We start from the raw sequence: 57,671 nt of genomic DNA on the forward strand, positions 1-57,671 counted from the left end.
AGCCACAACCAAATGGTTGCCCCTGGAGTAGCCGAAGAAAAACTTAATTCACTGTCCGGAATTAGCTGACCACAACATTTAAACCTTCAACCACTCTGGGATAGGATGGCGCCTCCTAAGTTAGCGTATTTTGACCGTCAAACAGGTAAGGTTGGTTATACCTTTGATATCCCAGATTGTGAAGCACGAGATGAGTTTGGTAATTGCTGTTTTGATTGGCGAGATATGCAATGCTCATTAATAAACGAAAGTACATCGCAGTCGGGCTCGCGAGCATTTTTTCCAAGACTCTCCCATAAAGATATAGATAAATACCCACAAACAAAAATGACGATTGTAGTGACAGAGTTAGCACAAAACCCAATTTATTGTTTACTGTTTTGGGAACGATTAGTTCGCTTTATGGATAACACAAAGCCATTACCTGATATACCTGAATATGAGGGTTACAGGCACCTAGATTCAATTACCGCTGAGTTTGATAAGCACAACAATCGCCCTGAGGTTTACTGGCGTGACATGAGCTTTGCACAACAAACCGAAATTTATGATGAGTTATATGCTGAAGCATACAAAATAGATTGGTACAACGACGAGCCACACCCTGAAATAACCAAACCATGGTTACGGTGGACGCCTGAGCCCGAGCGAAAACAAACACTTAATTGGAAATACAAAGCGAAACGGATATTTATGCAATTAACGTGTGGGATACCTTAAGTACCTTTTATGGCGCAGTTTGGTTTATATAATTAGAGTGGCTATATAGTTTGATTATCAGTGTACCCAGAAGGTAAAGGCTAGCCGACTATTCAAGGTTTTAATAGTACCTATGGCTTACCAATTGAGTATTACAAAGCGGATGAAAACCTAGAACATTATCTTGGGGTGATGACCGTAAGTACAGTCACCGCATTGGTCAAGTTATAAGCCAAGCAGTAATTAATTTATAAGAAGTAGATTGTTAAAGGAGTAACTATGAACATAGATGATAAAAGATCAGAGGACGAAAGAATACTTGATGAGCTAGTTGAGCGCCACATTGCTGAAGAGGAAGATGGTTTAACTCACGAAGAACGAGAAAAAATAAAAAGAGAAAACCGTGTTAACGCAATTAAACAGTGGTGCGCTGAAAATCCTGGTCGAGACCCAGCTAGAGCGAAAGATAAAACCATAAAACAACTCGCTCTAGATGAAAAAGCGGTCGTCCGATTAGAAGAATTTAGAAAAAATAACCCTGAAAAAATGCTAGAAATCGAAAGGAGAGGCGATAACAAAAGTAAATACCGTGATAATAGACAAACCTACAAAGAGCAACTGCCAAGAAACTACTTACATGTAGACAGTTATGAAACGCGATTAAAAAAAGCCGAAGCACTCAATGGCTGCGGGTTTAAAACCCGTACGTTTAAAAGTAAGCGTTTTACTGATGAATACGCAGCAGAGCTCAAGTCGCCTAATCGTGGCTCAACGCTTGAGGGACATTGGGTTCGCACCGATGGGCAACAACTTGCTATTTCATGGTTTGGAGGGTGGTCGAACTTATTTACTATTCTTGGCTTTGGTTGTACGAGCCTCGCATTACTCGTATTTGGTTTCCATATTCTTGCTCTTATCATGGACGGGTTTGAATATTTCTGGGTGATGGCTTCAATCTATGTGGTGCTCTTTGGTTTAGGAGTGTTTACGTTAAAACACCGGGCTATTTTATCGCACCGAGATAAGTTTTACTTCAATCGCCATACTGGGCTTGTAAAAACCCCGCATACTTTATTTAGAAAACCGTTTTATTTACCTTACGAAGATATTGTTTGCTATGGTGCAAATGAGCGTAATGTCGGCTCAGCCCGTGGTGGTTCACGCGTGTTTGTGTCCCTTATGGTGCCGTTAAAATACCCGAAACGTTATCGTCTCACTAAACCAATATTTTACGTGGGTGGTTTTAACCGAGAGTGGGATTCGCTGCAATATGCAACAGCCATGACTTTTATGGATACATCAATCCCGCTTGGCACGCATTTATATCAATCGATAGAGCACTACTTCAAAATCGATAAAGATATAACGGAAAAACATGCCTTTCCTGAGGAGCTAAAACCTTATTTAGACCAGGATGACTGCCAAGTAAACAGACATAAAGTATGGTGATGTAAAAAACAGCGGTTAGTGTGAATCGCTGTTTTGCCTTATGCAAAAATCAACTTTAAAAACACAATTAGAGTGGCTGTCTAGTTTAATTATGAATTTGAGTGGCTGTCTAGTTTAATTATGAATTTGAGTGGCTGTCTAGTTTAATTATGAATTTGATGATAATAATCCTAGCCTAAATGCTGCAGTTTATGAGTTTGAAATTGAATCTCCTAGTATTAGTGTGTTTGATGTTGAAATAACACCAACACTTATATATAACGAAGATTTAACCTTACCAATAGATTTTGATGCGTTTGAAAAGCCAATTGAAAATGCCTCACCTGATTTAGCAATTGCATAAGGAACCTGATGCAAAAAAATAATTACTTTGGTGTTGGAATAATGCCAAAGAAAACGAAGTTTAATCGCTTTTTTGAATATCGCAGTATAAAAAATATATATCACGAATTTAAAGGCCTGTGTTTTTTATATGATTGGCTTGATACGAACAAGTTATATGAAAATCAGCGCGAAAAATACAAACTTGTCCCTTGTGGTAATAACCCTATAAAAGCCATTTTATTTGGGCCAATGGCTATAGGGGCTGTATTAAGTCTATTATTACTAATAGCCTGTGTCGTAGCAACATACTCTGAAGAGCCATTCCCTTGGTGGCTTGTAATCTTTACCTTTTCTTGGAATTTATTCTTTTTAAATTTATTACCGATCACAGCAAGATACATACCAGATAGGGTGATGTACCTTGATAGGCAAAACCAAACGGTCGGGTTTACTTTTGAGATACCAGGTTGTGAACAAAGAGATGACTTAGGTAACTGTTGCTTTAAATGGGAAGAGATTGTTTGCAGGTTAACCTCGAAAATGGGCGCGCCGGGTGTAATGAATTACTTTCCAGAAATTAGTCATATAGACCAAGATAAGTACCCTAAAACAATAGTAACCGGTTCAGTTGTAGAACTTTCAGCCAATCCAGTGCATTGTTATTTATTGTGGGAGTGTTATGTACGTTTTATGGATTTAAGTAAGCCATTGCCCGATGTGCCTGTATATGAACAACACCGTCATTCAGATCCAATTACAGCAGAGTTTGATAAAAAAAATAATCGTCCTTCAGACTTTTGGGTAGACTTTTCAATTGAACAGCAAATTGAGATTAGGGACGAAATTTTAGAAGATGCTTTTCCATATGATTGGCTGAAAGGTAGAGAGCAGGAAGAAGTAATCAAACCTTGGCAGCATTGGAAAGCAGAGCCTGAGCGCATAGAGCAATTAACGTGGAAATATAAAGTAAAGCGTTTATTGATTCAACTTTTTATCGGCTTTCCGTGAGACTGTTTAAGTTTCAGAGTCCATGATACTTTAACAATCAGAAAAGGAACTTAAGCAGAGGCACCTTAAAGTGCCTCTGTTTATCAAAGGAATCTGATGCAAAATAATGACTACCTAGCCGTTGATATTATGCCTAAAAAAACGCGGTTCAATCGTTTTTTTTATCCTGAGAGATTAAATAGCTTTAAAGAAAAGTTTAAAGGCTTGTGTTACTTGTATGACTTACCTTCTAAAAAACAGAAGGCAATACAAAAACACCCAGAACGATATAAAGTAGAAATGTGTGGAAATAATTCCGTCAGGGTTATTTTATTTGGCCCAATAATAATCGGATTTACTTTGAGTATAATCTTGTTGATCTGTTGCTTAGTGGCTACCTATTCCAAGGACCCATTCCAGTGGTGGATACCTATACTTACTTTTTCTTGGAATTTGTTTTTTCTTAATTTACTGCCACTAACAGACAGTTACATCCCCAAAAAACAAATATACTTTGATAGACAAAAGCAGCTAGTAGGCTTTACTTATCCTATCCCTGGTTGCGAAGCGCGTGATGAGCAGGGTAATTGTTGTTTTAAGTGGGCTGATATTGTATGCCATTTAGATATGGTTGCAACACGCCCGGGTGTAATGGGGTTTGTACCCTATATAAGTCATGTTGATGAGGATAAATACCCTGACACTAAAATTGTTGTGCAAGTGCCAGATAACTCAAATAACCCAATGAACTGTTATTTATATTGGGAGCGTGTAGTGCGTTTTATGGACAACAGCCAACCACTTCCTGATGTACCTGAGTATGAAAACTACCGACACCTTGATGGATCCACCGCTGAATTTGATAAAAAAAATGACAGACCTAATAAATTTTGGACCGATTTTTCACTTGCTCAACAAGCCGAAATTTGGCAAAAGTTTAATAAAGAGGCTGCTCATTTTAATTGGCTCAGAGCTACACCTAACGAAGAAATAATTAAGCCTTGGCTGCATTTTAAAGGTGCGCCTGAGCGTATCGAAAAACTAACCTGGAAATACAAAGCAAAGCGTTTAGCGCTACAGCTGTTTATGGGAATACCTTAAGTGTTTATAAAAGCCGCTTTATAACTTAAAGGAAGTTTGAGCTTGAGCTATACATAGTTTGAGTTTGTTAAAGGAGTATATGCTTAATTATAAGTACTTAGGCGGCTCGCAGTCTAAAAAATAATCTTCAATTAATTCTACGAAGAATGTTAAACGGTTTGTGTATTTTAGTTAATTGACAATATGACATCTTATATTTATTACTTCTAATACTTTAAGGTCAGCTTACCTCGCTTATAGCAATGTATAAATATTTAGACTTTATTATTGTAGTTATTTTTAATATCGCCAGTAAATCAGCTAAATCTATATAGGCATAATCCTAGGAATAGCGATTTAAAATATGTTACAAGTTGGCTTTTGTTGTTAGGCTAAAAATACAAATACAAGAGGGATTTTTATGATCAAGACAAGAACAGCAGGCGTGACGTTAACACTTATTCTATTTTTATTAATACCAATGCAAGGATATGCAGATATGTTTGGCTTTTTTAACAAGCAAGACGTTACGTTGTCGTTGTCTATTAAAGGCAGATTATTAAGCAATGGTGAGCCTCAACAAGGCGTTACAGTGACAAGAGAGCTAATTTATGGCGATACTTATGTTGATGAAGCTATAAGTGACAGCAATGGTTACTTCTATTTTAATAATAAAAAAATACGCAGTTCAAAGCCTTCAAACATGTTTTTTAATAGCTCTTTAATGCAAAGTATTCATATAAAAAATAAAAATACTGATGATTCAGTTTTATGGGTTCTAAATACTCTTTTTACAGAGCATCAAGGCTTATTTGCTGATAACTTAAGTAATTTAGAGTGCGAGCTTACTGAAGAGCCAATAACATACGATATACCGATTAAAAACACAGGACATTTTTTTACCGTATATACTCGCTGTAAGTTATAAGTTTATGTAGTGAGATTTAATAAAGTCACCAATTTATTATTGATGACTTTATTAAATTAATTAACGTTTAAGTTGCGCTTCTTTTTGATTTAGCAGACGAATAATAGGGTTTTGCTCTAATATTTTACTTTTTAAAATATAACCAATAATTAATCCAGCTATAAAGCCACCAATATGCGCACCATAATCAATGCCATCGGGGCCTGTTACTGCACCAAAAATGTTAAATCCTAACCAAATAGCGAAGAACCATACCGCAGAAAGTTTCTTCTGATAAATTATAAACATAAAAGTAAGGCTTGCGTGTCTGAACCACATTAAATACATGCCAAATAAACCGGCTATAGCGCCACTTGCACCCACGCCTGGAATTGTAGACATTGGGCTTACAATGTAGCTTGCAAACGATGCGAGTAGTCCACAGGCTAAATACCATAACAAAAAGCGTTTATGGCCTAACACGTCTTCTAAGTTATCGCCAACGATGTATAAAAAGTACATATTGCCAACTAAATGCATTATTGAACCATGTAAAAATACGCAAGTTAATACAGTCCATAGCTCATTACCTTTGCTTAAATCTGCAGGTGTCATGGCAAAGTTATCAATGACATAGCTGAATGAGCTCGGGTTTAAAAAATAAAGTGCAAAAATCAATGTATTTAAAACAATAAGACCGCGAGTTACCCAAGGAGTCTTTTGTGGCTTAATATTATATTCAACAGGCATTTGCGTTAAAAATTGAAACAAGTAGGTTTTCCAACTCACTTTTTGATTTAGCTCGCCTAAACTCACCTTTATTTCAGGGCTTTTTTCAACACTTTCAAGTTCGTCTTTATCAATCCAGGTGCCATCGCAGTGTCTACAAACATCAATTTCGGTATGAAAAGCTTCCAGTAAGTGAAAACGTTCTAAACTTTTTTTACAATCAGGGCAGTCAAGCTCAGAAACGCCTAATGGCTCACCAAAGTGAGTTTCAAATTTATCACCTTCTGGGCCGTCATTTATCTCGGAAATCATGCGATTTACTTCATTTTTTTCGAACCATAAGCCACCACATTCACGGCAAATATCTATTTCTTCACCCTGATAATTGGTTACTTCTAGTGGATGATCTTTACAATGTGGACAGCTTTTAGTTGGCATTTGTAAGTTCCTTTAACGAACCAACAGAAATATCATTCTGCTGTAATTCCATTTTTAATTGTTTAGCGCTATTTTTTAATGCAGGGAGTGTTTGAGTTTTAATTAAATTAGTAATCTCTTTTAATTCTTCAGCTGCTTGTCTAGCGGAAATTCTTTTATTAGCTACAGCGTCTATTAAAAATTTAGCTCTTGAGTAAAATCGACGTATTTGCGTTAGTAATTTACTTGGGGTTTCGAGTGTAGTTGGAGAGTACTGCATCGTTTGCCAAATGTACTTTTCGAGTGTTGGTTTAAAATACTCAATTTCTTTTATTGATGGGCTTTTTGCAAGTAAATTAGCATACTCTTCCATACTGTTTGCATTATCAGCAACTTCGTCAAATAAGGAGGTACGCAAATAGTAGTTATCTTCCATTTTACTAAATGAGTCAAATTTAAGCGCTTGTTCTAAGCCGCTTTGAGCAGCTAAATACACGCCGAATATAGTAGAAATAACCATAAAAAATTGATTTAGCCAAAAACCAGTACTTTTTAGTTCTTTGTGATCGACCGTTTTAAGGGCTTGCGAAAATTTTTGAGTAACTACAGGTGGTTTTGTATTGTTTTCAGGGGTGTGATTAGTTGGTTCCAACAGTTTGTTCCTTGAATATTTACTTCCTTTTTAGGCGCACAAGAATACTTAAAAATTAACCAGTTAGCAATGCTCCTACCCACATTGAATATACTTTTTACATATATTAAAGAAACCATTCGAGTATAGCCCTTCCCCTAAATTTTAAATTGTTTTTTAAATCATCTAGCGATCCAACTAAACAAGAAACTTCATGGCTCTATATTAATGAATAGAGAGTTTTTGTAGTGCCTGAGGCTATTTTGTTAGCAAAGTAACGTATTACCAATAAACGGACTAAAAAAACCTTCTTTAATAACTCAATAATGAGGCGTAGTTAGCCTTTATATTTAAGGCGTTGTTGGCCCAACGCCTAAGAGGGGTATTTATTTTTGTTATACAAAAGTGGAGAACTTTTTACACAGGCAAAGACTATGTATTTAAAAGCACAGCGCCGCTTTTATTTTCGCCTAAATGATCATCTTCATTGTAAATTGGGCAACTTTTAAGTGATAAGCAACCACATCCTATACAACCGTCTACTTTGTCGCGCAGGCGTTGCATATGCGCAATTCGCTCATCAAGTTGCGCTTGCCAATGTTTTGAAAGTGCTGACCAGTCTTGTTTTGTTGGTGTGCGGTTGTCGGGTAGGGTAGCTAAGGTGTTTTTAATCTCATCGAGCGTAATTCCCATCGCTTGAGCTGCTTTTATTACAGCTACACGGCGTAATACATCAGGTTTATAACGTCGCTGATTACCATTATTTCGCCAGCTCTTAATTAAAAACTTAGTTTCGTAAAAGTGAAGAGTAGATACTTTTACACCACTTCTTTTTGCTACATAGCCAACGGTTAGGTTAGCTTCGGTTAATTTTTTTTGTCCTAGTGGCATTATTTTAACCCTTCAGTTGACCTCAATATAACTTGAGGTTTTAAGCTTCTACCACATTAAAAAAGGAGCTAACTAAATGCAACAAAAACTTGAGCGTAATACTGTTATTATTTATTCAAGCGCACGAAAAAACGGCAATACCACAGCCCATGTTAATAGCTTTGCCGAGCAAAATGATGTGCGCGTAATTTGTCTGGATGATTATAAAATTGCGCCGTATTGTTATGACAAAAACTATAAAAATGATGACTTTTACGCGCTATTTGAAGCACTTTTAAAGTACGACCATTGGGTGTTCGCGTCTCCTGTTTATTGGTATAACACTACGGTACAAATGAAGTCTTTTATAGATAGGATCACAGATTACATGGATGACGAAACCTTGAAGCCGAAGTTACAGGCTTTACGTAATAAAGATTTTTCGTTGTTATCAAACGGATCATCGCTTGAAGCGCCTGATATTTTTGTAGAAATGTTTAAACGAACATTTAGCTATTTAGGTATGCAGTTTATTAACCATCATCATAAAAACACTCAATCGGCAGCATGATAAGCTGCCCTTTTTTCTTTGCTTCTGTTAGTTTTATAAATAGGTTAACTTATTTAAAACACAGGATTGTTTATGAAATACCTATTATTACTTTTACTTATAAGCCCATTTTCGCAAGCGGGTGAAAACCTTATTAAAGACTTTGGTTACTTTTATAGTGTCCCGGAGCATGTTCAGATAAGTGACTCTACGGTATTTAAAATAGCCTTTGATGTTGGTGATGGCGCTAAAAAAGGTGAGCAGAACAATTCAATGAACTCACTTGCACGTTTTATTAATATGCATGTAGCACACGGTGTAAAGCCAGATAACATTCAATTAGCGTTAGTGGTACATGGTAGTGCTAGCGTTGATGTATTGGCTAATAGTGAATATAAAGAACGTTTTAAAGCAGATAACAAAAATCAAAGTTTAATAAAGCAATTGTTGGCCAATAACACCGTGGTTTATGTATGTGGGCAATCGGCTACGCATTATAAAGTAGCACCAGAACAACTAATTGAAGGTGTGCAAATGTCACTTTCGGCGATGACAGCACATGCCCAGCTGCAACAGCAGGGTTATACACTCAATCCATTTTAATAATTAACATGACAAAAAATATTCTCTGCTTTGGTGATTCTAATACGTGGGGTTTAAACCCTGTAACGGGAAAACGCTTTGATGAAAATACCCGTTGGACATCGTTATTAAATAAAAACTTAGGGTGTGGCTTTAACGTAATAGAGGCAGGGCAGCCTAACCGCACGTTAGTGCATAATCCACCGTTTGATGGCGTGCTTAATGGTGTTAGTTATCTAAAGCCTTATTTGGATAAGCATGAGCTCGACTTTATTATTATTGCCCTTGGTACAAACGATCTTAAAAAACGTTTTAATTTAACACCTAGTTTAATAGCAGATGGGTTAAATGATTTAATTAACTCAATACATATTTATTATCAGCAAGGTAGTACTTTAAAATCTCCTAAAATTATTATTGCTAGCCCACCTAAAATAAGAATCACCGAGCAGTATTCGCGTATTTACGAAGGTGCAGATATAAAAGCAACAGAGCTCTCTAGTGCATTCAAAAGCGTTGGGGCTACTCATAAATGTACTTTTATTGATTTTAATACATTTATTAATGTAACAGCCGGTGATGGGATTCACTTTGAAAGTAATCAGCATTTAACGGTAAGCGCTAAAATCACTCAGTTTATTCAAAATTCGTTCAATAATTCTTGAATCGATCTGTTTGAATTTAATGCGACTTATGCAATCATCTAATAAAGTAGTGATATAAATTAACAACTTCGAGATGCTATGAAAAAGTACCAACAAAAATCTATTATAGCCGTTTTAACCGGAGGGTTAGTTTTTGTAATTGGCTGTTTTATTTTGCTCAATTTTGCAGCGCAGCAGTTAACAGCACAAACAAAGTCTGATGCTGAATATATTCTCGGTCATGTAGAAGGTGCAATTGCAGAGAGGCGTCGAATTCTTACCCCATTAAATAAGCTTGCGTTTAAGCAGTGTGACAACACAACCCTTCTTGAGATGCGCCGCGCTTTATTTGATGCAAAATATGTAATTGATATAGGCTTTTTTAAAGGTAACCAGCTAGTTTGCACTACGGGTGCAGGCTTATTAAGTAAACCAATTAACGACAAACAGCCTGACTTTATTCGAGATGATGAACAGGTGAGGGTTCGTTTTGAGCCAGAGCTTTATCTATTATTATTTAGTGAGCGCCCTATGGAGGTAATTATAGTCAGACAAGGGGATTATAATTTAATTATGCAGAGCACGCCCTTTACCAACATCGGAATTACTGCGCCAGATTGGGAAGTTATTTATAAAACACCAAATGCTTTGCATCATTTAGCAGGTAAAGAGGGGCTGTACCAGCAGGTAAAAAACAGCGTTTTTTTTCCTTACGAAACTAACTCAGTTTGCAGTTCTACAAGTAGTCAATATTGTGTAGTAGTGCACTTGCCTTGGAGTCTGTTTTTTTCTAATAATCACTTATTATTAATAATTTCGTTAATTTTAACCTGTTTAGCGGGCATATCGAGTGCGTTAATAGTTGATGCGAGGATTGCTGCACGCCGCTCTACCAATCAACGTATTCGTAAAGGGCTCAAAAAGGGATCATTTTATTGGACTTACCAGCCCATTATTTGTTTGCAAAGTGGCAAGCTGATTGGTTGCGAGGTACTTGCACGTTTTGAAGATAAGTACGGTGCTTTATTTCCAGATGAGTTTATTCCGGTTATTAGAAAAAATAATTTAACTTGGACTTTTACTGAGGCAATGATTGCTACCACAATAAAAGAGTTAACCTCTATAGAGTTATTGCCAGAAGGCTTTAAAGTGTCGCTTAATATATTTCCGTGTGATGTAGAGCTGGGTAATGTGTCGTTACTGCCGCAAATTACAGAGCTTACCAACTCACGCTTTATTATTTGTTTAGAGATAACTGAAGACGAATACCTTGATACAAGCATTGCGCATGCTCATTTTAGAACCTTAGTTGAATCGGGATTTAACTTATCATTAGATGACTTTGGTACGGGTTATTCGAATTTAAGAAACTTACAAAATTTGAGCTTTCATCAACTTAAAATTGATCGTACGTTTGTTCAAGATATAGCAACTGAGGGCTTAAAAGCCTCTATGATCCCAAATATTATGGAACTTGTGCATAAGTTTAATTATACCTGTGTGGCAGAAGGGATTGAAACCACTGAGCAAGAAGCTATTTTAAAAATGGCGGGTGTGCATTATGGACAGGGTTGGAAGTATGGTAAGCCCATGACGGCGTCTAAATTTAAAAATTATATAACTAATCAGCATTTTTAGATCTCAGCTGCCATACTAAACGTATCATTATAAAATTTATAAATATTAGGTTTATTATGATCAAATTAACATTAAGTGCTTTTGCATTTTTACTACTTAGTGCATGTACAACACAGTATCCAAACCAGCAATTAACAGGTAAACAGTTCCCAAGCATTAGCGGCGAAAGTTTAGAGCAAAGCATGGTGACTATACCCAGCGATTTTAAAGCAGATAAAACACTGCTGCTCATTGGGTACAAGCAAGATAGTCAGTTTGATATAGACCGTTGGTTAATTGGTTTAGATATGGCGGGTGTAACGCTCCCTACATACGAACTACCAACCATTGTCGGCATGGCACCACGTATGTTTAGCACATTTATAGACAGCGGTATGCGCAAAGGCATCCCTAAAGAATTATGGGGTGGGGTAATCACTATTTATAAAGATGGTGAAACAGTTCAAAAGTTTACAGGTAATCAAAGCCCAAATAACTCACGTGTAGTACTCATAAATAGCAGCGGCGAAATTTTATATTTTTATGATCGAGGTTTTTCGGTTGATGCGCTAAATAAACTAAAAGCGAGTATAGAATAATTGATCCTAAAAGTTAGTTTAGGCTAATGCATATTTAAGGCTTTATAAGTTATTAAGCCACTAATCCGATCTGTTATTTATCTTATAAAAGCAATTTTAAAAATAAAATTGATGAAAGTTATGCATTGATTTAATTAGTTTTTATCTATTTTAGGATGAGAAAGAATAACAGTACTTTAATATCAAAATCCCATTGTAAGTTGTATTTGATTTAGGTAATGTAGTGTAAATGTTTCAAGGACGAAATTTATGCCCCATAAAAACTCGGTATTTGTAAAAACAACGTTTCAATCATCTTTTCATTCACACAACTACACCGCTATTTTAAGAACACTACAAGCTTTGTTTGGTGATATTAAAATGGACGAAGTTATTCCTAAAGCTGAGCAGCGCACAAATTATGATTTGTTTTTAATCGATGGTGCTAAAAGCAAATGGCAAGACCTTATTCCGACTGACCTTATTTGTTTAGCTAAACACTATAGCGTTGTCATCTTTAATGTTGATAAAGAAGATGTGTGCGAGCAAAACTTATTGCTTAACCATTTTAATGGTGTTTTTTATAAATCTGATCCACCAGAAGATATTTTTAAAGGGTTACTTCGTGTTAATACTGGCGAGCTTTGGTTTACGCGTAAAGTGATTTCAAAAGCTTTTAACGATATTTTAGCTGTGGCATCGTCGTTTAATAGCTTACACGACGACATTGAATTAAAGCAGGACGATTACGATCATTTAACAAAACGAGAAAAGTCTGTTATTCATTTAATTGCACAGGGTGCGAGTAACAATACAATCGCTGATAAACTTAACATTAGCGACCACACTGTAAAAACACATTTATACAGTGCGTTTAAAAAAACTAACTCACGCAACAGGGTGGAGCTTGCTAATTGGGCACAGCGCTATATATCTGTTTTGCTGCCAATGGCTAAATAAGAGTAAAGCCACCAATACTTTATTAAAGTAAAAACCTTATCCTCTAGATTTTTTATAAGGGTTGGGTTAGCGAAGCACTTTCAACTCACTAACCACACAACCTATAAAGGCTACAATATGTAGCCTTTAGTTAATTTAGGAAGTCAGTTTACGCCGATTTTTTAGCCCATAAGCCTTTATCAATACCTTTTGTTATGAGATCTGTGAGTGCTTTTTCTATTGCTTGTGTTACACAAATGCTCATAGGTTCGTTGTCGCTAAAGCCTGCTTCTGCTTCTGCTAGTCGTTTGTAGCTTACGTATCTAAAAAAGCCTGCACGCATTTCTTGGCTAAGTACTTTTTTGCTGGTGGCTACACTCAATAATACTTGGCCTGTTCGAACATCAACAGCGCGTAAGTATATTGAAATAGCATCTTCACGGTAAAGTTCTGATGCGCCAATACCAAAGTATTCCATACCCAAACCACCTGTTTTTACATTAGTGTCGTAGCTTATGATACCGCCCTCTAAAATGATTTTTGCGGTTGTTAGCGGAGGTAAATCAGCTTGGTTAGGATTATCGGCTTGGCCCGCACGAATAATTTTTCGCTCTGTTAAAATGTTTTGTAAACCTTCACGCTCTACCGGCGTAAACCAATCAGATTCATGTAATGCTTGTATGAGTATTGAGTTAGCACCTTGAGTAACGGCAGTCGAAAATGAGCTAACGTTAGTTTGTGGCTTATATTGACCTGTTTGATCTCTAAATGAGTACACTGATACAGGAATACTCCCGACCGGTTTAGGTAAGTTTTTCAGATCTGCGAATAATTCGGTTGGTTCTAAACTAACTGCTTTTTGTTGCGATGGTGGAATTAAATTCCCTAGGCTCGCACAACCGCTCAATCCTATTAATATTATTGTTATTAGTAGTTTATACATTATCCAAACCTCGGTACTTCAATGATCACCACGGTGTCATCAATTATATTTGTTATTCTTACTGTAATAGAATCGGTTGTGCTGGTTATAACTTCAATTTGATAATCGCCACTCATAAATATGGAGTCTTGATTGAAAAGGCTATCTTCTATGTCCTCACCAAATGCCATATCGGTAATTTCTCTTACCATACGATTTAAATAGGTGCGCTCTAGAGTTTCTTGAAATTGTTCAGCGTAACCTTTTTCTACTACCGGTGCTTTATGCTTGTTTTGAGCTTGGGCTTTACTCAGCAGCATATTTGCATTGAGTGGGTTACCACCAAAGCTTGGGTTAATTGGGGTGTAAATTATTTCAGTTGCTGCTGCTGAAAAGCTTAATGTTGTTATTATTATAAGGGCTATATTTTTCATTTTACCATCCATCTTTAGCCATATCGGGTGTTGACACTGCCATGTTTTCGCGAGCCATTGCATCTATCACTGTATAAACAGCCTGCTCCACACGCTCATTTAAAGGCTCTAGTCGTCTACCTAAGTAAGTTGCGTAAACAAGTTGGTTATTCATTATTAACGACAGCTTTGTGCCTGCTTTTGGAATGACCGTTTCTTTAATTTCAATGTTAAAACCTGCAGTTGAAGGGAGATCTCGCCAGTAATTAGAAAACTCAAAATAGAACTGATGACCAAAGCGGCTAATACTCCTATCAAGTAGTAGGCCGTCAATCTCCAACTCTTCAGCGGCATAAGATGCGGGCATTAATAACAGAGAAAGCGAAAGTAATAATACTTGGTAATGGTTTTTATTATTATGCATAACTAAATGGGGAGAGTTGCTCTCCCCAACCTCAATAATTACATTTGAGTAATAGAAGTCACGTTACCGTCACCAATTTGGGTCACTGAAACAGTGCTGTTGAAACCAATTACGGCGCCTTCAACAATGTTATCGTTACCCATTTGAGTTACGCTAAACGAAACGTTTTCACCACCTATTAAAAATGCAGGTTGATCCATTCCAACTACCCAGTTACCTTCGCCAGTTTGTGAAATATCAATGCTGTGGCCATTACCTTCAACCATCATATCAACTACGTTCATTTCACCTGTTTGAGCTAGGTCAATTTGGTTCATGTTGCTATCTAAAATACCTGCAAGTGTAACCATGGCTTCGTTTTGAGAACCATTTTGCATAATATCGATATCGTTGTCGTTTGATGTTAGAGATATATCAGGGTATGAAGACTCAACAACAGCAGTGTTTTCTTGGCCAGACTGAATAACGTTAACGTCATTTTCAGACCCATTAAAGTTAACAACGTGTGCTGAATTTGATTCACCTACTTGGTTAATCATAAATTCGTTATCTGTACCTAAAACGCCCATGTAAGCATCATTTAATAAGCCAACTTGTGTAGCCGTTAATTCATTATCGTCACCAATAATATCAACGGTTGTTGAGTTGCTTAAATCAACCTGAGTTACTGTAACTTCGTTGTTTTGACCTTCGAATAAGTTTGATTCGATAGTATTTAAAGAACCTTCTTGGTCTAAATCAATTTCGTTTTCATCGCCTAATACAGCTACAAATGTTACTGCGTTAGTATTGCCTTCTTGTTCAATTGAAAGCTCATTTGCATCGCCTAAAATATCAGTGAAGGTAACAGTATTACGATCGCCGTCTTGTTCAATATCAAGCTCGTTATCGTTGCCTTGTAAAGAACTCACTTTGAAGGTATTCCAGTAACCGTTTTGCTCAAGACTCAGACTATTCTGATCGCCCATTACAGAGGTTAATTCAGCTTCATGCCACTCACCTGTTTGTAATGAACTGATTTCGTTGCCATTACCTTTCATATCTAAGTTGTAAAACCAATGACCACCAGTGCCTTGCTCTACATCAACGATATTGTCGTCACCAACAATCATGTTGACAGCTTCGTTGTTTACAAAAAAGCCTTGGCCACTTTGCAAAACATTTAGGTAATTATTATTACCAGTAACTTCGGTAATTACACCGTTGGCAACGCCATCTTGGGCATATACTTGCTCGTTGTTGTTACCAATTGTTGTTACGCCAACATAATTACCTGATTGTAATTGAGTAACTTCTGTTGTGTTCTCGTTTCCAGTAGTCGAAACCTCAATAGTATTACTATCTCCCTCTTGCATTAAAATCGCGGTGTTATTATTTTGCGATTGCGCCAATGTCATTGAATTAGCGGTGCTAAGTATAGATATTTTTGTACTAAGTTCTGAGTTTGATGCTGATTTGTTGTCGGTATCTGCATATGAGGCAAAGCTGGTACCCATTGCTATTGCAGCAGCACAACTTAAAAGTGATTTATTCAACTTCATTATTTTCTCCTTGAAATATTAAAATCAAATACCCTAAATGTTATAGGTTTTAATAAGGTATTTGTTGTTTCAGCATGCCGTGCCGATATATTTTTTGTGATCCGCTTGCGTAACTTTAGAAGTAGGTGAAGCGTAATATGTGACTATAAATAATTAAGTTTTAATTTGTCATAAATATTGAACTAACAAAGTTTAAGCTCAAATTCATAATCACCCATTAACTGTATTCCCCTATTTCATTTTCTTAAATCATCATTTTTTACCAAATAATTAACCTTTTATTATCATTGGTTTATGTGTGTAACTGGTGGGTTTTAATGTAATAGTAAGCAAAAGCAGTAAAAAAGTTTGACCCTATAATGGGTAAGGTTGTGATGGGGCAGTTCATTAAAATGACTGTGTTTAGTGTTTTTTTTATAGCCAAACTGGTCAAAATTTATGATTTTTAATTCTTTTTAACTTTTTAACTTGTCAAATATCGTATTTACTAGTTTGCTTATAACTTGCCACGTGATCCCTTGTACTTGAAATAGTGAACAAACCCGCTTAGTGCTTCTAAGCTAACCCAACTATGGATAGAACAATGAAAACAAAATTATCTATTATTACGCTTGCTTTACTACCTTGTTTGGCTTCGGCTAAATTACCTGATGCAGGAGCTCTTCCACAAGCAGCTGCAAGCAGTGACTCTGTTATTGTTAAATATAAAAAAAATGCAACACCTCAAATGCGTAAACAAGCACGAAGCTTGGTTAAAGCAAAAATTACAGATTTAAATAATGATGAAGTTGATGATAACTTCACATCATTATTCTCAGGTCGCCTTGCTAAATTTAAAGTGTCTGGCATGAGCACTAAAGAAGCTATTGAGCGTTTAAAGTCTCATCAAGCTATTGAATATGTTGAGCCAGATTACCGAGTAAGTATTGCGAGCGCACCTAACGACCCTCGTTTTGATGAGCTTTGGGGCCTAAATAATGAAGGTCAGACCGGTGGTACGGCAGACGCTGATATTGATGCTGTAGAAGCGTGGACTATTTCTACTGGTAGTCGTGATGTAGTTGTTGGTGTAATCGATACAGGTATTGATTATAGCCATAGCGATTTAGCGAGCAATATGTGGGTAAATACCTCTGAAATCGCAGGCGATGGTATTGATAATGACGGTAATGGCTTTATCGATGATATTCATGGTATCAATGCGATTACCAATAGTGGCGACCCTATGGATGATGAAGGTCACGGAACGCACGTGTCTGGAACTATAGGTGCGAGTGGTAATAACTCTGTGGGTGTAGTGGGTGTAAATCATGAAGTATCACTTGTTGGTTGTAAGTTTTTAGATGCAGCAGGTAATGGATCAACATCAGATGCAATCAAGTGTATTGATTACATGGTTGGCCTAAAAAACTCTGGTGTTAACATCCGCGTATTAAATAATAGTTGGGGTGGCGGTGGCTATAGCCAAGCGCTGGCTGATGCAATCGAATCAAGTGAAGCTGCGGAGCTACTGTTTGTAGCTGCAGCAGGTAACGACACTATTGATAACGATGTAAACCCACATTATCCATCAAACTACGAAAATGCGAGTGTTCTATCGGTTGCAAGTACTAACCAAACTGATGATATTTCGTGGTTCTCTCATTGGGGCTTAACCCGTGTTGATATGGGCGCACCAGGTACTGCTATTTTATCTACTACACCGGGTGAAAGTTATGCATCGTATTCTGGTACGTCAATGGCAACACCGCATGTTGCTGGCGCAGCTGCGCTAGTTTTATCTATTAATCCAGAGTTATCTACTCAAGAACTTAAAGATTTATTAATGAGCTCGGGCGATGCTAATGCTGCACTGCAGGGGAAAACGGTAGCCGGTACGCGACTTAATGTTAACCAAGCACTTATTGATGCGGATCCAACTCCTGGTTTTAAAATATCAGCTAGCCCGCTTACCCAACAAATTATAGCTGGAGAGGCTACAAGCTATACATTTACAATTGGCTCAATTGCCGAGTGGGATGAGGAAGTAACGCTTGAATTATCAACAACATTAGGTGGTGCTTATTTATCATCGCTTACAGCGCGCCCTGGTGATGACGTGATACTAAATGTTGAAACCGATACTGATACTCAGTGGGGAGATTACGAGTTTACCGTAACGGCCACTGCGGGTGATATTGTTAAACAGCAATCGGTTGAATTAATGATACAACCATTAGGGTTAAATGACTTTACCTACAGCAGTACTGGTAGCGTAGCAATTCCAGATAATTCTCCACAGGGGATTAGCTCAGTAATTAATGTTTCTGATGATTTAACCGTATTTGGCACAACCGCCGATGTTGATATTACTCATACTTACTCTGGTGACTTAGTTGTAAAACTAATATCTGCACAAGGTACAGAGGTAACATTGCAAAGCAATGTTGGTGGTAGTAACGATGATATTGTTAAGAGCTTCACGTCTAGTGCATTCAATGGCGAAGTAGCAAATGGTGACTGGACTCTTCATGTAGAAGATACTGCAGCCGCTGATACAGGTACAATTAATGGCTGGTCACTTACGCTTAGCGCTATAGGCGAAGTAAGTGCACAACCGCCACGTGCAGGCTTTACTGTTGATACGCAAGGTTTAACAGCCTCGTTTGTAGATACAAGCAATGATGCCAATAACGACATTACACAATGGAGCTGGAGCTTTGGCGATGGCGCTACATCAACAGATTCAAGCCCTGTGCATGCATATGCGCAATCGGGTAGTTACGATGTAGAACTAACTGTTACTGACAGTGAAGGTAATACAGATACATTTACCCAAGCCGTTGTTGTAAGTGACGTGACCCTTGAACTGAACTTAAAACGCGCTAACAAAACACGCCTAGGTACGATGCGTGTAGAACTTAGCTGGGAAGAAGTTGGTGCAGAGTCATTAAGCGTTTACCGTAATGGTGAGTTAGTTGATACCACTGCAGATAATGGTCGCTACCGTGATTACGTGCGTGGAGCTACATTACCATCGTACGATTACCAATTATGTGTAACAGAAAATGTGTGTTCGAATATCATCACCGTTTCTTTTGAATAAATTTCACTACTCCTAAAGTAATTTAAGCCCAGCTTTGCTGGGCTTTTTTATGTTTTAAAAAATATAAACTATGCTTTTTTATACGGGTGAGTTTTAAGCCAGTGCTCGGCTATTTGTTCACGCGTGGCAAACCAAACCTGCTCATGCGATCGGGCATATTCTAAAAACCGTGCTAATGCTTTTATTCTTCCTGGGCGACCAATTAAGCGGCAATGCAAACCTATCGACATCATTTTTGGGGTGTTTTCACCTTCTGGGTCACCTTCTTCATAAAGCATATCAAAGGCATCTTTTAAATAATTATAAAACTGATCCCCTGCATTAAAACCCTGTACGGCAGCAAAGCGCATGTCGTTTACATCGAGCGTGTAGGGCACAATGAGTTGTGGCTTACCTTCTTTAATACTGTAAAAGGGCAAATCGTCGCTGTAATCGTCGGCGTCATATAAAAATGTGCCATTCTCAACTACAAGGGCTGCGGTATTTGGGCTAGTTCGGCCGGTATACCAGCCTTTGGGCTTTTTACCTGTAAGCTTTTTAATGACGTCAATGGCTTGTTGCATATGTTCGCGCTCGGTTTGTTTATCTATATTTTGATAATTAATCCAGCGCAGGCCATGGCTTGCAATCTCGTGGCCTGCTTCAACAAAGGCTTTAGCTACATCGGGGTGGCGCTCAAGGGCCATCGCCACTGCAAAAATGGTGACCGGTATATCGTATTTTTTAAATAAACGCAGTAACCTCCACACGCCCGCGCGCGAGCCATATTCGTAAATAGACTCCATGCTGATATGGCGGTCTTCTACATGGGGAGCACTGACTATTTCAGATAAAAATGTTTCAGCGGCTGCATCACCATGTAATACACAGTTTTCGCCGCCTTCTTCGTAATTTAATACCACTTGCACGGCAATACGTGCTTTATTGGGCCAATTTGCATGAGGCGCATGTGGGCCATAACCAATTAAGTCTCGTGGGTAATCAGTTTTAATATGATCAGCCATATTATTTATCCTTATTTAACAAGGTTAACCAAAGTCCTAACGCTTCGCGCTCTGCGTCTGTCATTTTTGTCATATTAGCCAGTGGCATGTCTTTAGTTATTACGGCGCGAGTATGCACAAGTACTTGCGACTTTTTCACCTGTTCAATTGAGTCGAGTTTAAAGCCAAGTGGCGCTGTTTGAAAAAGCTCAGAGGTAGGTGTTTCGCTGTGGCACTGCGTACAGTGTTTGCTGATTATATCCCACGCTTGTGCGTCGGTAATACTTGCTTGTAAAGGCGCGTTTTCGTCTGCATTTGGTGTACTGGGCCAAGGTGCTATTGCTAGCATAAGGGCAAAAAATGCTGCAATACCACTTATAAGTACTGAAGGTTTATTAACGCCTTGATGTTTTAAGTTAAAGTAATGGCGTATCCACATACCAATACCAAACAGCGCAATTAAAATAAGCCAGCCAAAGTTGTGGCTATACGTGTAAGGAAAGTGATTGCTAAGCATAATAAATACCACAGGTAACGTGGCGTAGTTATTATGAATAGAACACAGCTTTGCCTTTAAACCTGGCGTTGAGTCAGGGATTCTACCAGCTTCTACTTCACTTACCATATAGCGTTGCCCTGGCATAATAATGTGATACACATTACCCACCATACACGTGCCAATGAGTGCGCCTACATGAATATACACAGCGCGGTCGCTAAATAATTGATCAACCCCAAAAGTCCACAGAGCTAATAAACCAATAACCACAGCAATAAACACTTTGCCGTTTTCGACCAGCGGGGTTTTACACAATAAACGATAAACACCATAGCCTAAGCCAATAAAACCAAGTGATGCGCCAATAGCTGCAAATTTACTTAGCTCACTTTTACTGTTATCAATTAAGTACACATCGGCGCCAACATAATAAAGTAAGCTAAATAATAAAACACCGGTGATCCAGGTTGTATAGGCTTCCCACTTAAACCAATGCAGGGTATGAGGCATTTGTTCAGGGCCATTTTGATACTTAGCCACTTCGTAAAAGCCACCGCCATGCACGGCCCATAAATCGCCTTTTATGCCTTTATCTATTTTCCACTGCGGTGGTGTTTGTAGGTTGTTATCAAGCCATGCAAAATAAAATGAAGCGCCAATCCAGGCTATACCAGCAATAACATGAAAATAACGCAGTACTAAATGAGCAAGCTCAAATAAATAGTTTTCCATAACAGTTAAGCCTCTTCTAATACCGGTGAGCGGGTGTCTGAAAATTGATTGTTATCATCGCGCTTATACACACTTTTACCCATAATGTAGGTTTGCTCAACGCAGCGGTCGTCGCCTAACATCATCATTGCAAATAGTTTTTCATGCAGAGTTTTGGCATGTTGTATTCTAAATTTTAAAAACGAAGTTGCCGAACAATCCATTACAATAAAATCGGCCTCACAACCGGCTTCAAAATTACCAATTGTCCCTTCTAAATCGAGCGCTCTAGCACCGCCGAGTGTTGCTAAATACAGCCCTTTAAATGCTGAAAACTTTTGACCTTGTAACTGTTGGATTTTGTAAGCTTCGTTACCTGTTTGTAGCATAGAAAAGCTTGTTCCTGCGCCTACATCGGTACCCATGCCTACGTTTATGCCGTGCTCTTCACAGGCTTTTAAATTTAAAAGTCCTGAGCCTAAAAACAGGTTTGAGGTAGGACAGTGCGATATAGCCGCATTGTTATCTGCAAGGCAGCAAAGCTCGCGCTCAGATAAATGAATGCTATGGGCAAATACCGAGCGTTTACGTACCATTTTTGCTTGCTCGTACACGCCTAAGTAGTCTTCGGCTTCTGGAAATAACCCTTTTACCCATTCGCACTCGTCTTTGTTTTCAGATAAGTGTGTATGCAGGTAGGTGTCTGGGTATTCTTCAAGCAACTGAGTACATTTTTGAAGTTGCTCAGGGGTTGATGTGGGGGCAAAACGCGGTGTAACTGCGTAGCTTAGCCTGTCAACATTGTGCCATTTTTTTATTAGGGCTTTGGATTCGTCATAGCTTGTTTGCGCGCAATCAGATAAGTCGTCAGGGCAGTTACGATCCATCATTACTTTACCGGCAATCATACGTAAATTGCGTTTTTGTGATTCTTTAAAAAACGCATCAACCGATTGCGGGTGCACAGTGCCAAATACAAGGGCAGTGGTTGTGCCATTGCGCAGTAGCTCGTCTAAAAAGCGATTAGAGATCTCTTTTGAATAATGCTTACACGTAAATTTTTTCTCTGTCGGAAACGCATACTCGGTTAACCAACTTAGCAGTTGCTCGCCGTACGCCCCCACCATTTCGGTTTGTGGTAAGTGTATGTGAGTGTCAATCATACCAGGCATAACGAGTTTGCCATCGTGGCGGATAACACGCGCTGATTTATCAATCGTTGGCAGTATGTCTTGCTCGTAGCCAAGTTTAACTACTTTGCCGTGCTTGATAACTAATGCGCCTTTTTCAAAAAAACGATGGGCGTTTTCGCCAGCAATGGCAGGGTCGTCAACAAAGTCGAGTATATCAGCACAAACTACTGTTAAGTTATTATTGTTTTGTGTGCTCATAGTTAGCTACCTCTGTATGTAGAGTAGCCAAACGGGCTAAGCAACAATGGGATATGATGATGTTTAGTATCTTGTAATCTAAAAGCTATTTGCGCCTCTGGGTAAAACGCAGGGGTAGGTTGGTTTTGGTAATAACTATCTAAATCAAATACCAGTTTATAGGTTGCAAATTCTACTTCTGTATTTAGCCAGTCGGTAATTCGCCCATCGGTATCGGTTGTGCCTTGGGTTAGTTGTACCCATTCGTTATTTGTAAGTTTAAATAGCTTAACAGCAACGTTTGCTGCAGGTTTTCCGGTGCTGGTATCGAGTATATGGGTGGTTATAGGGCTTTTGTTCATAGCAGTGACTCCAATCTTATTTTTGTTATTTTGGCTTGTTCGCCCGCGGCTATATTTAGCTCTGTACTGCGGGTGTTGTGTATGCGCTGCTCTATGAGTTCGAGCATTTGTTCGGCCGTTTTACCGGTGGCGCACACAATAAAAATAAAGCCAAACTTGTTCAGGTACTCTTTATTAAGGGTAATCATTTTGGTAAGTACGGCTTCGTTTGCTTTGCTCATACCTGATTGCTCATGCCCCGCTTTTTGTGCGGTAGCAGCGTATTTTTTGCTAAGGGTTGATAAGTCACCTATTTGCGGGTGGCCTTCAAAGGCAGCTAAATAGTCGCTCTCGCCAAGGCTATCCCATATGCTTTTTGCGCATTCAAACAGCTGTTGAGCACTTTTAAATGGCATTGCTTTTACCATGGCTGCCACCCAGTTAGGGGCCGCGCAGCAATGCTCAAGAGCTTGTTTTGCTTGTGCATCATTTAGCGTATTTATTTGTAAGCTACTCATGCGCCTACTTCCTCCTGCGTGGTGCTAATTAAGGCATTTTTTAGTGTGCGCCACTGCAAGCCTTGGCGTTTTGGCGCTTGGGTTTGCATAGCCTGATAAAGGCCAATTAGCTGTCCACTAATCGAAATAGCCACTTCCATTGGTAATTTGCCCGTAATGTTTTTAAGCCCAACAGGGCAGGTCATTTGTTGTATTTGTTCGGCTGTAAAATCGCGATGTGCTAGGCGTTGTTTAAAACGTTTTGCTTTAGTGTCAGAGCCAATAACGCCCAGCCAATTGGCATCAGCGCGTTTAATAATGGCTTGGGTGAGTGCAAAGTCGAGCTGGTGGTTATGGGTAAGTATTAAGTAGTTATTAGCTTTAGGCGCACGTTTTACTTGTTCTATTGGCTCTTCATCAACCACTTTTACTACGTTATTTGGAATAGCCTGTGGGAATACATCTGCGCGGCTATCTATCCAGCGTATGCGCATAGGCAGTTGTGCCAATATACCAATAAGCGACTGTGCTACGTGGCCTGCGCCGTAAATGTCGAGGGTAAAGCGCTCGCATTGCATGCATTCAAGCATAACGGTGGCAGCCCCGCCGCAGCACTGGCCTAAATTTGCACCTAGGTTAAATTGCTCAATTACTTGGGCGGCTTCGCCTTTGGAAAGTAGTTCGCGGGCTTTTTCTATTACTACGTACTCAAGATGGCCGCCGCCAAGGGTGTCGTAAATATGCTCGCCGCTTATTACCATTTTTGAGCCTGTGCCGCGAGGGGTTGAGCCATTTGTGCCAAGTACTGTGGCAATTACATAGTTAGTGCCGCTTTGTTCGTGCTCGTTTATAGCCTGCGCCCAATTTTGAGTATGAAAACCCTGAAACGACTCATTTAAATTAGTCATGTTGATGCTCCTTAAACCAGCTAGCGGTTTGCTCAATTGCACTCAATACTCGCTCTGGGGTTGCGGGTGTATCCAGTGGGGCTGTGTATTTGTAATCAGCCACACTGCTTATTGCATTACGAATGGCGCTCCATACACTAAAGGCCAGCATAAATGGCGGCTCGCCTACGGCTTTTGATCTAAACACGGTGGTTTCTGGATTTGCTGAGTTATAAAGATTGACGTTAAATTCGGCAGGGGTATCGCCAATGGCTGGTATTTTGTAGTTGGCTGGGCCAAAGCTTACAAGCTGGCCTTTATCATTCCATTGTAAGTCTTCGGTTGTTAGCCAGCCCATACCTTGCACAAAGGCGCCTTCAATTTGGCCTATATCAAGAGCTGGATTAATTGAACTGCCTACATCGTGCAGTATATCAACGCGAGTTACCGTGTTTTCGCCAGTTAGGGTATCTACTTCTACTTCGCTGAGTGCTACGCCGTGAGCGTAGTAAAAAAATGGGCGGCCTTCACCTTTGGCTCTATCGTAATGAATTTTTGGTGTGGCGTAATAACCGGTAGATGAAAGCGATATACGATTCATGTAAGCAAGATTTGCAAGTTCGCTAAAGCTAATTTCCCCTTTACTAAAAGTAATGAGGTTATCTTTAAATACAACAGTGTTGCTGTCTACTTCAAAGTGCTCGGTAATAAAATCAATTAAGCGCTCTTTTATTGTGTTTACTGCATTTAGCGCCGCCATGCCGTTTAAGTCGGTACCACTTGAGGCAGCTGTTGGCGAGGTGTTTGGCACTTTGTCGGTACGCGTAGCACTAATACTTACCGCGTTAAAATCGACCCCAAAACCATGGGCTACAATTTGCGCAATTTTGGTGTTTAGCCCTTGGCCCATTTCGGTGCCGCCGTGGTTTAAATGTATAGAGCCATCGCTATATACATGTACTAATGCACCAGCTTGGTTTAAGTGTTGTACCGTAAACGAAATACCGTATTTAACCGGCGTCATTGCAAGGCCTTTTTTTATAATAGGTGACGATACGTTAAATGCTTTAATAGCCTCTTTACGTGCCCAGTAGTCACCCGACTCCTCAAGCTGAGCAATCATATCTATTAAAATATGTTGCTCTACGGTTTGATGGTACGGCGTGGTATCGCGGCCTTTTTTGTATAAATTAAGTTTTCGGATCTCAAGCGGATCTTTACCTAATTTGGCGGCTATATCGTCCATTATTAGCTCGCCCATAATCATTCCTTGCGGGCCACCAAACCCTCTAAATGCGGTATGGCTTACGGTATTTACTTTACAGCGATTACCTTTAATTGTTGCGGCTGGGTAGTAGTAGGCGTTATCGGCATGAAACATGGCACGGTCTACAATTGCATCCGATAAATCAGGCGAGTAGCCACAAAATCCGTTTACGGTAATGTCGGCACCTTCTATTAAGCCATTTTCGTCAAAACCAACATGGTATTGATTATAAAAAGGGTGGCGTTTACCGGTTAATTTAAAATCGTCGCTACGGGCTAGGCGCATTTTTACTGCGCAGCCAAGGTGGTAAACCGCAAGGGCTGCAAGGCATGCCCATGGTGCGCCTTGGGTTTCTTTGCCGCCAAAAGCACCGCCCATACGGCGGGTTTCTACGTTTACAAAGCTAAATGGCTTTTTTAAAATTTTAGCAACTAAGTGCTGCACCTCAGTAGGGTGTTGCGTAGAGCATTGAACATGAATGCCCCCGTCGTTATCAGGTTGCGCCAGCGCTATTTGGCCTTCTAAATAAAAGTGTTCTTGCCCGCCTATGCTTATTTCGCCTTTAAGCTGGTGGGCTGCGTTATTAATGGCGTTTTCGCTGTTACCACGGTTAAGTGAATGGGGCGGCCTTACCCAGTGCTCTTTGCTAATGGCTTCTTTAATATCAAGTATGGGTGTAGTTTGCTCGCACTCAATAACCACTAAGCGTGCAGCGCGGCGCGCTATGGCGTAGCTGTCGGCAACGACAATTAATACAGGTTGCCCGTGGTATTGAATTTCATGGCTGGTCAGCAGTACATCACCTGGAAATACTGGGCCAATATCAAGCTTACCGGGTACATCTTCTGCCGATAAAATACGTTTAACGCCTTCAACTGCCAGTGCGTGACTTGTATCTATTGATTTAATAAAGCCGCTTGTAACAGGGGCGAGCACTGGGTAGGCATGCAGGCAACCGTAAGGCTCAGGATTATCGTCGGCAAAATTTGCACTGCCACAAACTTGTTTAATAGCGCTTTCGTGATATTTAGATTGCCCAACGCTACCACCTTGCGCTTTTAGTTTATCCATTTCAAAGTGACGCATGTGAGATCCTCGTAATGGCAATGTTGTTATTGTTGCTTGCTTGCGGCTCACAAAACTCAATACCAATGCGTTGTAATAAGTTTTTGCTTACCGTAGTGCGGTAATGCGCACTGCTTCTTACATCGCTCATGGGCGTAAAGTCATCGTTAATAGCCGTTGCTGCGTCTATAAAACTACTTACTTGTAATGATTGAGATATCAGCTTTTGCTCAATATGATGTGCGCGTTTAGGAATAGCAGCCATACCGCCCATAGCGCAGCGGGCTTGAGTAATCATGTTTTGTGAATGCTCTATAGCAAGTACCAAACACACGGTAGATATATCGTCTTCAAAGCGTTTTGATATTTTATGACACGCAAGTTTTAGCGACTCTGGGCGCTTTGGGATGGTGAACTTACTTATTACTTCATCGCTTTTAAGAACTGTTTTTTTGTAATCAATAAAGTAGTCGGCAACTTTAATAGTGCGCGTACCAGCGCTGCTTAATAAATCCATTGATGCATTAAGAGCGATTAAGAGGGGAGCGGGATCGCCAATAGGAGAGGCATTCCCTATGCTGCCACCAAGCGTGCCGCTGTTACGTACTTGGCTTGATCCTAAGCGTTCAAATAGCTCTTTTGACTCTGGGTAATGGTTATAAAATACCTCAACAAATTGGCTATAAGGTAGTGCTGCACCAATGTGTAGCTCACCGTTATTATCTGCCAAGGTGCAAAGCTCCTTTACTTGGCTAAGGGAGATAATTACATCCGGTAAGAGCATGTTTTGGCTAAGCTCAATGGCAAAGTCGGTGCCACCAGCAACTAAATGTGCATAAGGATAAAGCGCTTTTAGCTCAACAAGTTGCTGGGCCGTTTGTGGTAAGTAAAATTTGCGAGGACCATTTTTTAAAAATGGAATATCGTCATCATATTGCGTATTAAGTGATGCTTTAAATTGAGCGGCCATTGCTGAGTACGGTTCAGCTTTACGTTCATAGCTATAGGCTTTTTCGGCTGCAAGTAATATAGGGCTATAACCTGTACAACGGCATAAGTTACCGCCAAGTGCATGAATAACCGTTTTTTTACCAGAGTACGTTGGTTCATTAATATAAAGAGCCAACAAGCTCATTATTATACCGGGCGTGCAAAAACCACATTGCGAACCATGGCACTCAACGAGTGCACGTTGCACGGGGTGTAAATCGGTTAAGTTTGGGTATAAACCAGTAGTCACAGCCTCTACCGTTACTATATGTTTTGCATGCGCATTACCTAATAACAATAAACAGCTGTTCATTGTTTTGTATTGCCAACTAGTTTGCCCGTTTGCATTTATACGCTCTTCACCCACTAAAATTGTGCACGCGCCACAGTCGCCAGTTGCACACCCTTCTTTGGTGCCCACTTTCCCTTTTTTGGTGCGTAGCCAGTCCAAAATGGTGAGACTTGGCGAACATTCTTGTACTTCAATTGGCGTGTTATTTAATAAAAATTGAATCACACAGACCCCCTTAATTTTTATAAAGCCCTGATACATAAAGGCTTGGCGTATGTTTTTTCTTGTTGTTTGCGCACGGGTAACAAAAATACTTTTTAATCTTTAATTAGCTTATTGCAGTTACTATGCCATTGTTGACCGCTTGGTCAGTTAAGGGCGGTTGGGTTAAATTATCGAGGTATAGGTAATAACGGAGTAGCCTTAAAAATAAGGCACGGTGAAGCGAATGCTTTTACTATTTAAATCTAAAGGGGAAAATAGGGCTGGTAAAAGCACATTAATGAAAATGCTTTGTGGTGTGGTTAAACCTGACCAAGGGGACATGTTTTTTAATGGCCGTATAATACCAATCAGCAATAGTACTTGATCAATTTAAGGGCTTAAACCTGACGCTAACTGTGTTAAAAATTTCTGATATAGAACAACTAAATAACGAAATTTTTGCCTTGTTATCGACACGATTTTCTTACCTCAAAATAGCTCACTTAATTAAGCTGATTGGTATAATGAATATAAAAGAGCCTGCTGATGCGCTAGATTTAGCAGGACATACCAGCATGCTTGCGGATCGAATTGTAAAAACGCCAATACGTTATGGTATGTTATTAAAAACACATAAATAATTGAATAACATAAATTAATTATGTTAAATTACGATAAAAAGAAGATACGGACTTAGCTTTTATGGACTCTAAAATTGATTTTTCTACCTACACTTTAGATGAGCTTTACTCATCAGCGAGAGCTATAGATCGCGAAGCCTACCCAGATCGAGCAAAAGAAATAGACGACTTAATTAAAACGCGAGAAGCACAGAGCCCATCTGAAAATATTGTATCAAAAGTAGCAGGAGAAAAAGCAACGCGCTCAGATAGGCTAGTGGCTGCTATTGTTGATGGCGTTTTAGGTGTTGTTTGTTTTGTACCTGTATTCATGCTCGTAGGGTTTGGTAGTTTAAGCCAACCAACACTTACTTTATCTGCAGGTTTGCTAGGTTATGGCATATTAAGCACGTTAGTGCTTCATGGTTACCTTATGTACCAACGCGGACAAACAATTGGTAAATCTTTAATGTCTATCCGTATTGAAAATTTAGACGGTACACAAGCAAGCTTTACTACAATTTACTTTAAACGCATGCTTTCTATGCAACTATTATCACTTGTCCCTTCTGTAGGTCAGTTTATAGCTGGTTTTGTTAATCCATTATTTATATTTGGAAAAGATAAACGATGTTTACATGATCATTTAGCGGGAACAAAAGTGAGTTATGTAGATTAATCAGGATATTAATTATGGCAGCTTTGCCTAGGCAAAAAAAATTACCCGGATTTAAGTTTGATTAGCAAAAGTTACAAAATGGCGTATTTCACTAAATTGTTAATATAATTAAAAAAACCTTACCGATTTTTTTTGACTAGTAACCAAGGATGATTATGAAAAACAACACACAGCTAATTTTAGCACTAGCGGCTTCTTTAATTTGTTACTCAACATATATTATTCATTGGTTTTCTTACCGCAGCGAAAATCAATGAGGTGATACATGAGAATGTTTATAAAAACAAACGAGTTTGATAAACTGGCAAGGCGTTACGCATGTATTAAATGTGGTACTTGGGTGAGCATAAAAGCCCAAAGCTGTAAGCAGTGCCAGCATAGTTTTACTAACAATGATAAAAGATCAATGCAAACACTCTATAATCAAAATAAAGAGCAAAACTGGCAACATACAATATTGCCTATTATTTTTGTGATATTGGTAATAGCTTTATTGCTCATTTAATTTTTGCTTAAGATTTAAAAGTGCTCGACTGCAACTCTGTAACAAAATCCCTCTGTACTTTAACGTGTAAAAACTACCCATAATTAAAATAATTACTCTTGTTAAGCCTTCTCTAAATATCACATAGCTAATGTTTTTTAATACATACAATAAGTTTATAAATTTCAATTACTTAAATTATAAATTTATTTGTATTCACTCGTTTTTTTGGCACGTAAGTTGAAACAACTCCTTATAAATTTTAAAAAGGAATTACCATGACTGCTGAATACTTTATGGTACTAGGGTTACTCGGTGTCGCATTTTTTGCTGTTGCAGGGGCATTGCTTGGGTATGAAAAAAACATTAGTGGCTTTGGCGTAGTAGTGGTGGCAACCGTTACAGCATTAGGGGGCGGTACCCTCAGAGATATACTTTTAAACAAACCGGTATTTTGGATTGCTACCCCGGAGTATTTATATTCAACCTATGGGGCCGTTATAGCAACAATTGCATTTATTCGATATTTACCGCGCGTTAATAATTACTACTTTTTATTAGTAGACGCTGTTGGTATGGCGTTATTTAATATTATGGGGATAGAAAAAGCACTCATTAATGGCTCTGGTATGGTGGTCGCAATTACCATGGGCATTACTACAGGTATATTTGGTGGTTTAATACGCGACGTAATTTGCCGTGAGGTGCCAACTGTTATGCGCAGCGAACCTTACGCCTCTGCGTGTTTAGCGGGTGGTGCAGTTTATGCCGCTTTATTTAGCCTTAATGTAGATTACATTTGGTGTATTTTAGGGTCATTTTTCACGACTATTTTTTTAAGATTAGGCTCTTTGCATTGGGGTTGGCATTTAACTATTTTCAGAAAAAAAGACTTCAGAGATCAAAGCGACTAATTTTAGCTACGAGTAGCCCGCGTTTGCATGTGGTACTCGTAATTATCCTCATCCCTTATAGTAAAACCCAGCCGCTTATAAAGTTCTAATGCTGGGTTGTTTTTAAGCACTGTGAGTTTAATCGGTTTTGACTGCGCACTTGTAATAACTTGTTCAATAACCGCTTTCCCATACCCTTTATTTTGATGCAGTGGATGTATTTGTAATTGCATTATTTCAACGTATTGAGCGTGCGTTTGGTATTTTAAAGTACCAATTGGTACCTCATTTATAACTATAAGATGGGAGCAGTGATATTGGTCATCAAGCCTTAAAACATGCTGTTGCTTAGTTAAAAATAACCCGGCATTTTCTAAGTGTTCAACCATAGTTAGTTTTCTGAGGCTTAATAAGTAGTCTCGGTCTGAATATGCTGCCTTTATGAATTTAAAAACCATAGTGCTCCCTTGCAACAGCCTTAATGTTTATATTTGTAGAACGAACCAAAATAAGTGCGCAGTATTAAATGTGCAAGCCAAGCTAACAAAGGCAATACTACCAATACCCAAGTGCTTTCCACCAAAGCCCGCCAATAATTCCCCATACACTTAAATTAATAACGCTCATTATAAGGCCCATTACCCACCAGTCTTTTAACGATACATAGCCTGAGCCAAACACTATGGGAGAGGTGCCTGTTGCGTAATGCGTTAACGACATCATGAGTGATGAAGCGCCAGCTAACAGTAAACCTAAAAATAAAGGCGGAGCGCCAAGCGCCAAACCTGCGGCGTAAAATGCGGCAAACATAGCAGTAATATGTGCTGTGGTACTGGCAAAAAAGTAATGAGCGTAAAAATACACAGCTACCAATATAATAGCCGATACAATCCAGTCAAAGCCCAGTTGCGCAATGTTGCTCTCAACAAGTGTTGAAAACCACGTTACCAAACCTAGTTTATTTAAAAAAGTGGCCATCATTACTAATGCTGAAAACCAAACAACGGTATCCCACGCAGACTTTTCTTTAAGTACATCGTCCCAGCTTAATACACCAGTCACTAATAAAACCGACAAACCTAAAAAAGCCACTGCGGTTGTGTTAACCGCGTAGTCAGCCCCTAAAATCATTGCAGGTACGCCGGCCCATAAAATAAGCAGCATAGCAAAAACACCCACCATTATTTTTTCGCCGTAACTCATTGGGCCCATTTCAGTTAATTTAGATTCTGCATAGTTTTTAGCGTCGGGCGTACTTTTAACTTCAGGTGGGTAAATGGCATAAACAACCAAAGGCACAAGGGCAATACATAGCAAACCAGGAACAAGCGCTGCGAGCGCCCACGTACCCCATGTAATACTAATATTTGCACCGGTAGCATCAGCAATCAGCTTTACAATTAGAGGGTTTGGCGCAGTTGCCGTAATAAACATAGCTGATGTAATAGGGTTTATATGGTAGCTCACTAAAGCAAGGTAGTGCCCAATTTTACGAGATGTGCCTTCCTCAGGAGATGAGCCAAAACTTGTTGCTATCGACTTCATTATTGGGTGAATAATAGCGCCGCCTCGCGCGGTATTACTTGGCGTTACAGGCGCTATAACAAGTTCAGAAAGTGCGAGTGCATAGCCAATACCAATTGTTTTTTTACCAAAAAGAGAAATGAAATTATAGCCAATGCGATTTCCCAAACCGGTTTTAGCTAAACCCCGAGAAATAATAATGGCAATACCAATCAACCAAATTAATGAATTAGAAAAGCCACTTAATGCATCTTTAATAGCGCCAGATGGGCTGTCATTAGTTACGCCGGTTAGCGCAACAGAAGTAATAGCTAAAATAGCAATGGCACCGATAGGCATTGCTTTACCAATAATGGCAACTACAGTACCAATAAATAAAGCGAGCAAATGCCATGCGTTTTCGGTAACACCTTGCGGAGGCGGTACAGCAAACCAAAGTAGTAAAACAATGGCTATAGAAATCAGTCCAGAGGTAACTCGAATATCAGTACCCTTCATTAAAAATGTCCCTAAGTTTTAGAAATACATGCATTCTGTTTATTGAAAAGGCGACGTTATTCTACTTCATCTAATAATAAAAAAGATGACGCACATCATATGAATATTAGACTTATTTGATTTTATTAATAAAGAGGTAATAAATCATAAACTAAAGTGATTGATTACATTACCCGATGAGAGCTTACGTTGTGCTTAATCAACTCTTATATTTTTAAGAGTTAGCTTGAATTGTTTTATCAACTAGCAAGGTCTTTGTAAGTCTTAACGAATACTTGGAAATACAATGAACTTAAAATTAACCAACAACGTGATTACTTTTTTATTAGCGAGTAGCTTTATGTTACTTGGCTTATCGTTTGCGTTAGGAGCAAACCCTAATACGTTAACGGCTACGTTTAGTTTTTATGGCGTTGATTCGCTAATGTCTGTATCTGCATTAGGTTTGATTAGTGGCTCATTTATGGTTGCTTTAGCGTTTGCCACCGTGCTCGCTCACCTTAAGCTAATGAAACCTACGCCAGCACTTTTACTTGCAGCAATTATAAGTTTAGTAGCATTACTTACCTTGTTTGCCAGTAACCGTTGGATGGCTCAACTTGGCGGCTTTCCAATCATTGGTAGTGGGCAGGGCATAATTAAATACTTTGCTGTAGTGCCTTTGTATTTGTTTTTATTTTATAAAGACAAACTTACCGACAAACAACACGTACTTTTAAACTTTATACCGGTTGCCATGGTTTTATTGTGGATTGGCGGCATGAAGTTTTATGAGTTTGAAGCAAAAGGCATTGTAAGTTTAGTAGAAACCTCACCGTTTATGTCGTGGTTATACACGGTATTTAGCGTACAAGGCGCGTCTAACGTGATTGGCGGGTTTGATGTATTATTTGCTGTGTTATTGGGCTTAGGGCTATTTTTAAATAATAAAAAGCTAATTATTGTAAGTGGCTTAGCGTGTTTAAGCGTATTTATGATGACCCAAACATTCTTAATTACCGCCACCGGTGCATTTAGTTCTTCCACTTTACTGGAACGCTTAGGGCAGTTTGTAATTAAAGATCTTTGGTATATAGCCAACCTTGTTGTTATTGCTTTTTTAATGATTTTTAAACCGGCTAAATAATATAAAAGAGGGATTTTATGATCAGTTGCAACCAATACGACTACATCGAAATTGCCTGTATGCACCATTTAAGCATTGAGCTTATATTAAAAAATGGCGATGGTGTATGCGGGATAGCAACTGACACAAAGCGCAATGCTAATAGAGACGAATGCATAGTTGTTAGCGTAAATAGCGAGTTGCAACTCATTGTGCTCACTACAATTAGTATACTTAAAGCGCGTGAGAAAAACCCATACTTTGACCACGTGAACTTTGATGTAAAGTAAACGCTTCACTCATTCGTTTTTATCATAAATATCTCTAGCGAGTCTGTATCATTAATATGTTAAGGCTCGCTTATCTCACCAATGCTTTAGCTAATTACGCGCTAAATACATAAAGCCAAAATTTTCCTACTACTTTCTTTTATTCTTTACTCGAGTTTTTCCACCTAACAAGGCTAAACGCCAACTATTAAAGCGTATAAAAATGCTAATCCTGTAATAAGTAAGCCTTTATATGCCCGTATATGGCGTTTGGTCTTCGTGCGTTTGTTAATTATGGTCGTAAAAGGTAGCTACATAAATAAAGCTAACTTACAGAGCCAGCTGTTTAAATAAACAGCTGTTTTAATTTTGTCCGATAACATCATTAAAAATCGTTTTGGTGAAAAATAACAAAGACCTTTTTATAACATGCTTAATAACTTGTTTACATTAAAGTTGTTTAGTGGAATTATTGAACAATGTAATATACGCCGTTTTGGGGGGTTATAATCTCGAAAGTTGTGTTCAGAAGCTGTTAGCTAACTCACCATACCGTTCAGCATTACATTTCAAATAAAAGGATTTAACTTGAAAAAAATAATACTATTCTGTCTACTTGCTTCTAATTCTGCTTTCTCTTCAGAGCATGATCACGAAAAGTTTCTTTTAGAAGCAATAAAAATTGGAAATCAGGTTCAAGAAAAAACGAAAGGTAAAAGCTTAGTTGAGAAACTTCCAATCATTGAAAATTTTGCAAAAGAGTATACTGATAGCCCAGTTGCTTTAGATATTATAATGCAAGACCTTGGTGTTAAATATTCGTTTGCTGGCTTACATAAAAAAGCGCTTGTTTCTAAAGATAGTACTGCTGAAAGTGAAACTTTAGCCCTTGAAGATTTAACAGACTACAAAGCAAAAAGCGCGGAAAGTGAAATATTAAAACGCTCGCAACTACATCAGATTGTAATGTTCAATGAAGCTCACGATATTGCACAACATAGGGTGTTAACGTACCGTATGCTTTCAGGGCTATGGAAGCAAGGATATCGTTATTTTGCGGCTGAATCTTTAAATAGTTCAGCTTCATCACAAATTAATAAAGGATATGTTACTAACAATATTGGGTATTACACCCGTGAAAGTATCTATGCAAACTTAGTACTTAAAGCAAAAGAAATCGGTTTTGAAATAATTTCTTATGATATGCATAAACCAAGTAAACTCAATACTACCGATGAACGGGAAACTAATTCTGCACTGACTATAAAAGAAAAAGTATTTGATAAAGACCCTAATGCAAAAATCATCATCCATGTTGGTTATTCCCATATAAATGAAGAGGAATGGTTAGCGAGTAAACTTAAAAGTATTACCAACTTAGAAACACTTACTATTGACCAAACAACACGAATAGAACGAAGTAATACAGAATTTGAGCACCCAATATACACAAAAGCGGTTAATGAAGTGGGATTACAAGAACCATTTATCTTTGTAAAAGGTAATGAAACTTGGAGCTCTGATCCAAACAAATGGGATATATCTATTTTCTGGCCAAGAACAGGCTATTTAAATGGGCGTCCTAAATGGGCATCTTTAAATAGAAAATCATATGAATTAGCCTCTATAGATTGTAATGATTTATACCCTTGCATGGTTGATGTCTTTAAGTTTAATCATACAGATGAAGTGCCCTTTGATAGAGTTATAATTTCGTCCAAAGAAGAGTCGAAATCAGTATTCTTATCTAAAGGGAATAATATTGTTGTAACTAGTGATAGAAATGGAAAACAAATAAAAAAAATCATCGTACAGAATTAAAGTTAGTTAACAACAAGCCCTGAGGTGGACAGCAAGCGCTAAAGCTCACTTTCCACCGCAAATTTTAATAGCGATGACCCCCTTATTTTTCAATGCCGTTAAGTAAGTTGATTCGTCGTAGGGCTATGTGCTTTCCAGCACCTAAATAGTATTCGTATCCGCTTAAATGCCAATGATCTGATGATGGTATTATAGGGCTTTCCTTTGGCTCCTTGCTGCCAACTATCTTGGTCAATTAACGGTGCTTTAGCCCAAAATAAATAACGCACAGATAATCCTGCTCATTCTAGAAAGAGTAAAAAGGTACCCACACTAAATTTTTCAGTAATACCTTCCAAAACGCCAATTAAAACAACACCAAACACTTCTTTATATGCTGCGTAAAAGCACAGTAATAGATTGAACCAAAATAGGAACTCAGCTATGGTTTGTTTATCAATAAAAAATTAAAAAACGAGTTAATCTACAGGCTCTTTAGCAGTATTAGTTCTATATGGAATGTGTATTATGGATAGAGGTCAAAAAAACAAAATTAAACAGCCAGGTCTGCTTGAGCAAGTATTACCGACTGAAATGGGATTAATGCAATCATTAGGTGAATCCAAAACGCTGATTATAATGTTGGTGGTATTTTTAACTTTATCCGGCGGGTTAGGTTTGTTTTTATTAAAAATTTCTACGTGAGGTTAGTGGTATAAACCACTAACAAGCGACTACTAACTGTTTGCTTAGTTCTCTTTGCTACACATTACTACAAGTTATTATCAGCCCCTTATGCGGGCGTTTAGATTGTAGAATTACTCTTTTTAAGAAAACAGCCTGTTTAATGGGTAATACATTTATTACATATTGTATTAAAATGCTTAGAGTTAATTAAGAAACTCATTATTTAATTGAATTTGGCTATAGGAGTTATTCTACAGCCTCGTTGTATGCCCTTACCTTTTGTTTTAAATCGGGGGGGTATATTAAATGGGGGGGGTTGTAAGTGCAGGGTGTACGGTGTAAACTCCATTTATCGTTAATTGGAGGGCATTATGGTTTTAAAAAAACATGCAAATAGAAAAAACTTATCTGAATCTGAATTTAGAGAGTTATCAGAAAAAATGATAAATTCCTCAAGGTTGTTCACAGATCTTGAATTTAGGCTGAGAGATAGCAATAAAGCTAAATTTGTGCGTAGTGACCGATTGGTTAAGTTTAATTCAAGTATTTTTAAAGAGATAAAGTCATCAGCTAAAGCGAATGATTCCCTCACTGTTTCTAGCTTAATTTCTGATTGTATTATTCCCTCACTTTCCGTTGATTTAAAATTAAAAAAATGGAAAATGGTTTTATTTGACACTCGATCAAATACCATCATCGATGGTGGTAAAGAAATTTTTTCTTTGCAAAGACCTTTACCAAAAATTAGAGCAAATAAACTAACAGGTGATGAGCGCTATGAAATTAGTGAAGTGCAGAGTATTGCTAGTTCTCAAATTAACGAATCTGAGCATTTATCGTGGGAACCTGAAAGAACAGTTTGCCAAGGCTACGTGCAGGCTCTTATGGCTAAATATGGTTACGAACAACTAGTTTCAGCGGTGAAATCAGCAAAAAAAGAATTATCTTGTTAAATAACGAACATATAACAACACGCCCTGAGGTGGACAGCAAGCGCTAAAGCTCACTTTCCACCGCAAATTTTAATAGCGATGACCCCCTTATTTTTCAATCCCGTTAAGTAAGTTGATTCATCGTAGGGCGTATGTGTTTTCCAGCACCTAAATAGGATTCGTATCTACTTAAATGCCAATGATTTGATGATGGTATTATGAGGTTTTCCTTTGACTTTTTGCTGCCAACTATCGTGGTCAATTAACGGTGCTTTAGCCTAAAATAAATAACGCATAGGTAATCCAGCCCATTCTAGAAAGAGTAAAAAAGACAACCATACTAAATTTCCAGTAATACCTCCCAAAATGCCAATTAAAACAACATCAAACACTTCTTTATATGCTGCGTAAATGCACAGTAATCGATTGAACCAAAATAGGAACTCAGCTATGGTTTATTTATCAATAAAAACAAATAAAAAACGAGTTAATCTACAGGCTCGTTATGTAACTACGTGAGGAGAGATGATGAACAAGGAAACTATAGGGAAATACGTCGCAGTTTTGGGATTATTGCTTTTCTGGGCACCTCTTTGGGGAATTGTTGATTCGTATTTAATTATGTCCTCTTCATTTCAAGAGATAACGCTGTTTGGAAGTAATGAACCTAAAATATCACAAGAAGAAATGTCATCAACAGCTTTGTCTACAGTAACAGGGTTCATCTTATTTTTAGTTGCACTTTGCTTTTTAACATTTTCCGTTGTGGGCTTAAACTATCGAACTAAGTGGCTTTTTTGGGCACTAATAATATATTCAACATTGTTACTCTTCATGTTCCCTGTTGGTACAGTGTTAGGAGTAACTGTGCTGGCAGCGCTAGTTTTGAACAGGGAAAAATTTGGACTTGACGGTGACCTTACATAACAAAACCATTAACCGGATTTGTGCAAGAGCGCCACAAATCTGGTTATGGCAGGCGTTAGCTTTCTAAGAGGGTTTCGAGTTGAGAACAATATTTAGCTTTATTTTAGCCTCTTTAGTTGTTGCATTTTTAGCGCCAATGGCAATTGAAATGAAATTTACTATTATTCCTTTTGGTATATTTATTTGGACGTTAATAGTTGTTCTAATTTTAGTTCCAGTAACAGCATTTCCAATTTATAAATTTATCACTAAAAGTTGTGATTATTCGCTAAATACAGTGCTCAAATCTTCAGTTATATCTACTTGCTTAGTTTCTTTCTTTTTTGTTTTCCCTTCAGGTTTAGATAGCTCAATTATTAATGGTAAGGTATTGGTCGAAAATGGTTCAATTACGTTAATAGGTTATGGATATAGCTTTTTACAATTGTTTTTATTTTCTATAGTAGGCCTTGTTGCTGGTATTGTATTTTACGTTTCAAAAATAGAGTTAAACAAAAGCTAAAGAATTAGGATGAAATTCATTCTAACTTTTACATAAATAATAAATTAAAGCAGCGGGTTAAGTGAGTTTTATAAAAATGAATCACGCAAAAAGCTGAGCTACAATGAAAGAAAGAGTAAAAAGCCAACCACACTAAACTTTCCCGTAATACCTTCCAAAACACCAATTAAAACAACACCAAACTCTTTTTATATTCCACGTAAAATACAGTAAAAGATTGAACCAAAATAGGAACTCAGCTATGGTTTGTTTATCAATAAAAATAAATAAAAAAACGAGTTAATCTACAGGCTCGTTATAAGCCTATGGAGGCTCTGCAAAATCATATGGAAATTCGCAATATTTCCTGGGAGCAAACAATCCCGCTTCGACAAAGTGTTCTTTGGCCAAACAAGCCTCCTGAATATTGCCATGTTGATGGCGATCATGACGCAATGCATTTTGGTGCCTTTGTTAATGACGAGCTTGTTTGTGTTGCCTCCGTATACATAAAATCAGATAAAGCTCGCCTACGTAAGTTTGCTACTAAAACTGATTATCAAGGGCAAGGCATTGGCTCTCAAATGCTAAAGTTTATTCTTCACTCTCTTAATAATACGGTTGTAATTTTTTTTTGGTGTGATGCTAGAGAATCAGCTTTAAGTTTCTATCAGCGCTTCGGTATGCAGCCATACGGGGAACGTTTTTATAAGGCTGATGTTTCTTACTTTAAAATGGAAGTTGCTTTATAGTAAGTTTAAAGCGGCATATAACAACACGCGCTGAGGTGGGCAGCAAGCGCTAAAAGTTAGGATGACACCCATTCTGACTTTTACGTCAATTATCAATGATAGCAGTGAGTTAGGTTACATCCATGAAAGTGCATCACGCAAAAGTCTGAGCTGTATTGACAAGATGAAAGTAGTAATTGGTAGCCCGATAGACGACAACAATTTTTATTAAAAAATGGTAAATAACTCGGCTTCATTGAGCCTAACTTCCTTTATAATAAAAGCGGAATATTACCAACGTTATGATGATCCTCAACTGCTAGGTTTTTTCTGCTGCATCGCTTATTTTAACAAATATATTTTGCCCATCAGAGTAAAAAAACACCCACACCAAATTTTCCAGTAATTCCTTCCAAAACGTCAATTAAAACAACACCAAACTCTTTTAATATTCCACGTAAAATACAGTAAAAGATTGAACCAAAATAGGAACTCAGCTATGGTTTGTTTATCAATAAAAACAAATAAAAAACGAGCCAATCTATAGGCCCGTTATAAACCATAAGGAAGTGTCATGAAAAAAATATTTGTCGGAGCAATAATTCTGGTTAGTTCTAGTGTATTCGCTAACCCATATAAAAGTGGGTTCGTTGATGTTTCAATTCAAACACAAGAAGGTAAAGAAACTTTTAAATTAGTTTGTCAGCCTAAAATCACTGTGGGGAAATTACCAAAAAACTGGGTTAGTTCTTGTAACGATATCGGCAAGAAACTTCTGGAGTTAGCTGTCGAAAACGGAGTGAAAGTCGATCCAGTTGACAAAGTATTTGGTATGGCTGGTGACTTTGCTCAAAAGGCTTCTAGTGATCTACCAGAAGATATTGTCCCCGCAGCAATTGTTAGCCGAGAATTTGGTAGTTAATGGTTTATAACAAGTAATAAACTAGGACAAATAACATTTTTCTGCGTCTCTATTTTAACTTACTATTATTTGGCTGTTAGAGCTATTCTACAGCCTCGTTATACGCTTCTAAAGCTCGGTGTAAATAAAATGTTTGATGATGCAATTATACTTGCTACCAAATTACTTGAAAGCGATGATGATTACTTAAATATAGTTATGAATCTTTGTCAAATTGGAAATAAAAAGTATGGTCAATGCTGGAATACTGAGTTTCATGTATTTGGTGTAATTTCATCTGATACAGATCATTTACCTTTAATTCATGTTAGAGAAAGATGTTCCGCTGAGTTCTTAGTTAAATCAGATAAAGAGTTAGCTGAAATTGTAGAGTATTACCGATCTGATGTGGTGATAGCTTGTAATCTAATAGTGAGTAGTAAAAACGTATAACAAGTCGTAAAGCAGAACAAAAAAAATCTGGTTTTTACTGCTATGTCGCTTACTTTAGCAAATATATTTTGCCTATTTAAGGCAGCACTAGATATAAAAATACAAGGATGCATAATTGAATTATTTAAATTGGTTACAAAAAACATACCTAGAGCTAAATGAGATATCAAATGAAACTATTAACTCTCATATCGACAAAGCAAAGTCTGATACAGAGCTTTTTAGGGAATTAATTAAAGTATTAGGTAGCTTATTTTTTATTATCCCGTTTAACTTATACCTTTATATTTCGGGTATTCAGGCATCTAACAGCTCTTTATATTGGTTGTTGGTTGTGGCTTCAATTGCTGTTGGTGGTTTTATCGGGCTTTATTGCGAGCAAAAGGTCATTAAAAAAAGTCTTAAAAAAATAATACAGTTGAAGGCGTTTTAAATGACTAATGATGAAGGGCAGTTAGGGTGACCTTATTCTAACCGTTACGGAAATTATCAATTATAGAATGGTAAACAACTTGGCTTTATTAAGCCTGATTCTCTTTAAAATAAAAAGCGGAATATTACGGTCAATAAATGCATGGGTAAATTGATTTTAAGTTGATAGGAACTCAGCTATGGTTTGTTTATCAATAAAAAATAAAAAACGAGTTAATCTACAGGCTAATTATACGTATCTCAGATTATGGAGAATCTTTTGAATCTTAAAATTAAAACATCTAAAGCCGACTATGACGCTTTTTACGCTCACACAGCATCTAAGGTGTTGAAATCCTATACATGGATACCCATGCTTAAAAATGTGTGTCTTTGGTTGGTGCTAACTTTTAGTTTTATGTCCTTCTTTCAGTTTCAGTCTGGCGGAATAGAAAATAAGTTGTTCTTTTCTGTTTTCACATTATCCATTTTATTTTTTATTTACGTCGCTCTCAGTAAATTTATGGAAGTGAAAATTGCACAATGTTTTACACCAAATGAAAATGGAATAATGATTGGTCCTAAAGAGTTTGAAATAAGCGCTGATGGTATAAAAGAAATCCACCAATATGGTTATAACTTTTATGACTGGGATGTTGTAGAGCATATCGAAGAAGTTAATGGTTCAATCTATATATATGTTGATAAAGTACTTGCCATAATTTTCAACCCTGAGTCGTTGAAACCTGATAAATGTAAAGAAGATCTTTTAGCTACGATGAACAAACACGTAACAACACGCCCTGAGGTGGACGACTAGTCAAATTTAGCTATTAATTGCAAATTTTAAAAGTGGTGAGCCTCTTTGTTTTTCAACACCTAAATGTAATCCTTATCGATTTAAATACCAGAGTTCTATATAGGCTTACCCTTCACTTTTTACTGCTTATAATACGCTTTAGCCCAAATCAACTATGTAACTACAACGAATAGAAAAACCAGCCACTCTACAAATATTTGCCTTGGAATAGTGGGCAACTAAAACCTAAATATATCCATACCTCTTGACGGCTTCGTCCAATAAACAGCGCAATCTCCGTTTATTTTCACTTCAGCGATATCATTAAACGCGCGCAATTTCCCTTAAAACCAATACCCTAAAAAAATAATTATGGGAGGTCCTGTAGTCAAATAACAATATTTTAGTAAACGCGAGTTCATATTTCGTCACGTAATATCCATACAGAACTTTAAGTTAAACATACGTTCGAGCAGCGTTCCCATTTTTATTTGACTCAATTTATTGGACATTCTTTTTATGAAATTAAAGTTATTTATCGCAATTATTTTTAGCACTTCGATGTCGTCTTACGCGACAGAAGCAGTAGATAAAACGGAGTTTTCATTCGAAGACTTAAAAGCGCTGGCAAAAGCCTCAGCCGAAAAGCCCTATACGGCAACCAAGGTTCCAGCGCCGGAGTTAATCGATAAAATTACGTATGACGAACACTGGAAAATACGCTTTAAAGAAGATGAAACTTTATACCCAAGTGGAAAAAAGGCACCTGTTCAATTATTTTATCCTGGGCGATATTTTCCTGAGCCAGTAAGTATTTACATCAGAGACGATAAAAATCAGGTTCAAAATGTACCTTTTAGTAATGATGTTTTTGATATGCCTGATGACAGCCCAGCTCACGATCTCCCAGAAGGGTTTGGATTTGCAGGCTTTAGAATAATGCGCCCAGATATGAAACCAGATTGGATATCTTTTTTAGGCGCGTCTTATTTTCGTACCGACGGCCCAGAGGGGCAATATGGACTGTCTGCTCGAGGTATCGCGATTAATACGGGCATGAATCAGCCAGAAGAATTTCCGCGCTTTTCTGCATTTTGGATTGGCCCCGCAGAGAAAAAAGGTGAAAGTGTGTCTGTTTGGGCATTGCTTGAAGGGCCTTCTATCACTGGTGCTTATCGGTTTGGTTTAAGCAAAGATAACAAAGAAGCCAAAGGCCATATCACCTCAGTGAGCGCTAATTTGTATATGCGCTCTGATGTTGAACGCTTAGGCGTAGCACCGTTAACCAGTATGTATTGGTACTCACAAAAAGATAAAACAGAAGCTAAAGATTGGCGCCCTGAAATTCACGACAGCGATGGCTTAGCTATTCACACAGGATCGGGTCAATATGTTTGGCGTCCATTAAATAATCCTCAGTCGGTTTCGACCAATAGTTTTATTGATGAGAACCCAAAAGGGTTTGGTTTAATCCAAAGAGACCGTGACTTTAATAACTACCAAGACGACGGTGTATTTTACAATAAGCGTTCATCAGCGTGGATAAAACCTACTGACGATTGGGGCAAAGGCGCAGTTCAGTTAATCGAAATTCCAACAAAAGACGAGACGTTTGACAACATTGTTGCCTACTGGGTGCCTGAAAAAGAGGCGCGCAAAGGTGATGAGTTTACCTTTTCTTATGATATTGAATGGCGTCCACTCGATCCAAAATCAAAAACGCTTGCAAGCGTTGTAAATACTCGACAAGGCTTAGGCGGGATTCCCGGCCAGCCTATTCCTGAAGGCGTTAACAAGATGGTGATTGATTTTGAAGGCCCAGTGTTTAAAGGCTTAGATAACAAAAGTGGTATAAAGCCGATTGTTGAAGCCAGCAACGGTGAAATACTAGAACCTATTGGAGTTTATCCGGTAGTTGGTACAAACCAATGGCGATTAGCGTTTGACTACAAACAAGCTAACAATAATCCGGTGAACATACGCGCGTATTTAGTTGATAAAAATGATGAAGCCATAACTGAGACATGGGTAAGTGATGCAAAGGTAACGATTAAATAAGCCTTTAAATAGGCATTAAAGTAAAGCGGGTGGCTATATTTTGATTTTCTTGTCAATTATAGCCACCATAATGTCTTTTAAAACGCCTATCAAAACACCATTAAAACTCTCTTTTATATCCCACGTAAAATACAGTAAACGATTGAATCAAAATATGAACTCGGCTATGGTTTGTTTATCAATAAAAATAAAAAAACGAGTTAACCTGCAGCTTGTTAGCTGTTTCGAGGGATTGTATGTTTTTTTTGAGTAAATTATTTTGTTGGGAGCGAGGCCGACAAAAATCAGGCTACGATAAAATGTTGATTTGTGGTGCTACGTGGCCAATTAAATTTGATACATATTTGCTTAAATTCCCACAAGGAAGTGAAATAGCACCACACACAGACAAAGTTGAATCTGGTAAACACTATCGATTGAATATAGTGCTTAAAAAAGCAGATTTGGGTGGTGAGTTTATTTGCAGTAATCCGATATTTGAAACAAAGCGAGTTAAGCTATTCCGCCCTGATGTAAGTGAGCATCAGGTATCAAAAGTTATAAAAGGTCATAGATATTTACTCAGTATTGGGTGGATAAGAAGGAGCTCTAAATGCTAGATTTAAGACCTAATTGTGAATGTTGTGATAAGAATCTACCTGCACAGTCCAGTGAGGCTTTTATTTGTTCATTTGAATGCACGTTTTGTTCTGGTTGTGCTCAAACGCTGTTAAATAACGTGTGCCCAAACTGCTCAGGTAATTTGGTTCAGCGGCCAATTCGCCCTTTGGCTGCACTAAAAAATTACCCAGCATCGACTAAGCGGGTATTAAACGAAAATGGTTGTGCGCCAAACACATAAGAACATAAAGTATAATAATTACATTTTCTGAGTATGGAGATCTGATGAGAAAATCCTTTGAATTTACCGTTAAATCAATCAAAGTTAAAATAATTAACTCTTGGTTTAGTGGTGCTAAATTATATGTGAATGGTGACTTACGAGATACTGACAGAACTTTGTTAGCTATTAGGAATAATACTTTACTATCTGCAAATTTAGGTGAGTTGGGTGTTCTAGAAATCAAGCCATTATCGGGGCTAATTACCGTTGAAATGGATGCATATTTGGTCAATGGTACAAACATTCAACATGTATATAGCTCACATAAACGCCTTAGCCTAAAAGAGCAAAGGGCAGCTCGATAAAGCTACTTTAAATAACGTATATTCCTGTGTTTTCCTGCATTTACCTGCCTTCAGTAATAACCTCCAAATGACTTTGAGGAGGTTTAAGCCCCTAAGCATACCAAGTTAATATACTTGGTTTACTCGATTACCTTAAAATCACTCACACTCTTTCACATAAAGTAAAAGCGCGCTGTACATTACACTGAGTGCCTTTGTTACATCTTTGTCGATAACAGCCTCTGCTGGGTGATGGCTTATACCGCCTGGGCTGCGTATAAACAACATGCCAACAGGGCAAATTGGAGCGATTGCCATTGCATCGTGCCCAGCGCCTGAGGCAAGTGAAGGCGATGCTTGGTTGTTGAGTTTACATGCGCTTGAAAAAAAATGCTGAATAGTGGTGTCGCACGCAACGGCACCGGCGGCATGCGTCCATTGCCAATCAAGTGTTAAATTGCGTTTGCTTGCTATAGACTGTGCGCTGCTTTGTATGGCGCTTAGTAAGTTAGCGAGATCGGTGTCGCTCTGTGCACGTGCATCTAGGCTTATGGTTGTTTTACCTGCGATCACGTTTGTTGCACCGGGGCGAGATTGTATTTGCCCTACGGTGGCAACTTCGCCATTTTTAGCATTGCTTGCTAGTTTTTCAATTTCGGTTACTAATTCAGCGCAGCCTGCTAACGAATCCTGACGTAAATTCATTGGCGTTGTACCCGCATGACCGCTTTGGCCTGTTAGGGTAAGCATGGCGCGCTTTGCTCCTGCTATTGCAGTTACAACGCCTAACGCCTGATTAACCGATTCGAGTACAGGGCCTTGTTCAATATGAGTTTCCCAGTAAGCTAGTAATTCATTTTTATTAAGTGCAGCTTTTGCGTAGTCGTTGGGATTTAAGCCAAAGTCGAGCATGGCTTGGCGCATAGTTATGCCGTTTGTGTCTTCAATGTTTAGCCACTGTGGGTCAAATTCGTTAGCGAGGGCTTTTGAGCCAATTAAAGTAGTGGCAAAGCGAGTGCCTTCTTCATCGCAAAAGCCCACTACATCTAAATGAAAGGGCAGGTCGAGCTTTAACTTATGTGCAAGCGCTGCAATTTCTATCCCCAGTAGTACACCTAAAATACCATCAAACGCACCTGCGTTTGGTACGGTGTCGAGGTGCGATCCTATAATTAAACGTTTAGCATGTGGGTTTGATGATTTAAGCCGCCCCCAAAGGTTGCCCACTTCGTCTTGCCACGATTGCATGCCTGCCTCAACCATCCACGATGCAGTAACAGCGTTACACTCTTTGTGCTCTTTTGATAAGTACACGCGGTGAATGCCACCTTGCATTTGCGATAGTGCGCTGAGGGTTTTACAGCGAGATAAAGCGCGTGTTGCGTATTCATCAGCAAGTTCTTTGTTTAATAAAGGGCTGTGTTGTGGGCTTACAATCGTCATGCTAAATCCTTTTTTATTTATAGTGAGCAAGGGCGGCAATGGCGGCTTCGCCTTTAGGACCTTTGTAACCGTTGGCATGCAAGCAAGCGTCTAGGCTAGCAAGTGTTTGTAGTACGGTATCTTTTCGGGCGTTGTAGCCCATAGTGCCAATACGCCAAATTTTGCCATGAAGTGGTCCAAACGAGGTGCCAATTTCTATTCCAAAATCGGTTAGCATTTGTCCGCGTACGTGATCGGCATTAATGCCCTCGGGTATATAAACACCCAGTACGTTGTTCATTTTATGCGTTAAATCACCAAATACATTTAAGCCGAGCGCTTGAATGCCTGTTAGCATGGCATCGCCATGTAATTTGTGGCGCGCTACGCAGTTATCCACGCCTTCTTCAATTACTATGCGGGCGCATTCTGAGGCGCAATACAGCATGCTGGTGGCTTCGGTATGATGATTTAGGCGCTCCTCTCCCCAGTAATTCATGATCATACCTAAATCAAAATAGTTAGAGCGCACAAAGGGTTCTGTGCCATCGGTATGATCGGCAGTGCGGATGCCTGCTTCTACCTTTTTACGTTTTTGGATCCACTCGGCGCATTTGTCGCTTAGTGTCAATGGCGCTGACCCAGAAGGTCCGCCTAAACACTTTTGTAGGCCAACAGAAAGTGCATCGAGTTTCCACTCATCGGCAGGAAGTTCGTTACCCACAATAGATGCGGTGGCGTCGCAATAAAATAGTACATCGTGCTTTTGGCAAATATCGCCAATATGCTCAAGAGGTTGGTTCATGGTGGTGGATGTATCGCCTTGTACCATGGCAAGCACATGGGGTTTTACATCAACAATGGCTTTTTCGATTTGTTCTGGCGTAAACACTTCGCCCCACGGTACTTCTATTGTGTGCACCTTTGCGCCAACGCGTTCTGCTATTTCAGCAAGTAGGTGGCCAAAGCGCCCCATAATTGGCACTAGTACTTTATCGCCTGGGCGTAAAATTGAGCATAATACGGCTTCAATACCCGCGCGCGATGTGCCATCTATTAGCATGGTCCATTCGTTTTTAGTTTTAAAAATTTCGCGGTAACGCGCCATGGTTTCGTTCATAAAACCGGTCATTACTGGGTCGTATTGACCTATAAGTTGCGCCGACATAGCACGTAAAACACGAGGATCTGCATTAATTGGACCTGGTCCCATTAATAAACGCTGTGGTGGGTTTAAGGTTTGAACTTGCGTGTTATTAAACATATTTTAGGCTCCCAGAGTCTGAATAAGCATGCGAATGCCGGTTATCATTAAGACAACGGCAAAAGCGCGTTTAAGTTGTTTTTGATCCAGCTTGCTACCAATTTTTACGCCAATAGGCGCAAATAAAATAGTCAGCGGAATAATAAGAAAAAAGGCAGGGAGGTTAACTAACCCCCACGTACCTAGGGGAGCATCGGTTGGCGTTGTGCCAATACTTAATAAGGTAATAACACCTGGTAGCGCAATTAATAAACCAAAAACGGCCGCAGTACCTACTGCAACATGGGCGCGTACATTAAATGCGTTTAGCATAGGTACGCCAATAGTACCGCCACCTATGCCAATCATTACCGACAAACCACCTACAATACTTGCCATAACGCCTTGACCAAATTTACCTGGCAGTTGTTTTACAAGCGCGGGTGCGCCGGCTCTAAATAACATGTTTAAACTGACTAAAATAGCAATGCAGGCAAACATGAGCACTAATGCGTTACCGCGAACGGTATGAGCAATAATACTACCGACTACCGCCATAACTAATATAAACGGTGCCCAGTATTTTATTAGCGCAAGGTCAATATTCCCTTTGCTATGATGCGAGCGAATAGATGAAAGCGAAGTAGGTACTATGGTTGCAAGTGATGTGGCGGTGGCTATCATCATTGCCGACTCTGGGCTTACGCCAAAACCTTGTAGTAAAAAATACAGAACAGGTACGATAACAATACCGCCGCCTACACCAAAAAGTCCTGCTAAAATTCCGGCAAAAATACCGGTTGCTATTAAGGCCGCTACTATTGGCCATTGGTTTATTATTTCTGACATTGTGTTCCTGCTGTAGTTACTGTTGCACGTCCATCTGAACGAGGATCTGTTGCAGCTTCAAGGCTTGTAGGTGTATCTAAAATCGCCCCAGCGTGCCCCATCATTTCGTTATTATTATCAACGCTTACCCAATCGTGGTCACGTTGATTTAATTCATGTTCTATATGAAAAACTAACCCTTTTTCAATTTTTAAATTTGTACTTGTATCGCCCCATGTACGTCCAAGTAACCACCGAGGGTCGCTAATTGCTTGTTTTATTGATTTATTTCGCCATGCGTAGCCTGCAAAAACAGCGGCTTGGGTTTGTGGTTGCCCTTCACCGCCCATTGTTCCGTAAGCAAGGCGACGACCATCGCTAAACTTTGCCATTGCTGGGTTAAGTGTATGAGCCGGTTTTTTATTTGGCGCAAGGGCGTTAATATTGTTATCCGCATCAATACCTTCATTGTTTAAACTAAAGCTTAAACCACGGTTATTCCACACAAAGCCGCCTTCACTCATTAATATTCCGCTGCCAAATTCCCAGTAAATACTTTGAATAAAGCTGACTAATTGCCCGTTTTTATCTCTGGCTGCCATCCACACAGTATCGCCAGGCTCTGCGTTAAATGGCCATTTTTTGGCTTTGGCCATATCAATATTGTTAGCAAGTTCGCTTAAGCGATTATCGGTTAGTGCGTTTTTATAATCGTCTCCTAATGCTTCAGGGTCAGCCCAAAGGGTAGGGCGATGCGTAAAGCTTTGTTTAGTTGCCTCAACAATTAAGTGCGTCCAGTCGGCATCGGTTTTAGCTAAATGCTTTAACTTATTTACGGCACCAATTATTTGTAGTGAATGCACGCCCTGTGTTGGCGCGGGTAAGTTGTAGCAATCAATACCTGATAAGTTAGCATTTAGCGCAGTAACTACCTCGGCTTTAGTATTTGCAATGTCATCTGCGGTGATTGAGCTGCCTGCTTTTGCTAAGTCGGCGGCAAATGAGTTAGCAAGTGCGCCTTCATAAAATGCGTTTAAACCATGTTTTGCTAGGTATTCAAACGTTGCAGCAAGTTTAGGGTTTTTAAAATGTTGACCTGCTTGCAAGGGGTTACCATTGGGTATGTAGAGGCTTTTAAACGCCTCATTGGTATTGTTAGCAGCGGCTAGTTTTTCGCAGCCTGCTTGCAAGCTTTTTGTTACGGTAAAGCCCTCGCGCGCAAGCTCAATAGCGGGTGCTAAAATTTTTGACAGTGGTAGTGCTGCATGCTCATCTAGTTCAAGCGCTTTTTGCCAGCCGCGTATTGTGCCCGCTTGAGTCAGTGCGCTTAATCCGCCGCGCTCTGGTATTTGCGCGAGCGTGTTATATGCCGTTGTATTAGTTGCTGCGCGGCCGCAGGCGTCAATAGCAGTGGGCGTTTTTTGATTTGGGTTATCGATAAGCCAAAAGCTGTCGCCACCAATTGAGTTCATATGTGGATATACAACACTAATAGCAGCGGCAGCCGCTACCATAGCCTCGGTAGCTGTACCGCCTTGTTTTAGTATATTTATACCCGCCTCTGTTGCCGAAAAATGAGACGCGGTAAATGCAATGTTGTGTGTGGTCATGCCGGTGTGTCCTGTTTAAAGTGTGCAGCTAGGTGCTTAACGCAAGCAAGTAGGCTTTTATCGTTACCGTGGCTCATCATTAATGAAAAACCATACGGATGATCATTTGTTAAATCAGCCAGCGGTAAATGCACTTGCGCTGAGCCACTAAGGCCCGCAATTGCCGAAAGCGTAATAATTTGCATGCGTAAGGCGCTTGTGTCGGCGCCTAATTTAGGTGCGGTTGTGGGTGTGGTGGGTAAAAATAAGCAGCTGTGTTTGTTTAGGTTTTTAGCGACTATTGTTTGCCACTCGTGCTGTATTTTTAACGCCTCTTGTTCTTCTTGCTCGGTTAAAGCCAGTGCCATTTTAAAACGAGCCGCAATTGCTGGCGCAAAATGAGAAAGCTGATCTGGGAGTTCAAGCCAGTCTCGGTGCGTTTTAGCAATCGCACGACCTTGTAATATTCTAAAGGTATCGGCAAGCTCACTTAGCAGGTTGCTTTTGGGGAGCTTAAAATCGATATGATGATTAAAATTAGGCTTGGTTTTTTCAAGCAGTTGTTTAAGTGGGGCTTGTAAAGCAGGGTCAACGAGTTCAAATAACGGCTCACAAATAACTAAGGTATCAACGTTATTAATAGCTTGATTTGGTAGCAGTACATTACCTACATCGCTTAATAGCTCGGCGCTCTGGGTAAGCCAACCTATGGTATCAAAAGGGGGAGCCAACGGTATTAGGCCGTCTTTTTCAATCACGTTATGGCTTGGCCTTATGCCATATAAACCACAATAGCTGGCGGGTATTCTAATTGAGCCGCCGGTGTCGGTGCCTAAGCCAATATCGGCTAAGTTAGCAGCAACTGCAGCAGCAGACCCCATACTCGAACCACCGCAAGCATGCCCTTTTAATTTAGGATTTTGCGCAGCGCCATAATGTATATTATTACCCTCTAAGCTATAAGCCAGTTCGTCAGTATGGGTAAAGCCTATAAAGTTACAACCAGCGGTCATGAGCTTATTAACCGAGCTTGCCGTACTTTGAGCCGGTTTAGCTGTTTTAAACCAATGTGGGTTACCAGCACTATTACGCTCGCCTTTTACTGCAAATACATCTTTTACGGCTAAGCGATTGTTTGCAAGTAGACCAGATTGGTTTGTTTGCCACAGGGTAGGACCGTGATTGCAAAATATACTTTTGTTGTTTTTTTTATCACTCATTTGCAGCTCATTATTATAAAACTGACCAAGTACTTACTTATTAAGTTAAGAGTGATTAAAAAGCGGGCTGGTTATTATTATTTTAATACCAATTTTATTAAAAACATGATCATTCTATCGGATTAAATAGCGCACTTACTTCGTTAAAAATTATTCATAGAGAACAACTATATGTCATAATTTTTGCCTTGTTATTGCGCTATTTTCTTCGCGTTATAATAGATCACTAATTTAATGCAATTGCTAAAGCTCCGCTTTTTAATCGGTAGTTTTGATTTTATAGTGTTTAGACTAAGCAAGAGGAATGCCATAAATTAAAATCCTGTCCAACTGGTCAGGTTTTAGTGGGTTGTATGAGAGTTGTAAATATGGGCTATAAAAATAGTGAGATTAAAATGAGTTAAAACAAACCAACTTGGTGCGAAGGTGCACCAAGTTGGTCTTTATTTATATGGTTTTGAGTGCTAAATAAGGGCCGTTTTACTGATGATTAAACCGTTAATATCGGCGTAAACCCAATCGTTAGGTTCTATGGTGGTGCTAAGCATGGTAATAACTTGGTTTTTATCACCAAAGCCGCGCTTTAAGGTACTACGCGGTGTAGAGCCTAGCGCCATTACAGATAAGTTCATCGTGGCAAGTATTTCTATATCTCGGCAACAGCCATTTATTATTACGCCTTCCCAGCCATTACTTAAGGCACGCTCAGCCATAATATCGCCTATAAATGCAAAGCGTTTGCTCGCAAACCCGTTTATAACTAATACTTTACCTTCACCATTTTCATGCAATATATCGGCGGCAAAAGAGTTGTCTTCTGGGCAGGTAACGGTAACTACTTTGCCATAAAACGTGGTTTTTTTACCAAAGTGGTAAAGGCCGCTGTCTGCTACTTGTACTTTATCGCGATGATCGTCAAATAAATCGGGTGTAGTAAAGGATGTCATGGGTTAAGTCTCACTTTGCTCAGGTATTTTAAGACCAATACCTTTTAAAATTATGTGGGCAATTGATTGCGTAATCTGTGCCACATCGGTTTCGTCGTACTCTAATTTGTTCATTACGAGTAAAACCTCAGCCTGAAAGTCGGCGTAATATTGCGTAGTAGACCAAATAGTAAAGAGCAAATGGTAGGGATCAACCTTATCCATTTTATCTGCGTCCATCCATGCTTGAAGTACATCAACCTTTTGTTTAACCCAAGGGCGGGTATTGGTTCTAAAGTAGTTTTGTAAATAAGGGGCACCGCGCAGTATTTCACTGGCAAATAAGCGAGATTGCATTGGCTGATTTACGGCGAGTATTACTTTGCTTTTAATATAGTTATAAAGCACGGTAGCTGGATCGTCGTTAATTGTGACGTTATCGAGGCCCAAGTTCCAATTAGCTATTATGCGGTCGATCACAGACTCATACAGACCATCTTTACTTTTAAAGTAATACAAAATATTAGCTTTTGGCACCTGCGCTTCTTTAGCAACCATGCTCATACTTGCTCCGTCGTAACCTAATTGCGAAAACAATTGCTCGGCGGCATCTAAAATTAATTTTTGGTTTTTCTCGCGTGTAATTTCTTTTTTATTTGGCTTTATTTGTGTGGTCATTATAGAGTTTGCGTGTTTAACGTATTGATTGATTGTAGCTTTACTGACCAAAAGGTCAATTACTAAAAAGGGTGGATGTTAAAAACAGGCGAGAGGTTTAAGCTATTAACTTTAATTGTTTAATTAAATAATTACTGTTAGTTTAGTTTCAAATTTACGAGTAGTACTTTTGGGTTGGCAAATGGATTTTATAAGCAAAAATAAATATACACTATATGGAGTCGCTGCAATATTACTGTGGAGTTGCTTAGTTGCATTACTACGGGATATTTCTGAGTTGTTTAGCCCCATTGGTGGTGCTGCGGCCATGTATTCTGTCAGTGCGATATTTTTAATTTTGGTTATGGGAGTGCCCAAGTTTAGTGGTTTTTCGAAACGCTACTTGGTAGTAGGTACTTTATTATTTGTATCGTACGAAATTTGCTTGGCGCTTTCTATTGGTATGGCAAATAGTCGTCATCAGGCAATGGAAATGGCGGTTATTAATTATTTGTGGCCCACGCTAACAATACTGCTCTCTATTATTATTGGTCGTAAAAAAGTAAGTTACTGGGTTTACCCAAGCATGATTATTGCTTTTTTAGGCGTTGCTTGGTGTATTACGGGCGATCAAGAAATGTCGGTCGATACGCTTGTTACTAACTTTGCTGATAATCCTGCTACTTACCTAATGGCATTAGCTGCAGCGTTTATATGGGCTATTTATTGCGTAGTTACGCAAAAACTGAGTAATGGTAAAAATGCCATTACGTTATTTTTTACTGTTACGGCAATGAGTTTGTGGGCGCAATATGGTTTTAGTAATGAAGCGCCATTAACGTTTTCAATCAGCTCAAGCATGACGTTATTATTAGCCGGCGTAGTAGTGGGGAGCGGTTATGCGCTGTGGAATCAAGCTATTATTGGCGGTAACTTAATGCTTTTGGGTACGCTTTCGTACTTTACACCGGTGTTTTCTACTATTATTTCGGCGTTGTATTTATCTATTACGCTGAGTGCTTCGTTTTGGCAAGGGGTTGTACTGGTAACAGTGGGCTCGCTAATTTGCTACTTTGTAACGCGAGAAAAGCCTAAACGCACAGTAAACTAATCTACTTTAGCTAATGCTTATAAGGAACTGATATTTAATGATTTTATATTTTAAATCTAAATTTATACCTTTAATGAGACGTGCAATACGCCTCATTAAGTTTTTCTTTATAATTTTGCAGGTATAACTGCATAGCTTACTGATTTATTTCTAACTTTTTTTGCACAATAATAAAATATTAATGCAAATACTGCAGCGCTAATATCAACAAAACCGCTTTGATAATATTTTAAAAAATCATCAGCTAATAAAGCCTGTATAAGTGTTGACCCCCCCATACCAGCAGATAAAAGTGCAATACCCATTAAGCCCCAATAGCTAGCATGGTGAGTTCCTTTAAAAAAGGTATAAGCAACAAAGGCAAAAAATACCAAATAGTAACTATAGAGATAGCTGTAATTTGCGTTACCCATATATTGGTTAGTCCATTTAGCTTGTAATAAAGTGGCAACCACTGCAATCATTGACCCTAAGCAAACACCAATTGTTAAATTTGCCATAAATCGTGTACTTCGTTTGTTGGCATCTTGTTTAAAGCGCTTGTCTAGCCATAATAAGTTACCAGAGTAAAATAAGAATGCGCCAAGTAGCCCCATAACAAAATACCCCCAACGTCCCCATTCACCTCCATAAGTACCAAAGTGAAGTGAAAAGAAACTTCCTACTATATTACCCCAAACACCATCATCTCCTTGCGGATAGCTTGAGTTAAGTACTTTTAATGTATAGGGGTGTAAGAATAAGTAGTCGGTATCAGGTCCGCGAACGACAGCGCTGCTATTACTCATTTTTAATGTTGCTGTCGGACTGTTTGTATTTAAACGACTAAATGTAATGTGAATTGGCTCATAACCTGGGGCGTAGTTTTTTGCCGCTAGGAGCTGCTTATTTATGCTTGGTAAGTTTGCAATATGATAATTATGTGCTGCTGGGGCAGGACGTTGAAAAAAGGATTTATCGTCATAAAATGCTGATAGACCATCATAAACCAGATCATGAAATGCAAATACCACCACAGTAAACGCTATAATTAAATGAAAAGGCAAACTGGCGATCCCAACTAAATTATGACTATCGAGCCAAAAGCGACTGGCGCCTTTTTCTTTTCGAATCGCAAAAAAGGTTTTTACAAGCGTAGGTAGTAAAATAATTACGCCAGACACCAATGCTAAAAAGTACAGCGCAGATGCTATACCGAGTATATATACGCCTGATTGGTCGTGCCCAATTTCGCCTGCAAACCCTGCGGTTCGATGTAAGTAATCTATTAAATCTGCAAGTTTATTCTCACTTTGTTGCTGTATTACAAGATCATTTTGCTGGTTTAGATAGAGTACCTGTAATTGATTATCAAGTTTCATCCCGCGCTCTTTACCTTGGCTATACCAAGATAGTGGCGCTTGATTTGTTAATAAATCGAGAGAAAAACCATTACCCATTTGCTCAGGGTACTTAGTTATTGCTTGATCAACTAATGTTTGGTGATTGTTAGTGTGTGGTTTAGTCACTGGTGCACTGGCGGGGTTTGCCCACTGCGCTAATTCGTGTTTAAACATGGTTAAACTACCAGCATAAAAACCTATAAAAAGTACTAAACCTGCAATTATTCCTGTCCATGTATGCACACCTTGGTAGGTACGCAAAATATCGGCTCTTACTCTCATAGCCAATTCCTTAAAATTATAAATAGACTATATAGCGTTATATTTAAGCCCCCAAGTGTCAGCCAAGCATTTTTTGCTGAACTAAACAGGTAGGTGAAGCTAAAAATAGTTAACCATAAAATGGGTATCATCCACATATTAAATTGCACTTTGTCGGGCGCATCTATGCCTCCCGCTCCATACCATGCAAAAAAAGCAACGAGAATAAACGCTAGCGCTAGCCCTAAAAAACAACCAGCCAAACTTTTGCCAAGCCAAGTTGGTTTTATTTTTTGCCTTTGTGCAGATGACATTATTTTACTTCCTTGTGTTTAATAAGGCTTACGAGCGGAATTATTATTAAAGCGAGCATTATCATTAAAATGATAAAAAATACGGCTGCCGCATTAGAAAAAACATATAAGGCTAATGGTATTGCAATAACAAAAAGGATAAATGCGAGCTTGCGCCAGTTTTTATTAATGGGTTTGCTTAGTAGTCGTTGGTGGCGGTTACTGAGATAAAATAGTGATATAGCAGTAAATAAAATAAGAGAAAGGGTAAGTTGCAACATAAATTAAAACACTTATTAATGATGTTACTATTCTAAATGATAACTAAACTCAATTGCAACAAGAGTGTGTTTATGCTATTTTTTCGAAAAATAAGACAACTATCCATAAAAGGAAATAACTGTGGTAGCTTCATTTAAGCCTAATAAACTTTCACTACTGATTACAAGCTCTTTATTGTTGGCTCAAAGCAATGCATTTGCTGATGAAACAAGTCGCGAATCAATAGATACAATTATTGTAACAGGCGAAAAAATCGAAAGGTCACTCAAAGATACGATTACATCGGTTGCAGTGGTAGATAAGTCACTATTAGAAAATGGACAACTAGGTTCTGTTTCAGAAGCTTTGGCAGAAATGGCAAATGTAGTGGTACTTACTGGAGCCGTGCCTGATATGCGCGGTGTGTCGGGTAATGGTGGTGCAACAGGTTTCAACTCATTTAGCGGTGGCTCTAAAGCAAGAGTATCAACACTTGTTGATGGTGTAAGTCAGCCGTTTGTAGCTGATTTAACCGGTGATACTGGCTTGTGGGATATAGATCAAA

59 protein-coding genes and 2 pseudogenes (1 of these 61 running past the window's edge) are annotated in these 57,671 nt (G+C 38.8%); 34 read left to right on the forward strand and 27 right to left on the reverse strand.

Annotated elements, in window-relative coordinates; translation table 11 throughout:
• Positions 1-105: 105 nt before the first annotated feature.
• The 5 genes from AAEY68_RS05040 to AAEY68_RS05060 all read left to right on the forward strand — a co-directional run bounded on the left by AAEY68_RS05040 (position 106) and on the right by AAEY68_RS05060 (position 5,467).
• Positions 106-720 (forward strand): hypothetical protein, encoded by a 615-nt coding sequence (locus AAEY68_RS05040; RefSeq protein ID WP_350585616.1) that lies wholly within the window; start codon positions 106-108, stop codon positions 718-720.
• 258 nt (positions 721-978) lie between these two features.
• On the forward strand, positions 979-2,148 hold the full coding sequence (locus tag AAEY68_RS05045; protein ID WP_350585617.1) for a hypothetical protein: 1,170 nt from the start codon (positions 979-981) through the stop codon (positions 2,146-2,148).
• A gap of 351 nt (positions 2,149-2,499) precedes the next feature.
• On the forward strand, positions 2,500-3,480 hold the full coding sequence (locus tag AAEY68_RS05050) for a hypothetical protein (RefSeq protein ID WP_024593729.1): 981 nt from the start codon (positions 2,500-2,502) through the stop codon (positions 3,478-3,480).
• Positions 3,481-3,576: 96 nt separating this feature from the next.
• Complete coding sequence (locus AAEY68_RS05055) at positions 3,577-4,560, forward strand: hypothetical protein (RefSeq protein WP_024593728.1); 984 nt, start codon at positions 3,577-3,579, stop codon at positions 4,558-4,560.
• A gap of 400 nt (positions 4,561-4,960) precedes the next feature.
• Positions 4,961-5,467, forward strand: coding sequence for a DUF6795 domain-containing protein (locus AAEY68_RS05060; protein ID WP_024592003.1), 507 nt, complete (start codon positions 4,961-4,963; stop codon positions 5,465-5,467).
• 60 nt (positions 5,468-5,527) lie between these two features.
• Here the strand turns inward: AAEY68_RS05060 and AAEY68_RS05065 are convergent, their stop codons facing one another.
• The 3 genes from AAEY68_RS05065 to soxR all read right to left on the reverse strand — a co-directional run bounded on the left by AAEY68_RS05065 (position 5,528) and on the right by soxR (position 8,114).
• Positions 5,528-6,613, reverse strand: a complete 1,086-nt coding sequence (locus AAEY68_RS05065) for a rhomboid family intramembrane serine protease (RefSeq protein WP_007584430.1) — start codon at positions 6,611-6,613, stop codon at positions 5,528-5,530.
• Complete coding sequence (locus tag AAEY68_RS05070) at positions 6,603-7,244, reverse strand: hypothetical protein (RefSeq protein ID WP_024593726.1); 642 nt, start codon at positions 7,242-7,244, stop codon at positions 6,603-6,605. Before AAEY68_RS05070 ends, AAEY68_RS05065 begins: the two co-directional genes overlap by 11 nt.
• Positions 7,245-7,655: 411 nt before the next feature.
• The gene (soxR, locus tag AAEY68_RS05075; RefSeq protein WP_024593725.1) at positions 7,656-8,114 is read right to left on the reverse strand and encodes a redox-sensitive transcriptional activator SoxR; all 459 of its coding nucleotides are present in this window, start codon (positions 8,112-8,114) and stop codon (positions 7,656-7,658) included.
• Between the two features lie 76 nt (positions 8,115-8,190).
• On the opposite strand from soxR, the gene AAEY68_RS05080 reads away from it, so the two are divergent.
• The 6 genes from AAEY68_RS05080 (at position 8,191) to AAEY68_RS05105 (ending at position 13,024) form a co-directional block, all read left to right on the forward strand.
• Positions 8,191-8,664, forward strand: coding sequence for a flavodoxin family protein (locus AAEY68_RS05080; protein ID WP_024593724.1), 474 nt, complete (start codon positions 8,191-8,193; stop codon positions 8,662-8,664).
• Positions 8,665-8,736: 72 nt separating this feature from the next.
• A complete protein-coding gene (locus AAEY68_RS05085; protein ID WP_024593723.1) occupies positions 8,737-9,246 on the forward strand; it encodes a DsrE family protein in 510 nt (169 codons plus the stop codon).
• An 8-nt stretch (positions 9,247-9,254) separates the two neighbouring features.
• Positions 9,255-9,890 carry an SGNH/GDSL hydrolase family protein gene (locus AAEY68_RS05090; protein WP_024593722.1) on the forward strand — a complete coding sequence of 212 codons (636 nt, stop codon included), beginning with the start codon at positions 9,255-9,257 and terminating at the stop codon, positions 9,888-9,890.
• 78 nt (positions 9,891-9,968) lie between these two features.
• Positions 9,969-11,507: an EAL domain-containing protein gene (locus AAEY68_RS05095; protein ID WP_024593721.1), complete on the forward strand. Its 1,539-nt coding sequence runs from the start codon at positions 9,969-9,971 to the stop codon at positions 11,505-11,507.
• A gap of 56 nt (positions 11,508-11,563) precedes the next feature.
• Complete coding sequence (locus AAEY68_RS05100) at positions 11,564-12,085, forward strand: hypothetical protein (RefSeq protein ID WP_024593720.1); 522 nt, start codon at positions 11,564-11,566, stop codon at positions 12,083-12,085.
• Positions 12,086-12,334: 249 nt separating this feature from the next.
• Positions 12,335-13,024, forward strand: coding sequence for a response regulator transcription factor (locus AAEY68_RS05105; protein ID WP_007584415.1), 690 nt, complete (start codon positions 12,335-12,337; stop codon positions 13,022-13,024).
• Between the two features lie 148 nt (positions 13,025-13,172).
• Here AAEY68_RS05105 and AAEY68_RS05110 read toward each other — a convergent pair whose 3' ends face one another.
• Genes AAEY68_RS05110 through AAEY68_RS05125 form a run of 4 tightly spaced genes read right to left on the reverse strand, consistent with a single transcriptional unit; the run spans position 13,173 to position 16,303 of the window.
• On the reverse strand, positions 13,173-13,946 hold the full coding sequence (locus AAEY68_RS05110; protein ID WP_007584410.1) for a CsgG/HfaB family protein: 774 nt from the start codon (positions 13,944-13,946) through the stop codon (positions 13,173-13,175).
• A complete protein-coding gene (locus AAEY68_RS05115) occupies positions 13,946-14,371 on the reverse strand; it encodes a curli assembly protein CsgF (RefSeq protein WP_007584408.1) in 426 nt (141 codons plus the stop codon). Before AAEY68_RS05115 ends, AAEY68_RS05110 begins: the two co-directional genes overlap by 1 nt.
• Positions 14,361-14,762, reverse strand: a complete 402-nt coding sequence (locus tag AAEY68_RS05120; protein WP_024591989.1) for a curli production assembly/transport protein CsgE — start codon at positions 14,760-14,762, stop codon at positions 14,361-14,363. Before AAEY68_RS05120 ends, AAEY68_RS05115 begins: the two co-directional genes overlap by 11 nt.
• A 38-nt stretch (positions 14,763-14,800) precedes the next feature.
• Positions 14,801-16,303 carry a curlin gene (locus AAEY68_RS05125; protein WP_350585618.1) on the reverse strand — a complete coding sequence of 501 codons (1,503 nt, stop codon included), beginning with the start codon at positions 16,301-16,303 and terminating at the stop codon, positions 14,801-14,803.
• Between the two features lie 583 nt (positions 16,304-16,886).
• On the opposite strand from AAEY68_RS05125, the gene AAEY68_RS05130 reads away from it, so the two are divergent.
• Positions 16,887-19,388, forward strand: coding sequence for a S8 family serine peptidase (locus tag AAEY68_RS05130; RefSeq protein ID WP_350585619.1), 2,502 nt, complete (start codon positions 16,887-16,889; stop codon positions 19,386-19,388).
• A 68-nt stretch (positions 19,389-19,456) separates the two neighbouring features.
• Here AAEY68_RS05130 and puuE read toward each other — a convergent pair whose 3' ends face one another.
• Genes puuE through xdhA form a run of 8 tightly spaced genes read right to left on the reverse strand, consistent with a single transcriptional unit; the run spans position 19,457 to position 28,515 of the window.
• Positions 19,457-20,392, reverse strand: a complete 936-nt coding sequence (gene puuE / locus AAEY68_RS05135) for an allantoinase PuuE (RefSeq protein WP_350585620.1) — start codon at positions 20,390-20,392, stop codon at positions 19,457-19,459.
• Position 20,393: 1 nt separating this feature from the next.
• Entirely contained in the window at positions 20,394-21,602 is a 1,209-nt protein-coding gene (locus tag AAEY68_RS05140; RefSeq protein WP_024593718.1) for a urate hydroxylase PuuD, read from the reverse strand.
• A gap of 5 nt (positions 21,603-21,607) precedes the next feature.
• The gene (guaD, locus tag AAEY68_RS05145; RefSeq protein ID WP_350585624.1) at positions 21,608-22,972 is read right to left on the reverse strand and encodes a guanine deaminase; all 1,365 of its coding nucleotides are present in this window, start codon (positions 22,970-22,972) and stop codon (positions 21,608-21,610) included.
• Between the two features lie 2 nt (positions 22,973-22,974).
• Positions 22,975-23,313, reverse strand: coding sequence for a hydroxyisourate hydrolase (uraH, locus tag AAEY68_RS05150; RefSeq protein ID WP_198551855.1), 339 nt, complete (start codon positions 23,311-23,313; stop codon positions 22,975-22,977).
• Positions 23,310-23,810: a 2-oxo-4-hydroxy-4-carboxy-5-ureidoimidazoline decarboxylase gene (uraD, locus tag AAEY68_RS05155; RefSeq protein WP_350585625.1), complete on the reverse strand. Its 501-nt coding sequence runs from the start codon at positions 23,808-23,810 to the stop codon at positions 23,310-23,312. The genes uraH and uraD overlap by 4 nt, the downstream gene beginning before the upstream one ends.
• Complete coding sequence (xdhC, locus tag AAEY68_RS05160; RefSeq protein WP_350585626.1) at positions 23,807-24,697, reverse strand: xanthine dehydrogenase accessory protein XdhC; 891 nt, start codon at positions 24,695-24,697, stop codon at positions 23,807-23,809. Before xdhC ends, uraD begins: the two co-directional genes overlap by 4 nt.
• Positions 24,690-27,029: a xanthine dehydrogenase molybdopterin binding subunit gene (xdhB, locus tag AAEY68_RS05165; RefSeq protein ID WP_350585627.1), complete on the reverse strand. Its 2,340-nt coding sequence runs from the start codon at positions 27,027-27,029 to the stop codon at positions 24,690-24,692. The genes xdhC and xdhB overlap by 8 nt, the downstream gene beginning before the upstream one ends.
• Positions 27,016-28,515 carry a xanthine dehydrogenase small subunit gene (xdhA, locus tag AAEY68_RS05170; protein ID WP_350585628.1) on the reverse strand — a complete coding sequence of 500 codons (1,500 nt, stop codon included), beginning with the start codon at positions 28,513-28,515 and terminating at the stop codon, positions 27,016-27,018. The genes xdhB and xdhA overlap by 14 nt, the downstream gene beginning before the upstream one ends.
• 283 nt (positions 28,516-28,798) lie before the next feature.
• Here xdhA and AAEY68_RS05175 point away from each other — a divergent pair, with 283 nt between their 5' ends.
• The 4 genes from AAEY68_RS05175 to AAEY68_RS05190 all read left to right on the forward strand — a co-directional run bounded on the left by AAEY68_RS05175 (position 28,799) and on the right by AAEY68_RS05190 (position 31,191).
• A complete protein-coding gene (locus AAEY68_RS05175) occupies positions 28,799-28,879 on the forward strand; it encodes a hypothetical protein (protein WP_248298581.1) in 81 nt (26 codons plus the stop codon).
• A gap of 317 nt (positions 28,880-29,196) precedes the next feature.
• A complete protein-coding gene (locus tag AAEY68_RS05180; protein WP_024593225.1) occupies positions 29,197-29,793 on the forward strand; it encodes an RDD family protein in 597 nt (198 codons plus the stop codon).
• Between the two features lie 265 nt (positions 29,794-30,058).
• Entirely contained in the window at positions 30,059-30,298 is a 240-nt protein-coding gene (locus tag AAEY68_RS05185) for a hypothetical protein (RefSeq protein ID WP_024593226.1), read from the forward strand.
• Between the two features lie 257 nt (positions 30,299-30,555).
• The gene (locus tag AAEY68_RS05190) at positions 30,556-31,191 is read left to right on the forward strand and encodes a trimeric intracellular cation channel family protein (RefSeq protein ID WP_004334621.1); all 636 of its coding nucleotides are present in this window, start codon (positions 30,556-30,558) and stop codon (positions 31,189-31,191) included.
• Between the two features lie 2 nt (positions 31,192-31,193).
• Here the strand turns inward: AAEY68_RS05190 and AAEY68_RS05195 are convergent, their stop codons facing one another.
• Together AAEY68_RS05195 and AAEY68_RS05200 are read right to left on the reverse strand one after the other, a co-directional pair.
• Entirely contained in the window at positions 31,194-31,628 is a 435-nt protein-coding gene (locus AAEY68_RS05195) for a GNAT family N-acetyltransferase (protein WP_024593227.1), read from the reverse strand.
• Positions 31,629-31,725: 97 nt separating this feature from the next.
• Complete coding sequence (locus AAEY68_RS05200) at positions 31,726-33,192, reverse strand: DASS family sodium-coupled anion symporter (protein ID WP_350585629.1); 1,467 nt, start codon at positions 33,190-33,192, stop codon at positions 31,726-31,728.
• A 286-nt stretch (positions 33,193-33,478) separates the two neighbouring features.
• Between AAEY68_RS05200 and AAEY68_RS05205 the strand changes: the two genes are divergently transcribed.
• The 3 genes from AAEY68_RS05205 (at position 33,479) to AAEY68_RS05215 (ending at position 36,387) form a co-directional block, all read left to right on the forward strand.
• On the forward strand, positions 33,479-34,318 hold the full coding sequence (locus AAEY68_RS05205; RefSeq protein ID WP_024593230.1) for a DUF417 family protein: 840 nt from the start codon (positions 33,479-33,481) through the stop codon (positions 34,316-34,318).
• Between the two features lie 17 nt (positions 34,319-34,335).
• Entirely contained in the window at positions 34,336-34,587 is a 252-nt protein-coding gene (locus AAEY68_RS05210) for a Rho-binding antiterminator (RefSeq protein ID WP_024593231.1), read from the forward strand.
• Positions 34,588-35,154: 567 nt separating this feature from the next.
• Positions 35,155-36,387 (forward strand): hypothetical protein, encoded by a 1,233-nt coding sequence (locus AAEY68_RS05215; protein ID WP_024593232.1) that lies wholly within the window; start codon positions 35,155-35,157, stop codon positions 36,385-36,387.
• Between the two features lie 38 nt (positions 36,388-36,425).
• On the opposite strand, the pseudogene AAEY68_RS21900 reads toward AAEY68_RS05215, so the two are convergent.
• Positions 36,426-36,668: pseudogene (locus AAEY68_RS21900) on the reverse strand (IS110 family transposase); the annotation flags it as partial.
• A gap of 226 nt (positions 36,669-36,894) precedes the next feature.
• Here AAEY68_RS21900 and AAEY68_RS05220 point away from each other — a divergent pair.
• Both AAEY68_RS05220 and AAEY68_RS05225 read left to right on the forward strand, forming a co-directional pair.
• Positions 36,895-37,071: a hypothetical protein gene (locus AAEY68_RS05220; RefSeq protein WP_158001029.1), complete on the forward strand. Its 177-nt coding sequence runs from the start codon at positions 36,895-36,897 to the stop codon at positions 37,069-37,071.
• 353 nt (positions 37,072-37,424) lie between these two features.
• Positions 37,425-38,006 carry a hypothetical protein gene (locus tag AAEY68_RS05225; RefSeq protein WP_024593233.1) on the forward strand — a complete coding sequence of 194 codons (582 nt, stop codon included), beginning with the start codon at positions 37,425-37,427 and terminating at the stop codon, positions 38,004-38,006.
• A gap of 43 nt (positions 38,007-38,049) precedes the next feature.
• Here AAEY68_RS05225 and AAEY68_RS21905 read toward each other — a convergent pair.
• Positions 38,050-38,305 (reverse strand): annotated as a pseudogene (locus AAEY68_RS21905) (IS110 family transposase); the annotation flags it as partial.
• 208 nt (positions 38,306-38,513) lie between these two features.
• Between AAEY68_RS21905 and AAEY68_RS05230 the strand changes: the two are divergent.
• The 11 genes from AAEY68_RS05230 to AAEY68_RS05280 all read left to right on the forward strand — a co-directional run bounded on the left by AAEY68_RS05230 (position 38,514) and on the right by AAEY68_RS05280 (position 45,934).
• Entirely contained in the window at positions 38,514-38,912 is a 399-nt protein-coding gene (locus AAEY68_RS05230; RefSeq protein WP_024593234.1) for a hypothetical protein, read from the forward strand.
• A gap of 79 nt (positions 38,913-38,991) precedes the next feature.
• Positions 38,992-39,414 (forward strand): hypothetical protein, encoded by a 423-nt coding sequence (locus tag AAEY68_RS05235; RefSeq protein WP_024593235.1) that lies wholly within the window; start codon positions 38,992-38,994, stop codon positions 39,412-39,414.
• Between the two features lie 326 nt (positions 39,415-39,740).
• A complete protein-coding gene (locus tag AAEY68_RS05240) occupies positions 39,741-40,145 on the forward strand; it encodes a GNAT family N-acetyltransferase (protein ID WP_024593236.1) in 405 nt (134 codons plus the stop codon).
• 553 nt (positions 40,146-40,698) lie between these two features.
• Positions 40,699-41,046: a hypothetical protein gene (locus AAEY68_RS05245; RefSeq protein ID WP_024593237.1), complete on the forward strand. Its 348-nt coding sequence runs from the start codon at positions 40,699-40,701 to the stop codon at positions 41,044-41,046.
• A gap of 129 nt (positions 41,047-41,175) precedes the next feature.
• Entirely contained in the window at positions 41,176-41,478 is a 303-nt protein-coding gene (locus AAEY68_RS05250; RefSeq protein WP_024593238.1) for a hypothetical protein, read from the forward strand.
• Positions 41,479-41,593: 115 nt separating this feature from the next.
• A complete protein-coding gene (locus AAEY68_RS05255; RefSeq protein WP_024593239.1) occupies positions 41,594-41,911 on the forward strand; it encodes a hypothetical protein in 318 nt (105 codons plus the stop codon).
• Positions 41,912-42,412: 501 nt separating this feature from the next.
• On the forward strand, positions 42,413-42,709 hold the full coding sequence (locus tag AAEY68_RS05260; protein ID WP_139016245.1) for a YcxB family protein: 297 nt from the start codon (positions 42,413-42,415) through the stop codon (positions 42,707-42,709).
• Between the two features lie 498 nt (positions 42,710-43,207).
• Positions 43,208-44,746: an OpgD/OpgG family glucan biosynthesis protein gene (locus AAEY68_RS05265; RefSeq protein WP_024593241.1), complete on the forward strand. Its 1,539-nt coding sequence runs from the start codon at positions 43,208-43,210 to the stop codon at positions 44,744-44,746.
• A 236-nt stretch (positions 44,747-44,982) separates the two neighbouring features.
• On the forward strand, positions 44,983-45,345 hold the full coding sequence (locus AAEY68_RS05270; protein WP_024593242.1) for a 2OG-Fe(II) oxygenase: 363 nt from the start codon (positions 44,983-44,985) through the stop codon (positions 45,343-45,345).
• Positions 45,339-45,587, forward strand: a complete 249-nt coding sequence (locus AAEY68_RS05275; protein WP_024593243.1) for a DUF1272 domain-containing protein — start codon at positions 45,339-45,341, stop codon at positions 45,585-45,587. The genes AAEY68_RS05270 and AAEY68_RS05275 overlap by 7 nt, the downstream gene beginning before the upstream one ends.
• 44 nt (positions 45,588-45,631) lie before the next feature.
• Entirely contained in the window at positions 45,632-45,934 is a 303-nt protein-coding gene (locus AAEY68_RS05280) for a hypothetical protein (RefSeq protein WP_024593244.1), read from the forward strand.
• 138 nt (positions 45,935-46,072) lie between these two features.
• Here the strand turns inward: AAEY68_RS05280 and AAEY68_RS05285 are convergent, their stop codons facing one another.
• From AAEY68_RS05285 to AAEY68_RS05315, 7 genes are all read right to left on the reverse strand, one after another.
• Complete coding sequence (locus AAEY68_RS05285) at positions 46,073-47,356, reverse strand: allantoate amidohydrolase (protein WP_350585630.1); 1,284 nt, start codon at positions 47,354-47,356, stop codon at positions 46,073-46,075.
• Positions 47,357-47,369: 13 nt separating this feature from the next.
• Complete coding sequence (locus AAEY68_RS05290) at positions 47,370-48,599, reverse strand: pyridoxal-phosphate-dependent aminotransferase family protein (RefSeq protein ID WP_165735574.1); 1,230 nt, start codon at positions 48,597-48,599, stop codon at positions 47,370-47,372.
• A gap of 3 nt (positions 48,600-48,602) precedes the next feature.
• Positions 48,603-49,427: a sulfite exporter TauE/SafE family protein gene (locus AAEY68_RS05295; protein ID WP_024593246.1), complete on the reverse strand. Its 825-nt coding sequence runs from the start codon at positions 49,425-49,427 to the stop codon at positions 48,603-48,605.
• On the reverse strand, positions 49,415-51,016 hold the full coding sequence (locus tag AAEY68_RS05300; protein WP_350585631.1) for a gamma-glutamyltransferase family protein: 1,602 nt from the start codon (positions 51,014-51,016) through the stop codon (positions 49,415-49,417). The genes AAEY68_RS05295 and AAEY68_RS05300 overlap by 13 nt, the downstream gene beginning before the upstream one ends.
• Positions 51,013-52,215 (reverse strand): amidase family protein, encoded by a 1,203-nt coding sequence (locus tag AAEY68_RS05305; RefSeq protein WP_350585632.1) that lies wholly within the window; start codon positions 52,213-52,215, stop codon positions 51,013-51,015. The genes AAEY68_RS05300 and AAEY68_RS05305 overlap by 4 nt, the downstream gene beginning before the upstream one ends.
• A gap of 464 nt (positions 52,216-52,679) precedes the next feature.
• Positions 52,680-53,162: a putative 4-hydroxy-4-methyl-2-oxoglutarate aldolase gene (locus AAEY68_RS05310; RefSeq protein ID WP_350585633.1), complete on the reverse strand. Its 483-nt coding sequence runs from the start codon at positions 53,160-53,162 to the stop codon at positions 52,680-52,682.
• 3 nt (positions 53,163-53,165) lie between these two features.
• A complete protein-coding gene (locus AAEY68_RS05315) occupies positions 53,166-53,819 on the reverse strand; it encodes a TetR/AcrR family transcriptional regulator (RefSeq protein ID WP_007584328.1) in 654 nt (217 codons plus the stop codon).
• Between the two features lie 181 nt (positions 53,820-54,000).
• Between AAEY68_RS05315 and yddG the strand changes: the two genes are divergently transcribed.
• The gene (gene yddG / locus AAEY68_RS05320; RefSeq protein ID WP_024593249.1) at positions 54,001-54,909 is read left to right on the forward strand and encodes an aromatic amino acid DMT transporter YddG; all 909 of its coding nucleotides are present in this window, start codon (positions 54,001-54,003) and stop codon (positions 54,907-54,909) included.
• Positions 54,910-55,016: 107 nt separating this feature from the next.
• On the opposite strand, the gene AAEY68_RS05325 is transcribed toward yddG, so the two are convergent.
• Positions 55,017-56,573: a PepSY-associated TM helix domain-containing protein gene (locus AAEY68_RS05325; protein WP_024593250.1), complete on the reverse strand. Its 1,557-nt coding sequence runs from the start codon at positions 56,571-56,573 to the stop codon at positions 55,017-55,019.
• Between the two features lie 674 nt (positions 56,574-57,247).
• Here AAEY68_RS05325 and AAEY68_RS05330 point away from each other — a divergent pair.
• Positions 57,248-57,671: the beginning of a TonB-dependent receptor gene (locus AAEY68_RS05330; protein WP_024593252.1), read on the forward strand. It continues 1,625 nt past the right edge of the window; the window shows 424 of its 2,049 coding nt (coding positions 1-424); the start codon lies at positions 57,248-57,250; its stop codon lies off the right edge, out of view.

Source organism: Pseudoalteromonas sp. RB2-MNA-CIBAN-0110 (assembly GCF_040309305.1).
GTDB lineage: Bacteria > Pseudomonadota > Gammaproteobacteria > Enterobacterales > Alteromonadaceae > Pseudoalteromonas > Pseudoalteromonas arctica.

Bases quoted from the DNA above. Each gene is read 5' to 3' on its own strand.
- AAEY68_RS05040 (WP_350585616.1), top strand. From the start codon at position 106: ATGGCGCCTCCTAAGTTAGCGTATTTTGACCGTCAAACAGGTAAGGTT.
- AAEY68_RS05045 (WP_350585617.1), top strand. From the start codon at position 979: ATGAACATAGATGATAAAAGATCAGAGGACGAAAGAATACTTGATGAG.
- AAEY68_RS05050 (WP_024593729.1), top strand. From the start codon at position 2,500: ATGCAAAAAAATAATTACTTTGGTGTTGGAATAATGCCAAAGAAAACG.
- AAEY68_RS05055 (WP_024593728.1), top strand. From the start codon at position 3,577: ATGCAAAATAATGACTACCTAGCCGTTGATATTATGCCTAAAAAAACG.
- AAEY68_RS05060 (WP_024592003.1), top strand. From the start codon at position 4,961: ATGATCAAGACAAGAACAGCAGGCGTGACGTTAACACTTATTCTATTT.
- AAEY68_RS05065 (WP_007584430.1), bottom strand. From the start codon at position 6,613: ATGCCAACTAAAAGCTGTCCACATTGTAAAGATCATCCACTAGAAGTA.
- soxR (WP_024593725.1), bottom strand. From the start codon at position 8,114: ATGCCACTAGGACAAAAAAAATTAACCGAAGCTAACCTAACCGTTGGC.
- AAEY68_RS05080 (WP_024593724.1), top strand. From the start codon at position 8,191: ATGCAACAAAAACTTGAGCGTAATACTGTTATTATTTATTCAAGCGCA.
- AAEY68_RS05085 (WP_024593723.1), top strand. From the start codon at position 8,737: ATGAAATACCTATTATTACTTTTACTTATAAGCCCATTTTCGCAAGCG.
- AAEY68_RS05090 (WP_024593722.1), top strand. From the start codon at position 9,255: ATGACAAAAAATATTCTCTGCTTTGGTGATTCTAATACGTGGGGTTTA.
- AAEY68_RS05095 (WP_024593721.1), top strand. From the start codon at position 9,969: ATGAAAAAGTACCAACAAAAATCTATTATAGCCGTTTTAACCGGAGGG.
- AAEY68_RS05100 (WP_024593720.1), top strand. From the start codon at position 11,564: ATGATCAAATTAACATTAAGTGCTTTTGCATTTTTACTACTTAGTGCA.
- AAEY68_RS05105 (WP_007584415.1), top strand. From the start codon at position 12,335: ATGCCCCATAAAAACTCGGTATTTGTAAAAACAACGTTTCAATCATCT.
- AAEY68_RS05110 (WP_007584410.1), bottom strand. From the start codon at position 13,946: ATGTATAAACTACTAATAACAATAATATTAATAGGATTGAGCGGTTGT.
- AAEY68_RS05115 (WP_007584408.1), bottom strand. From the start codon at position 14,371: ATGGATGGTAAAATGAAAAATATAGCCCTTATAATAATAACAACATTA.
- AAEY68_RS05120 (WP_024591989.1), bottom strand. From the start codon at position 14,762: ATGCATAATAATAAAAACCATTACCAAGTATTATTACTTTCGCTTTCT.
- AAEY68_RS05125 (WP_350585618.1), bottom strand. From the start codon at position 16,303: ATGAAGTTGAATAAATCACTTTTAAGTTGTGCTGCTGCAATAGCAATG.
- AAEY68_RS05130 (WP_350585619.1), top strand. From the start codon at position 16,887: ATGAAAACAAAATTATCTATTATTACGCTTGCTTTACTACCTTGTTTG.
- puuE (WP_350585620.1), bottom strand. From the start codon at position 20,392: ATGGCTGATCATATTAAAACTGATTACCCACGAGACTTAATTGGTTAT.
- AAEY68_RS05140 (WP_024593718.1), bottom strand. From the start codon at position 21,602: ATGGAAAACTATTTATTTGAGCTTGCTCATTTAGTACTGCGTTATTTT.
- guaD (WP_350585624.1), bottom strand. From the start codon at position 22,972: ATGAGCACACAAAACAATAATAACTTAACAGTAGTTTGTGCTGATATA.
- uraH (WP_198551855.1), bottom strand. From the start codon at position 23,313: ATGAACAAAAGCCCTATAACCACCCATATACTCGATACCAGCACCGGA.
- uraD (WP_350585625.1), bottom strand. From the start codon at position 23,810: ATGAGTAGCTTACAAATAAATACGCTAAATGATGCACAAGCAAAACAA.
- xdhC (WP_350585626.1), bottom strand. From the start codon at position 24,697: ATGACTAATTTAAATGAGTCGTTTCAGGGTTTTCATACTCAAAATTGG.
- xdhB (WP_350585627.1), bottom strand. From the start codon at position 27,029: ATGCGTCACTTTGAAATGGATAAACTAAAAGCGCAAGGTGGTAGCGTT.
- AAEY68_RS05175 (WP_248298581.1), top strand. From the start codon at position 28,799: ATGCTTTGTGGTGTGGTTAAACCTGACCAAGGGGACATGTTTTTTAAT.
- AAEY68_RS05180 (WP_024593225.1), top strand. From the start codon at position 29,197: ATGGACTCTAAAATTGATTTTTCTACCTACACTTTAGATGAGCTTTAC.
- AAEY68_RS05185 (WP_024593226.1), top strand. From the start codon at position 30,059: ATGAGAATGTTTATAAAAACAAACGAGTTTGATAAACTGGCAAGGCGT.
- AAEY68_RS05190 (WP_004334621.1), top strand. From the start codon at position 30,556: ATGACTGCTGAATACTTTATGGTACTAGGGTTACTCGGTGTCGCATTT.
- AAEY68_RS05195 (WP_024593227.1), bottom strand. From the start codon at position 31,628: ATGGTTTTTAAATTCATAAAGGCAGCATATTCAGACCGAGACTACTTA.
- AAEY68_RS05200 (WP_350585629.1), bottom strand. From the start codon at position 33,192: ATGAAGGGTACTGATATTCGAGTTACCTCTGGACTGATTTCTATAGCC.
- AAEY68_RS05205 (WP_024593230.1), top strand. From the start codon at position 33,479: ATGAACTTAAAATTAACCAACAACGTGATTACTTTTTTATTAGCGAGT.
- AAEY68_RS05210 (WP_024593231.1), top strand. From the start codon at position 34,336: ATGATCAGTTGCAACCAATACGACTACATCGAAATTGCCTGTATGCAC.
- AAEY68_RS05220 (WP_158001029.1), top strand. From the start codon at position 36,895: ATGGATAGAGGTCAAAAAAACAAAATTAAACAGCCAGGTCTGCTTGAG.
- AAEY68_RS05225 (WP_024593233.1), top strand. From the start codon at position 37,425: ATGGTTTTAAAAAAACATGCAAATAGAAAAAACTTATCTGAATCTGAA.
- AAEY68_RS05230 (WP_024593234.1), top strand. From the start codon at position 38,514: ATGAACAAGGAAACTATAGGGAAATACGTCGCAGTTTTGGGATTATTG.
- AAEY68_RS05240 (WP_024593236.1), top strand. From the start codon at position 39,741: ATGGAAATTCGCAATATTTCCTGGGAGCAAACAATCCCGCTTCGACAA.
- AAEY68_RS05245 (WP_024593237.1), top strand. From the start codon at position 40,699: ATGAAAAAAATATTTGTCGGAGCAATAATTCTGGTTAGTTCTAGTGTA.
- AAEY68_RS05250 (WP_024593238.1), top strand. From the start codon at position 41,176: ATGTTTGATGATGCAATTATACTTGCTACCAAATTACTTGAAAGCGAT.
- AAEY68_RS05260 (WP_139016245.1), top strand. From the start codon at position 42,413: ATGGAAGTGAAAATTGCACAATGTTTTACACCAAATGAAAATGGAATA.
- AAEY68_RS05265 (WP_024593241.1), top strand. From the start codon at position 43,208: ATGAAATTAAAGTTATTTATCGCAATTATTTTTAGCACTTCGATGTCG.
- AAEY68_RS05270 (WP_024593242.1), top strand. From the start codon at position 44,983: ATGTTTTTTTTGAGTAAATTATTTTGTTGGGAGCGAGGCCGACAAAAA.
- AAEY68_RS05275 (WP_024593243.1), top strand. From the start codon at position 45,339: ATGCTAGATTTAAGACCTAATTGTGAATGTTGTGATAAGAATCTACCT.
- AAEY68_RS05280 (WP_024593244.1), top strand. From the start codon at position 45,632: ATGAGAAAATCCTTTGAATTTACCGTTAAATCAATCAAAGTTAAAATA.
- AAEY68_RS05285 (WP_350585630.1), bottom strand. From the start codon at position 47,356: ATGACGATTGTAAGCCCACAACACAGCCCTTTATTAAACAAAGAACTT.
- AAEY68_RS05290 (WP_165735574.1), bottom strand. From the start codon at position 48,599: ATGTTTAATAACACGCAAGTTCAAACCTTAAACCCACCACAGCGTTTA.
- AAEY68_RS05295 (WP_024593246.1), bottom strand. From the start codon at position 49,427: ATGTCAGAAATAATAAACCAATGGCCAATAGTAGCGGCCTTAATAGCA.
- AAEY68_RS05300 (WP_350585631.1), bottom strand. From the start codon at position 51,016: ATGACCACACACAACATTGCATTTACCGCGTCTCATTTTTCGGCAACA.
- AAEY68_RS05305 (WP_350585632.1), bottom strand. From the start codon at position 52,215: ATGAGTGATAAAAAAAACAACAAAAGTATATTTTGCAATCACGGTCCT.
- AAEY68_RS05310 (WP_350585633.1), bottom strand. From the start codon at position 53,162: ATGACATCCTTTACTACACCCGATTTATTTGACGATCATCGCGATAAA.
- AAEY68_RS05315 (WP_007584328.1), bottom strand. From the start codon at position 53,819: ATGACCACACAAATAAAGCCAAATAAAAAAGAAATTACACGCGAGAAA.
- yddG (WP_024593249.1), top strand. From the start codon at position 54,001: ATGGATTTTATAAGCAAAAATAAATATACACTATATGGAGTCGCTGCA.
- AAEY68_RS05325 (WP_024593250.1), bottom strand. From the start codon at position 56,573: ATGAGAGTAAGAGCCGATATTTTGCGTACCTACCAAGGTGTGCATACA.